Annotated in this window: 58 protein-coding genes (1 of these 58 running past the window's edge); 52 read left to right on the forward strand and 6 right to left on the reverse strand. The window is 52.3% G+C overall.

What is annotated here, in order from left to right; all coding sequences use genetic code 11:
* The 16 genes from I2G61_RS16505 to I2G61_RS11075 all read left to right on the forward strand — a co-directional run.
* On the forward strand, nt 1–198 hold a 198-nt coding region (locus I2G61_RS16505), incomplete at its 5' end, for a hypothetical protein (protein ID WP_229100746.1).
* 81 nt (nt 199–279) lie between these two features.
* Entirely contained in the window at nt 280–1,266 is a 987-nt protein-coding gene (locus I2G61_RS11005; RefSeq protein ID WP_072682789.1) for a Gfo/Idh/MocA family protein, read from the forward strand.
* A 289-nt stretch (nt 1,267–1,555) separates the two neighbouring features.
* On the forward strand, nt 1,556–2,212 hold the full coding sequence (locus tag I2G61_RS11010; protein WP_195397352.1) for a 5-bromo-4-chloroindolyl phosphate hydrolysis family protein: 657 nt from the start codon (nt 1,556–1,558) through the stop codon (nt 2,210–2,212).
* Entirely contained in the window at nt 2,209–2,760 is a 552-nt protein-coding gene (locus I2G61_RS11015) for a hypothetical protein (RefSeq protein ID WP_195397353.1), read from the forward strand. The genes I2G61_RS11010 and I2G61_RS11015 overlap by 4 nt, the downstream gene beginning before the upstream one ends.
* A 3-nt stretch (nt 2,761–2,763) precedes the next feature.
* Entirely contained in the window at nt 2,764–3,684 is a 921-nt protein-coding gene (locus I2G61_RS11020) for a YgcG family protein (RefSeq protein WP_195397354.1), read from the forward strand.
* Between the two features lie 375 nt (nt 3,685–4,059).
* Nucleotides 4,060–5,010, forward strand: a complete 951-nt coding sequence (locus I2G61_RS11025; protein WP_072684576.1) for an L-lactate dehydrogenase — start codon at nt 4,060–4,062, stop codon at nt 5,008–5,010.
* A gap of 175 nt (nt 5,011–5,185) precedes the next feature.
* The gene (gene hflX, locus I2G61_RS11030) at nt 5,186–6,334 is read left to right on the forward strand and encodes a GTPase HflX (RefSeq protein WP_072684577.1); all 1,149 of its coding nucleotides are present in this window, start codon (nt 5,186–5,188) and stop codon (nt 6,332–6,334) included.
* Between the two features lie 3 nt (nt 6,335–6,337).
* The gene (locus I2G61_RS11035; RefSeq protein WP_072684578.1) at nt 6,338–7,399 is read left to right on the forward strand and encodes a serine hydrolase; all 1,062 of its coding nucleotides are present in this window, start codon (nt 6,338–6,340) and stop codon (nt 7,397–7,399) included.
* 75 nt (nt 7,400–7,474) lie between these two features.
* A complete protein-coding gene (locus tag I2G61_RS11040; RefSeq protein WP_072684579.1) occupies nt 7,475–7,960 on the forward strand; it encodes a hypothetical protein in 486 nt (161 codons plus the stop codon).
* Nucleotides 7,957–8,328, forward strand: coding sequence for a VOC family protein (locus I2G61_RS11045; protein ID WP_072684580.1), 372 nt, complete (start codon nt 7,957–7,959; stop codon nt 8,326–8,328). The genes I2G61_RS11040 and I2G61_RS11045 overlap by 4 nt, the downstream gene beginning before the upstream one ends.
* A 356-nt stretch (nt 8,329–8,684) precedes the next feature.
* Nucleotides 8,685–9,035 (forward strand): helix-turn-helix transcriptional regulator, encoded by a 351-nt coding sequence (locus tag I2G61_RS11050; protein WP_039865401.1) that lies wholly within the window; start codon nt 8,685–8,687, stop codon nt 9,033–9,035.
* The gene (locus I2G61_RS11055) at nt 9,035–9,598 is read left to right on the forward strand and encodes a 3'-5' exonuclease (RefSeq protein ID WP_072684582.1); all 564 of its coding nucleotides are present in this window, start codon (nt 9,035–9,037) and stop codon (nt 9,596–9,598) included. Before I2G61_RS11050 ends, I2G61_RS11055 begins: the two co-directional genes overlap by 1 nt.
* An 82-nt stretch (nt 9,599–9,680) precedes the next feature.
* Nucleotides 9,681–10,880, forward strand: a complete 1,200-nt coding sequence (locus tag I2G61_RS11060; protein ID WP_195548268.1) for a helix-turn-helix domain-containing protein — start codon at nt 9,681–9,683, stop codon at nt 10,878–10,880.
* Between the two features lie 77 nt (nt 10,881–10,957).
* Nucleotides 10,958–11,773, forward strand: a complete 816-nt coding sequence (locus tag I2G61_RS11065) for an HAD hydrolase family protein (RefSeq protein WP_195548269.1) — start codon at nt 10,958–10,960, stop codon at nt 11,771–11,773.
* A 185-nt stretch (nt 11,774–11,958) separates the two neighbouring features.
* Nucleotides 11,959–12,981: an alpha-hydroxy-acid oxidizing protein gene (locus I2G61_RS11070; RefSeq protein ID WP_195548270.1), complete on the forward strand. Its 1,023-nt coding sequence runs from the start codon at nt 11,959–11,961 to the stop codon at nt 12,979–12,981.
* A 126-nt stretch (nt 12,982–13,107) separates the two neighbouring features.
* Nucleotides 13,108–13,500 (forward strand): Inorganic pyrophosphatase, encoded by a 393-nt coding sequence (locus I2G61_RS11075; RefSeq protein WP_072684586.1) that lies wholly within the window; start codon nt 13,108–13,110, stop codon nt 13,498–13,500.
* A 124-nt stretch (nt 13,501–13,624) separates the two neighbouring features.
* On the opposite strand, the gene I2G61_RS11080 is transcribed toward I2G61_RS11075, so the two are convergent.
* Nucleotides 13,625–14,194 carry a hypothetical protein gene (locus I2G61_RS11080; protein WP_195548271.1) on the reverse strand — a complete coding sequence of 190 codons (570 nt, stop codon included), beginning with the start codon at nt 14,192–14,194 and terminating at the stop codon, nt 13,625–13,627.
* A gap of 310 nt (nt 14,195–14,504) precedes the next feature.
* Here I2G61_RS11080 and I2G61_RS11085 point away from each other — a divergent pair, with 310 nt between their 5' ends.
* The 24 genes from I2G61_RS11085 to I2G61_RS11200 all read left to right on the forward strand — a co-directional run bounded on the left by I2G61_RS11085 (nt 14,505) and on the right by I2G61_RS11200 (nt 39,039).
* Complete coding sequence (locus I2G61_RS11085) at nt 14,505–15,050, forward strand: DUF4358 domain-containing protein (RefSeq protein ID WP_072684588.1); 546 nt, start codon at nt 14,505–14,507, stop codon at nt 15,048–15,050.
* A gap of 1 nt (nt 15,051) precedes the next feature.
* Entirely contained in the window at nt 15,052–16,449 is a 1,398-nt protein-coding gene (locus I2G61_RS11090) for an MBOAT family protein (RefSeq protein ID WP_195548272.1), read from the forward strand.
* 16 nt (nt 16,450–16,465) lie between these two features.
* The gene (locus I2G61_RS11095; RefSeq protein ID WP_195548273.1) at nt 16,466–17,605 is read left to right on the forward strand and encodes a DHHW family protein; all 1,140 of its coding nucleotides are present in this window, start codon (nt 16,466–16,468) and stop codon (nt 17,603–17,605) included.
* 150 nt (nt 17,606–17,755) lie between these two features.
* The gene (locus tag I2G61_RS11100) at nt 17,756–18,559 is read left to right on the forward strand and encodes a YihY/virulence factor BrkB family protein (protein WP_195548274.1); all 804 of its coding nucleotides are present in this window, start codon (nt 17,756–17,758) and stop codon (nt 18,557–18,559) included.
* Nucleotides 18,560–18,574: 15 nt separating this feature from the next.
* Complete coding sequence (gene rlmD / locus I2G61_RS11105) at nt 18,575–19,930, forward strand: 23S rRNA (uracil(1939)-C(5))-methyltransferase RlmD (RefSeq protein ID WP_195548275.1); 1,356 nt, start codon at nt 18,575–18,577, stop codon at nt 19,928–19,930.
* 801 nt (nt 19,931–20,731) lie between these two features.
* Entirely contained in the window at nt 20,732–21,214 is a 483-nt protein-coding gene (locus I2G61_RS11110; protein ID WP_039865392.1) for a small multi-drug export protein, read from the forward strand.
* A gap of 265 nt (nt 21,215–21,479) precedes the next feature.
* Nucleotides 21,480–22,634 carry a winged helix-turn-helix domain-containing protein gene (locus tag I2G61_RS11115; protein WP_072684592.1) on the forward strand — a complete coding sequence of 385 codons (1,155 nt, stop codon included), beginning with the start codon at nt 21,480–21,482 and terminating at the stop codon, nt 22,632–22,634.
* Between the two features lie 96 nt (nt 22,635–22,730).
* On the forward strand, nt 22,731–23,216 hold the full coding sequence (locus I2G61_RS11120) for a hypothetical protein (RefSeq protein WP_072684593.1): 486 nt from the start codon (nt 22,731–22,733) through the stop codon (nt 23,214–23,216).
* Between the two features lie 136 nt (nt 23,217–23,352).
* Nucleotides 23,353–24,255, forward strand: coding sequence for a transglutaminase family protein (locus tag I2G61_RS11125; protein WP_159432792.1), 903 nt, complete (start codon nt 23,353–23,355; stop codon nt 24,253–24,255).
* A 13-nt stretch (nt 24,256–24,268) separates the two neighbouring features.
* Nucleotides 24,269–25,303, forward strand: a complete 1,035-nt coding sequence (locus I2G61_RS11130; protein WP_072684595.1) for a type II secretion system F family protein — start codon at nt 24,269–24,271, stop codon at nt 25,301–25,303.
* Nucleotides 25,304–25,307: 4 nt separating this feature from the next.
* Entirely contained in the window at nt 25,308–25,616 is a 309-nt protein-coding gene (locus tag I2G61_RS11135; protein WP_072684596.1) for a hypothetical protein, read from the forward strand.
* A complete protein-coding gene (locus I2G61_RS11140; protein WP_072684597.1) occupies nt 25,613–26,077 on the forward strand; it encodes a DUF4860 domain-containing protein in 465 nt (154 codons plus the stop codon). The genes I2G61_RS11135 and I2G61_RS11140 overlap by 4 nt, the downstream gene beginning before the upstream one ends.
* Nucleotides 26,074–26,490 (forward strand): hypothetical protein, encoded by a 417-nt coding sequence (locus I2G61_RS11145; protein ID WP_072684598.1) that lies wholly within the window; start codon nt 26,074–26,076, stop codon nt 26,488–26,490. Before I2G61_RS11140 ends, I2G61_RS11145 begins: the two co-directional genes overlap by 4 nt.
* Nucleotides 26,487–26,693 carry a hypothetical protein gene (locus tag I2G61_RS11150; protein WP_072684599.1) on the forward strand — a complete coding sequence of 69 codons (207 nt, stop codon included), beginning with the start codon at nt 26,487–26,489 and terminating at the stop codon, nt 26,691–26,693. The genes I2G61_RS11145 and I2G61_RS11150 overlap by 4 nt, the downstream gene beginning before the upstream one ends.
* Nucleotides 26,693–27,766: a type IV pilus twitching motility protein PilT gene (locus I2G61_RS11155; RefSeq protein ID WP_072684600.1), complete on the forward strand. Its 1,074-nt coding sequence runs from the start codon at nt 26,693–26,695 to the stop codon at nt 27,764–27,766. Before I2G61_RS11150 ends, I2G61_RS11155 begins: the two co-directional genes overlap by 1 nt.
* A gap of 313 nt (nt 27,767–28,079) precedes the next feature.
* A complete protein-coding gene (locus I2G61_RS11160; RefSeq protein WP_072684601.1) occupies nt 28,080–29,270 on the forward strand; it encodes an acetyl-CoA carboxylase biotin carboxylase subunit family protein in 1,191 nt (396 codons plus the stop codon).
* A 5-nt stretch (nt 29,271–29,275) separates the two neighbouring features.
* A complete protein-coding gene (locus tag I2G61_RS11165) occupies nt 29,276–30,031 on the forward strand; it encodes an esterase family protein (RefSeq protein WP_072684602.1) in 756 nt (251 codons plus the stop codon).
* 142 nt (nt 30,032–30,173) lie between these two features.
* Nucleotides 30,174–30,950 carry an alpha/beta hydrolase gene (locus I2G61_RS11170; protein ID WP_072684603.1) on the forward strand — a complete coding sequence of 259 codons (777 nt, stop codon included), beginning with the start codon at nt 30,174–30,176 and terminating at the stop codon, nt 30,948–30,950.
* Entirely contained in the window at nt 30,947–32,128 is a 1,182-nt protein-coding gene (locus I2G61_RS11175; protein ID WP_229100747.1) for an acetyl-CoA carboxylase biotin carboxylase subunit family protein, read from the forward strand. The genes I2G61_RS11170 and I2G61_RS11175 overlap by 4 nt, the downstream gene beginning before the upstream one ends.
* An 85-nt stretch (nt 32,129–32,213) precedes the next feature.
* Entirely contained in the window at nt 32,214–33,530 is a 1,317-nt protein-coding gene (locus tag I2G61_RS11180) for a M20 family metallopeptidase (protein WP_195548276.1), read from the forward strand.
* Nucleotides 33,527–34,417 (forward strand): RluA family pseudouridine synthase, encoded by an 891-nt coding sequence (locus I2G61_RS11185; RefSeq protein WP_072684605.1) that lies wholly within the window; start codon nt 33,527–33,529, stop codon nt 34,415–34,417. Before I2G61_RS11180 ends, I2G61_RS11185 begins: the two co-directional genes overlap by 4 nt.
* A 136-nt stretch (nt 34,418–34,553) precedes the next feature.
* Nucleotides 34,554–35,345: a MerR family transcriptional regulator gene (locus I2G61_RS11190; protein WP_072684606.1), complete on the forward strand. Its 792-nt coding sequence runs from the start codon at nt 34,554–34,556 to the stop codon at nt 35,343–35,345.
* A 239-nt stretch (nt 35,346–35,584) separates the two neighbouring features.
* Nucleotides 35,585–37,666 carry an FAD-dependent oxidoreductase gene (locus I2G61_RS11195; RefSeq protein WP_072684607.1) on the forward strand — a complete coding sequence of 694 codons (2,082 nt, stop codon included), beginning with the start codon at nt 35,585–35,587 and terminating at the stop codon, nt 37,664–37,666.
* Nucleotides 37,667–37,860: 194 nt separating this feature from the next.
* Complete coding sequence (locus I2G61_RS11200; protein WP_072684608.1) at nt 37,861–39,039, forward strand: amidohydrolase family protein; 1,179 nt, start codon at nt 37,861–37,863, stop codon at nt 39,037–39,039.
* 99 nt (nt 39,040–39,138) lie between these two features.
* Here the strand turns inward: I2G61_RS11200 and I2G61_RS11205 are convergent, their stop codons facing one another.
* Nucleotides 39,139–40,014: a LysR family transcriptional regulator gene (locus I2G61_RS11205; protein WP_195548277.1), complete on the reverse strand. Its 876-nt coding sequence runs from the start codon at nt 40,012–40,014 to the stop codon at nt 39,139–39,141.
* Between the two features lie 142 nt (nt 40,015–40,156).
* Between I2G61_RS11205 and I2G61_RS11210 the strand changes: the two genes are divergently transcribed.
* On the forward strand, nt 40,157–42,145 hold the full coding sequence (locus I2G61_RS11210; RefSeq protein WP_195548278.1) for an FAD-binding protein: 1,989 nt from the start codon (nt 40,157–40,159) through the stop codon (nt 42,143–42,145).
* Between the two features lie 265 nt (nt 42,146–42,410).
* Complete coding sequence (locus tag I2G61_RS11215) at nt 42,411–43,751, forward strand: ATP-binding protein (RefSeq protein ID WP_195548279.1); 1,341 nt, start codon at nt 42,411–42,413, stop codon at nt 43,749–43,751.
* 74 nt (nt 43,752–43,825) lie between these two features.
* On the opposite strand, the gene I2G61_RS11220 is transcribed toward I2G61_RS11215, so the two are convergent.
* The 4 genes from I2G61_RS11220 to I2G61_RS11235 all read right to left on the reverse strand — a co-directional run bounded on the left by I2G61_RS11220 (nt 43,826) and on the right by I2G61_RS11235 (nt 46,570).
* A complete protein-coding gene (locus I2G61_RS11220; protein ID WP_072684612.1) occupies nt 43,826–44,026 on the reverse strand; it encodes a PTS ascorbate transporter subunit IIC in 201 nt (66 codons plus the stop codon).
* Complete coding sequence (locus I2G61_RS11225) at nt 44,026–45,036, reverse strand: SPFH domain-containing protein (protein WP_195548280.1); 1,011 nt, start codon at nt 45,034–45,036, stop codon at nt 44,026–44,028. Before I2G61_RS11225 ends, I2G61_RS11220 begins: the two co-directional genes overlap by 1 nt.
* A gap of 535 nt (nt 45,037–45,571) precedes the next feature.
* On the reverse strand, nt 45,572–45,757 hold the full coding sequence (locus I2G61_RS11230; protein WP_072684614.1) for a hypothetical protein: 186 nt from the start codon (nt 45,755–45,757) through the stop codon (nt 45,572–45,574).
* A gap of 9 nt (nt 45,758–45,766) precedes the next feature.
* Nucleotides 45,767–46,570: a Cof-type HAD-IIB family hydrolase gene (locus I2G61_RS11235; protein ID WP_072684615.1), complete on the reverse strand. Its 804-nt coding sequence runs from the start codon at nt 46,568–46,570 to the stop codon at nt 45,767–45,769.
* A 363-nt stretch (nt 46,571–46,933) separates the two neighbouring features.
* Here I2G61_RS11235 and I2G61_RS11240 point away from each other — a divergent pair, with 363 nt between their 5' ends.
* The 10 genes from I2G61_RS11240 to I2G61_RS11285 form a co-directional block, all read left to right on the forward strand.
* On the forward strand, nt 46,934–47,611 hold the full coding sequence (locus tag I2G61_RS11240) for a FadR/GntR family transcriptional regulator (protein WP_195548281.1): 678 nt from the start codon (nt 46,934–46,936) through the stop codon (nt 47,609–47,611).
* Nucleotides 47,608–48,411, forward strand: a complete 804-nt coding sequence (locus tag I2G61_RS11245; RefSeq protein ID WP_006061140.1) for an electron transfer flavoprotein subunit beta/FixA family protein — start codon at nt 47,608–47,610, stop codon at nt 48,409–48,411. Before I2G61_RS11240 ends, I2G61_RS11245 begins: the two co-directional genes overlap by 4 nt.
* Complete coding sequence (locus I2G61_RS11250) at nt 48,408–49,607, forward strand: FAD-binding protein (protein ID WP_072684617.1); 1,200 nt, start codon at nt 48,408–48,410, stop codon at nt 49,605–49,607. The genes I2G61_RS11245 and I2G61_RS11250 overlap by 4 nt, the downstream gene beginning before the upstream one ends.
* Nucleotides 49,592–50,989, forward strand: coding sequence for an FAD-binding oxidoreductase (locus I2G61_RS11255; protein WP_072684618.1), 1,398 nt, complete (start codon nt 49,592–49,594; stop codon nt 50,987–50,989). Before I2G61_RS11250 ends, I2G61_RS11255 begins: the two co-directional genes overlap by 16 nt.
* 235 nt (nt 50,990–51,224) lie before the next feature.
* Nucleotides 51,225–51,833 (forward strand): MerR family transcriptional regulator, encoded by a 609-nt coding sequence (locus I2G61_RS11260; RefSeq protein ID WP_072684619.1) that lies wholly within the window; start codon nt 51,225–51,227, stop codon nt 51,831–51,833.
* Nucleotides 51,834–52,239: 406 nt separating this feature from the next.
* On the forward strand, nt 52,240–52,938 hold the full coding sequence (locus tag I2G61_RS11265; protein WP_072684620.1) for an ABC transporter ATP-binding protein: 699 nt from the start codon (nt 52,240–52,242) through the stop codon (nt 52,936–52,938).
* A 2-nt stretch (nt 52,939–52,940) separates the two neighbouring features.
* Entirely contained in the window at nt 52,941–54,650 is a 1,710-nt protein-coding gene (locus I2G61_RS11270; RefSeq protein ID WP_072684621.1) for an efflux RND transporter periplasmic adaptor subunit, read from the forward strand.
* A 12-nt stretch (nt 54,651–54,662) separates the two neighbouring features.
* Complete coding sequence (locus I2G61_RS11275) at nt 54,663–55,880, forward strand: ABC transporter permease (protein WP_072684622.1); 1,218 nt, start codon at nt 54,663–54,665, stop codon at nt 55,878–55,880.
* A gap of 198 nt (nt 55,881–56,078) precedes the next feature.
* Complete coding sequence (locus tag I2G61_RS11280; protein ID WP_159432793.1) at nt 56,079–56,963, forward strand: DUF3137 domain-containing protein; 885 nt, start codon at nt 56,079–56,081, stop codon at nt 56,961–56,963.
* A gap of 76 nt (nt 56,964–57,039) precedes the next feature.
* Nucleotides 57,040–57,470, forward strand: partial view of a LemA family protein gene (locus I2G61_RS11285; RefSeq protein WP_072684624.1) — the 5' portion only. It continues 103 nt past the right edge of the window; only the first 431 of its 534 coding nucleotides appear in the window; the start codon lies at nt 57,040–57,042; the stop codon falls past the right edge of the window.

The following is a 57,470-nucleotide window of genomic DNA, read 5'->3' on the forward strand; positions in this document are numbered from 1 at the left end:
CGCGGCGAGAATAGCTATGCCTGCCATAGTGAACGTAGCTCGTTGCCAGGTTCTCTGGTTCCCTTTCTCAGGGAGCCTTTTTTTGTTTCTCGCTGGATTGATCCGGAAGGGGGGAAGGAAGCAGTTTGTTTCGTTGAGGAAATCCGGAAGCGCTGGAATGGATTTCTATGCATATTGAATCAAGGATTCATAAAATAAAAAAATTCTGTGTTCTTTTATTCTGCTTGAACAAGACAAAGCCAGCCTGTTCTGTTACAATAGGAACAGAGGTGATAACGTATGAAAATGGGAACGATTGGCACAGGAATGATAACGGAGTGGTTAAATACCGCATTTCAGGACAATGGTTTGGAATGCACTGCGGTTTACTCCCGCAAAGAAGAAACAGGAAGACGTTTAGCTGACAAATACAACATGCCGAAGGTCTATACGGATCTGGATGCGATGCTTCATGATGAAGAACTTGACTGTATCTATATTGCTTCACCCAACAGTCTGCATTATCCGCAGGCAATGCGTGCTCTGGAAGCAGGGAAAAACGTAATTTTGGAGAAACCGTTTGTTTCTACGATTGAAGAATGCCGGACCTTGATCGACACGGCGAAGAAACATCATCGCTTCTTATTTGAGGCCATTACGGTTCCCTATAATCCGAATTATCAGAAGATTAAGGAACGCATCGGTGATTTAGGATCGCTGAAGATGGTTCAGTGCAATTTTTCGCAGTATTCAAGCAAATATGACAAATTCAAGAATAATGAAAATCCGAATGTTTTCAATCCGCAGTTCTCCGGCGGGGCGCTGATGGATATCAATATTTACAACGCCCACTTCATTATCGGCTTGTTCGGCGCTCCGAAAGCGCTGCGCTATGTTCCGAATATTGCGGCCAACGGTATTGATACCTCAGGCATTCTCGTCTTTGACTATGACGGCTTCCTTGCCTGCGGCATTGGCTGCAAGGATTCTGCCAGCGAAAATATCTGCCAGCTGCAGGGCGACAATGGATATATCGTCGTTCACAGCGCCTCTTCCATTTGCGCCAAAGCGGAAGTCTGGCTGAAAGGGGCGAAGGAACCGGAAATTATTGACTTGAACGAAGGTCACGGCGGCCATTACTTTGAAGTGAAGAATTTCAAACAGATGATGGAAAACGAGGATTATGACGGCTGTTATCGAATGCTGGAATATTCCTGTCAGGTTATGGAACTGGTTCACAAAGCTCGCTTAGAAGCCGGCGTCCGTTTCGCTGCCGATCAGAAATAAAGTTGCATTCATCCCTGGCAACAGGGATTTTTTGTTTGGCGGACGTACAAAAAAGCTTTGTTTTCAGATGTCCTTCTGCTTTCTGTGGAAAAACAGGTCGGAATACGATACAATAGAAGCCAGATGTGAGCCAGAAGGGATTCCTTCTCTTTTTAAGCCGGACTTGAAATGGATGGAGGCTTCGGTTCAGGAATAGAATAAACAAACGGGCTGTATTTTCAGTCTGCCGCATGCCCGTTTCATTCAGAAAGCATAAAGCAAATGAGGGAAATCCTATGGGAGGTATAAGATGACTGGAAGAACAAAAATAATCCGGAAACCATCGCCCTGGCCGATCTTGATCGGAGCTTTGGGGTGGGTGATCGTCTGTCTGATTCTGCCGATGATCCAGCTATGGCATTATCTGATCGCGCTGGTAGCTGGCGGCGGCGCCTATTTTATCGCCCGAAAACGAATTCCGGATCAGGAAATTGAGGTGGCAATTCCGTTGACGCCGTTAGAACAGCAGCAGCTTCAGCAGCTGGAAGCCGCGCGGGCAGCGCTAACCGGTCTGCAGCAGGCATCCGCGAAGATCGACGATCCGGCAATGACGCAGGATCTGCATAAAATTGATTCTGTCTGCCGTCAGATTGTAGACGAAATGGAACAGCAGCAGCGATTTAATGATCAGGCCCGGCGGCTTGTAGATTATTATCTGCCCATGCTGACGAAACTGCTTCTGAACTATGACGAACTGGAAGCAGATCCGCTGCAGACGCAGAACATCCAGCATTCCCGCGAGAATATTAAAAAAACGGTAAAGCTCTGTGCAGAAGCCTTTGTTAAACAATGGGATGATCTACATGAGCATCAGTCGATGGAAATTCAGGCTGACAGCGACGTTCTGGAAACGCTGTTGGTTAAACAGGGACTTGTATCTCCGGGCGCGAAGGAGGGCAGACGATGAAAATGAATCAGAAAACCGCGCTGCTTCTGGCAATTCTGCTGGTGATCGGCAGCGCCTGGGGGAAAGCACGGCTGACGTTTTGCTCCATGCAGAAGCAGCTGGACGTCATCTATACGGAAGGGATTGATCGTGACGGACAATCTATTGCCCAGGACGTTAAGGAAAAACAGAAGACCGCGCAAAATTGCGTCACGGTAGCCCGCCGATATGATTCCGCAATCAAGGCTTCCCTGATCAGCGCCGTGGAAAGCGCTGCCGACGGGTTGGATCAGACCGGGTCGATGAGCGAGTGTCAGCGGTGGGAGAAAAAACTCGACACGGCGTTTACGGCGCTGACCCGCGCGCTTTTACAAGCGCCGCTTACGGAGAAGGATGAGCAGTACGTCATTGGATTTATGGCGGATTATCTGGCCAGTCAGGATCGGATTGAACGAGATCCTTATCATGAAAAAGCGGCGGCCATGCAACAGAATACATCCGGCTGGTTTCCGTCGCTCTTACAGAAATTGACGGCCAGCTCTCTGGATATTTATCAAATTGGAGGATAGTGTATGAAAAAGCTCGCACAGGGACTGATCGCCTTTCTGGCAATGATCGCGGTGAGCGTCTGGACCGTCAGCGCCTTTACTGTACCGCAGCCGTTGGAAAACTTCTATGTTGCTGACTATGCCAATGTGATCAACAGTCAGGATGCGGAGGCAATCCGCACCATGAATAAAAACCTCGAAGCCCGAAATGGATCGCAGATCGTTGTCGCAACGTTTGATTTTCTGGATGGCGAGGCGATCGACGATGTAGCGTATGACCTGTTTAATGGCTGGAAAATCGGCAGTGCTGACGATAACAACGGTGTGCTGCTGGTTTTGGCGATTGGGGAAGAAGATTATTACTGCCTGCAAGGCAAGGGGCTTGAGAAAACATTGCCGACTTCAGACATTCAGACAATTCTGGATTCCACGCTGGAGCCGGAATTTGCGGCCGGCAATTACAGCAGCGGTGCTTTGAAAACCGTGCAGGCGCTGGCGCAGCGGTTGGAAAAAACAGCGGGAACACCGGTATTGGATCCTTCACAATCCCAGGGCGGAGGCGGGAGCGCGCCGCATTCTGCGCAATCCGCGTTCAGCTTGTTTGCCATGATTCCGTCGATCTTTTTTATGATTTTCGTTTTTGTTATCGTCATTGTGGTTTTGTCCGTATTTACGCCGCGCCGCCGTCATTACTATGGCGGTCCGGTGTTCCGTCCGCGTCCGCGGCGTTACTATGGTCCGCGCCCGCGCCCGATGGATCCTTGGGGACCGGAACGCCGTCCGCGCGAACCGCGTCCGACGTATCGTTCCCATTCCTCAACCCGCAGTTCCTTCGGCGGGGGATCTGCTTCCCGGTCTTCCGGCGCTGGCCGCTCTTTCGGCGGGGGCATGAATCGCGGAGGCGGCGGAGCCAGCCGCGGAGGCGGAGCGGGACGCCGAAAGTAAAAGCAATCGCAGGGGTTTCACAATCGGTTTAACAGGTTTAAGGCAAAGGCAAGAATCAAACTGCTTCTGCCTTTTTCATTTTACGCCAAACCAAGACCGCTTCTGATCATCGCCGCGGTCTTTCTTTTCTCGATCCTGCTTTGACGTCATGGCCTTGATCAGGGGTGTTCGCGAACTGAGATGTCCCATGCCAAAGATCTGGATTTTCCGACAGCCGGCGCTTCTGATTGCCGTGAGCTGTTGGAAATCGTGAAGAAAATCGGGTTTCTAACCATTCTTTTGTATTTTCAGCGCATAGTCCTCCCTATTTTCGGCAATCCTGTTACAATAAAGATAGAGAAGGGCAGAAGACCCTGGAAAAGGAGCGGAATTCTTATGAAGGACAGAAAAATCGTCTTGGTCGGCACAGGCTTCGTCGGAATGAGCATGGCTTATTCATTTCTAACAACAGGCGGAATTGATGAACTTGTCCTGGTGGACGTCGATGAGGAAAAAGCGATTGGAGAAACCATGGATTTGCAGCACGGCTTACCTTATGCCCGCAATAAGCTGGTCATCAAAGCCGGCGGCTATGAAGAGTGCGCGGATGCGGAAATGGTCGTCATCACGGCCGGAACAGCCCAGAGGCCTGGCCAGACCCGTCTGGATATGACGGCGGTCAACACGAAAATCATGAAAAGCATTACAGAAAACATCATGGCTTCCGGCTTCAACGGAATTCTGTTAATCGCGTCCAACCCGGTCGATCTGATGACCTATGTCGCTCAGCAGGTTTCCGGCCTGCCGAAAAACCGCGTCATCGGCTCTGGAACCATTCTGGACACGGCCCGGCTGCGCTATTTAATGAGCGAATATCTGGGCATATCGACAAGCAACATCCACGCCTATATCATGGGCGAGCATGGGGATTCCAGTTTTGTGCCATGGACGCACGCCTACATCGGATGCAAAAATCTGCTGGAAATGCTCGATGAAAATCATCGCGACCTGCAGGATCTCAACGAGATCTATCATCAGGTTCAGCAGGCTGCCTACGAGATCATCAATCGTAAGAAATCCACCTATTACGGCATCGGCCTGTCTTTGAACCGGTTAGTCCGGGCAATTCTGGATGACGAGCACGTCATTCTGACCGTTTCCTGTTATCAGAATCAGGAATATGGCCAGGAAGGACTGTATATCGGCGTGCCGGCGATCATCACGCGTGCCGGCGTGGAAACGATCATCAAGCTGAAACTGAACGAAGTTGATCAGGGCAAATTCGACGCCAGCTGCGAAACGTTAAAAGAAATTATCAATTCGACGATTACGCCGATCCTGGGCTGATCAACGAAGCCGCAGCGCGGTGAATTCAGACAAGAAAAAGTCAGCTGCAAAAAGAAAATATGGGAGCTACTGGCCCATATTTCTTATTTTAACGGCATCGGCTTTGATATTTTAACAGGAAGGGCAGGGCTGTCAAAAGCACGACTTATCAATTCAAAACGAAGGGCGGGAGTACATGAAATCAGCGGTATTGGCAGGATTGAGAACTCGGGAAACGGATCAAAGCTGGGCGCAGAAACTGGATGAAGCGGCGCTGCTTTGTGAGGCTTGCGGGATTGAGGTCAAAGCGCGGCTGACGCAGAAAGCGCTGAAAGGACATCCGCGGACCTTGATCGGTTCGGGAAAAGCGGCGGAACTGAAGCAAAGCTGCGAAGCGCAGAGCGCGGAGGGCGCAGTGTTTGTCAACGAACTGACAGGGATTCAGACGCGGAATCTGGAACAGGAAATCGGCTTGCCGGTCATGGATCGCAGCGCGCTGATCCTGGAAATCTTTGCACGGCGTGCCCGCACGCGCCAGGCTCATCTGCAGGTGGAGGCAGCGCGGCTGGCCTATCAGCTGCCGCGCCTGATCGAAGGTCAGATCCATGCCGATCAGCAGCAGGGCGGGGGCGTCCGCAACCGCGGGGCTGGCGAAACCCGGCTGGAACGCTCACGCCGGACGATTGAAAAACAAATTCGGGATATCCGCGTGGAACTGGAGCAGCTGAAGCTTCAGCAAGCTGTCCAGAGCCGTCGGCGCCGTTTGAGCGGCTTGCCGCGGGTGTGTTTGATCGGTTATTCCAACGCCGGGAAATCTTCGCTGATGAATGCGCTGTTGTCCGTGCGGTCTGTGGCGCCGGCAAAGCAGGTCGCAGCCGTCGATCAGCTGTTTGCGACGCTGGATTCCGCGACCCGAAGGATTAAGCTGGCAGGCCGGGCAGAGATTTTGCTCAGTGATACCGTCGGTTTTGTCCGCGATCTGCCGGATTTTCTGCTTGATGCTTTTGAATCCACGCTGCAGGAAATTCAGGAAGCGGATCTCTTAATCGAAGTGATCGACGCTTCCGATCCGCAATGGGAGATTCAGCATGAAATTGTCACGCAGACGCTGCGCCGTCTGCATGCCCTGTCTATCGAACGGCTTACAGTTTACAACAAGGCGGATCAAATCCCGCAATGGGAACGGCAAGACGGCATTCTGTTGAGCTGTCTTACCGGTCAGGGTATGGATGCCTTGATCGGCGAACTGCTTGTCCGGCTGAATCTGAGCGCGTCGCTCAGCCCGGAAATAGGGGATGAATTTTCAGCGCAAGTAGGCTATAATGAGGACGAAAGAGGAGAGTAAACCATGGTGAATGAAAAAAAACTGGAAGCGTTAAAACAATATTTACAACAGTGCGTGGAAGAGGGCATCTTCCCGGGCTGCAACTGCGCCGTGATCACGAAGGATGACAAGTGGACATGCAGCGTCGGTTATAAACAATTAGTCCCGGAAAAAGAAGCGAATGGTCTGGACACGATCTACGATCTGGCGTCGATATCCAAGGTGCTCGTCACGACGACCTGCATTCTCAAGCTGATTGAGGAAGGCACGATCACTTTGAAAACCAAGATTGCAGACATCCTGCCGCAGTTCGGCCAGAAAGAGCTGACGATCAAGGACTGCATTACCCATAGTTCAGGCTTGCCGGCAGATATCAACGGCTATAAGCAGATGAAGGACGATGCGGAAATGATCGAAGCGGTGTGGAAGATGGAACTGGAATATCCAACCGGAACGCAGGTGAAATATTCCGACGTCAACTTCATTCTGCTGGGCTTAGTCATCGCCAAGCTGAAGGGCAGTCTGGACGGCTATGCGAAGCAGGTCATGTTTGATCCGCTGGAAATGAGCGAAACGGGTTACCGGCCGGACGCTTCCCTGCGTTCGCGCTGCTGTGCGGAAGAAGTGATGGAAAGCCGCGGCGGCGTAGTGCGGGGCGTCGTGCATGACGGCAAGGCGTTCAAGCTGGGCGGCGTCAGCGGCCATGCGGGCGTGTTCTCGACGCTGGAAGATATTTCGCATTATATCACTATGCTGCTCAACGACGGCGTTTACAAGGGAAAGCGGTTTTTCAGCAAACGCACGATAGAATTGCTTCAGAAATGCCAGACCGTGGGATTGAACGAAAAACGCTCAATCGGCTGGGTGCTCTCCGATCCGAATTATGCGTTGGGCGATTACGCCAGCGATGCCTGTCTGTATCACACCGGATTCTCCGGGCCCTCGATCATCGTCGATTTCAAATTGGGCATCGGCGTCGTGACGCTGACCAACCGTGTTCATCCGTCCCGTTCCAACACTAAAATCCTGACTGCCCGGAACAATATTCATAATCTGGCGCTGCAGGCGACCGACGACATTTTGTGATGTGATGTGAAAATCGCGCAGAGTTAAAAATTCACGGTATAATAAGGATGTTGGAAAAAGAAAGGAAGCTCTTCTGTGAAATCAAAGGTGCTGAAAATTCGCAATCTGCCGCAAGAGATGCAGGTGCTCAACGAAGTCAAGGTCAAACCGATCGGATCCCTGTTGGCGTTGATGCTGGTTTCCGGAGTTTTCATCATTTCCGGATCTTCCATCGCGATTGTGGGTGTCGTCCTGCTTGCGATTTCTTCGTATGCCCTGATCGTGATGCCGGACCGGATTTTAATGCAGTTTACCGATGAGTTTCTGGTTCTTTACAATCGGAAAAATCGTGATGAATGTATGTTGATTTATTGGGAAGAAATTCTGCTTTGGCAATATCAGAAACATAACAACGAAGATCAGCTGTGGCTGCAGCTGACCGACGGCCAGACGGAAACGATCGAATGCTTTAACCGCAATAAGATCGTACCGTATTTTAAAATCTATGCGAAAGGAAAAGAACGGCAGCTGAAGCCGGCGCGGCGCCGGCGCTCTGCTGTCAGTTCCCGGCAGAAAATATGAAATTTACGTTTAATCATTTTAACTTCAACGTGCTGAACATGCAGCGCTCGCTGGAATTTTACGAAAAGGCGCTCGGCCTGCACATCGCGCGCCGGCATACGGCGGCGGACGGCAGCTTCCAGCTGATCTATCTGGAGGATGACCTGGGGCATTTTCAGTTGGAATTGACGGAATTGAAAGACAGAAAAGAAAAATATGATTTGGGAGAAGGGGAGTTCCACCTCGCCTTCACAACGGATCACTTTGAAGAAGCCCATCGTGAACATCAGGAAATGGGCGTGATTTGCTTTGAAAATCCAGGCATGGGAATTTATTTTATTGAAGATCCGGATGGCTACTGGATCGAAATTGTACCGGCTAAAAGATAAACGTCTCTCTTTTAGCAACGTGGGGAAAACTCTGTTTCACGGGACGATTGAACCTCTGGAATAAAGATTGGACTTCGCCGTAAACCACAGAGAGAAAGACCGTTTTTTCGAAAGTCATCAGCGCCGTTAAGCGGATGATCGAAGAAAGCGGTCTTTTTTGTCCAGACAATTTAGAACGTTTAAAACGGCTTGAAATGCTAAAAGATTTTTGAAATTGCAAAGGATTAAAGAGGGGGAAACAGAAGAGCGGGAGGGCGCTGAACTTTTCTTTTCAGGCTGATCCGGAAGCGGAAACCGCCTGAGTTACCCGTAAGTAAGCGGAATGTGATATAATAATTCCAATGGTGGTGAAGCGCATGGAGAAGGAAGAACTGCAGGAAAAAATCGTCCATCCCGAAATCGTCGCGGAAGTGGAGAAAAAAATGCTCAGCGAAAGTGAATTTGAGGATCTGGCTTTATTGTTCAAAATGTTTGCCGATCCGACCCGTTTAAAAGTACTGAAAGCCTTGTTTGAACGGGAAATGTGCGTGGGCGATCTGGCGGTGCTGCTCAAGATGACGCATTCCGCAGTGTCGCATCAGCTGGCTTCGCTGAAGAAAACGCGGTTGGTCCGCAGCCGCAAGGATGGCAAAGTGGTGTACTACTCGCTGGATGACGATCACATAGAAGAAATATTCCAGAAAGCTCTGGATCACGTTCGCGAATAATGAAGTGGGCAGCGATTGACTTCGAAACCGCGAATCCCTCGTCGATGAGCGCCTGCGCTGTGGGACTGACGGTGTTCGATGAGGGGGAGATGGTGTTCAGCGGGAGCTGGCTGATCCGGCCGCATCCTTACTACGACGAGTTCTATCCTTCATTTATTGAGATTCATGGCATCACACCTGATCAGGTGGCGGACGCTCCCTTTTTTCCTAAGGTTTATGAGCAGCTGAAACCGTGGCTGGACGGCGGCGTGTTGTGCGCGCATAATGCCGGTTTTGATATGAAGGTGCTGGCCAGCTGCTGTTCGCTGTACCGGCTGGAGCTGCCGGATGCACCGTATTTCTGTACGGTGAAGTTAAGCCGTAAGGTTTATCCCTATCTGAAACATCACCGGCTCAACGACGTCTGCGATTATATGGGAATTCAGCTTGATCACCACGACGCCGGCAGCGACGCCCGCGGCTGTGCGCTGATCGTTGCGAATACGATGAATCTGATGCAGATCTATGAGCCGCTAAAGCTGGCCGAGGCATGTCAGATTCCAGTTGCTAAAATTCTCGATTAGTCTGTCTGAGCCTGGGGACAGACTTTTTTCATTGACCGCCGGATCTGTTGCCGCAGGAATTTTAGAGAAAGGTGAAAAATAAATGGATTATCCAAAACAAGCGCTGGGCTTTATGCTCAGACAAAACCGGCTTGACCAGAATCTGTCGCTGCGTTCCCTCGCTGAGCGGACAGGAATTTCGGCCATGTATTTAAGCGATGTGGAAAACGGCGTGCAGCGGCCGGCAGAGTACACGCTGCGCAAGTTGTTCAGTGAATTGGCACTGCCCTATGATCCGGCATTGGTCTGGCTTCCGGATTTCAGTCTGGCGCCGCTTTATCAGGCGATTCTGGATTACCGAATGGACCGGCGCGACGTGGTCTTTGAAGATTTATGCAGGAAGCGCGATACTTTATCAGCCAGCTGTCATTATGCCCAGCTGCTGTTGGCGGAATGGATCGTCCGGATCAGCCGGGGTGAAAACCGGACTGAGGAAGTCTTTGCCTTGCGGGAGGTGCTGGAAAAGGCCGGTTCAGCTCTGACGCTTCAGGATCAACAATGGTATCGGCTTTACCGCGGCATTCATCATAAAGCCCTGGATGAGGTGGAAGCCGCGCAGTCGTGGTTGATCCGCGCTGAAGCTCTGGGGCAGGATGAAGGCGCGCAGGCGTTGATCCGCTACCATGAAGCCGACTGTCTGATGCGTCTGCAGCGGCCGCAAAGCGCGCTGTTGATGAATCAGCGGGCGCTGGATCAGTTTTCGCGCAATGGCTATTTTGTCCGGGCAATCCATACCCGAATTCATCAGGCCGATCTGTTTTTAAATGATGAACCGGAGACTGCGCAGACGTTGGCGCTGCGGGTTCGTCAGGAAGCCGAGCGATTTCAATGCCCGGAAGTTCAGCTGATGGCTGAGGAACGCCTCGCCCTGGCAGCTTTGCTTCTGGATCAGCCGGAAGCAGCGCTGGCGCATGCCCAGGCTTGTGCGGCGGTGATTCATCGGCCGCCGTTATTGATTGCCGGCGCGGTGGCCGCCTGGCTTTGTCATCAACAGGAAGCGTGTCTGTTCTTTTTAAGACGGATGAAGGAAGAAGTTGAGCGCAAGCATCAATCAGACGCTACGCTGCGCTGGCTCATGGCGTTGATCAATGAGGACGCAAAGCAGCTTGTGGAGCTCAGCTTACAGCCTGATCCGCTGGCCGGAGTGCTGCAGAAAAAACTGGTGCAGCTGCGGTTTCAGGCATTGGTCAGATTGCAAAAGCACGATCTGGCCTGTCAGCTGATTCAGCAAGCGCGTCTGTAAGCTGACGCTGCCGGCTGGCTTTCCTTCCGGAACTTTGAAATAATGAACGCAGACGAATGGTCAGGGAGGGATACAGAATGATTCGATGCGTCATGCTTGATCTGGACGGGACGCTGCTGCGGAAGCAGGGCCAGAAAACCGCAGGGATCAGTGAGGAAAATGAGCTTGCTTTACAGCGCTGGCAGGATGCCGGCGGCTTGGCGGGGATTGCGACCTCGCGTTCGGCCGGGTATATTCAAAATTACAGTTTACGAAGATGGGCCGCTGTCGTTGGCTGGAATGGAGCGGTAATCGAGGTGGGAAACAGCCGCCGGCTGCATCTTTTACCAAAGCAGGATGAAAGTCAGCTGTGGAAAATTTCAGGGGGTGACCAACGGGAAAATCGGGTGGCCATGGTCACGCCGGACAACGACTGGCTCGTTTACGATGAACAGTTGCCGCTGGTTCGCGAATATTGCGCAAATCCACGGGGCTGGATTCAGGATCATCGTCGAGTTCGTTTATGGGATCCGCAGCGCCCTGATGCAAAGCTTGCCATGATTCTGGCGGTGTATCCTGATGCATTGGCGGCCCAGGCTGTGCGACTGCGGGTGTTGGCGGTGAACCGGGGGCTTAACGTCATTGAAACCAGTGCCCGCACCTTGATGATGGTCAGCGCGGGCGTGGATAAAGCCCGGGGAATTCTGGAGGCTTGCGGGGAATTGGGCTTACGGCGGGAAGAAGTGGCGGTGATCGGTGATGACCGCAACGATCTGCCGTGTTTCCAGACCTTTCCTTACAGCTTCTGTATGGCTGGGGCGGAACGTGAAATCCGCAAACAGGCCCGCTGGACCGTGGAATCGGCAGCGGAAGCGCTGGCGGTGATCCGGATGGAGAACCAGCGCCGCCTCTGAGTCTGGCTTGCAGGCGGCGGAAGGAATCGTTCCGCGTTATTGCCATTATGCTCCCTTTGTTTTTGACTCTGTATTCTGTAAGCGGTACAGGACATTGCCGCTGCAGGCGCGAATTCTGTCAAATATCGCTTGTCTTCATCCCGCTGGACTCTTATAATGAAGAACAGGGAAAGGGGTTGGCAGAAATGACCTTAGAAGAAATCATTCAGGAAGCAAAGAAAAAATCGCCGAAGTGCCGGGTTTGTCCGGTGTGCAACGGCCTGGCCTGCAAGGGGGAAATCCCGGGCCTGGGTGGGAAAGGCAGCGGAAGCACGTTTATCCGCAATGTGGAAAAGTTAAAATCCGTACGGATTCAGATGGACGTGTTAGTGGAAAACAAAGAAATTGACACGACGTCAACGTTGTTCGGTCATACCGTGGCGCTGCCGGTGTATTGCGCTCCGGTGGCCGGAATTAAGAATAACTATGGCGCTGAGATGACGGAGGAAGAATACAACAAAGCGACGGTCGAAGGGTGTCTGGAAGCGGGAACGCTGGCCTTTACGGGCGATGGCATCGACATCGACAATCTGTTCGCCAAGCCGCTGCAGGCGGTGCTGGATCACGACGGCATGGGCATCCCGACGATCAAGCCGTGGTGCGAGGAAGGCGTGCAGGCGCGGATCGAGCGGTTCAAGGGACATCAGGTCTTCGCGTTAGCGACCGATGTCGACGCGGCCGGTTTGGTACTGCTGCGCAAAGGAACGACGCCGGTGGTCAACAAGAGCGTGGCGGACTTGAAGAAAATGAAGGAAATGGCGGGCGGCATTCCGCTGATCGTCAAGGGCGTGCTGACTGTGGAAGGGGCGCGCAAGTGTGTCGAAGCCGGAGCGGATGCGATCGTTGTCAGCAATCACGGCGGACGGGTGCTGGACGACGCGTTAGCGACGATTGAAGTCCTGCCGGAAATTGCGGCTGCGGTTAAGGGTCAGATCACGATTCTGGTCGACGGCGGTTTCCGGACGGGATTGGATGTGTTTAAAGCGCTGGCCCTGGGGGCAGACGGCGTGCTGATCGGCCGGCCGCTGGCCTTGGCCGCCGTTGGCGGTGATAAAGAGGGCGTACGCTTAACGTTGGAGAAGATCCGCAGCGAGCTGCGCGAAACGATGATCATGTCGGGATGCAGCACGATTGCCGAGATTACCCGCAGTCATGTCCATGTTGATTAAGAAAACCCATTAAATAATTTTCATAAAAGGCTGTAAAAAAGCCTCAAACTGACTTGTAAAGAATGATTAATGATTTACAAGTCTTTTCATTTTCGATATAATACTAAAGAGATAGGAGATTTATCAATGGACAATTATGAAAACAATGCGTTCTTTTGGCAGAAGATAGATACTCTCGTATTTTCCAGTAAATTCGTTTTAAGTCGGAAAAAAGGAGAACAGCATCCGGAATATAAGAATTTGATCTATCCGGTGGACTACGGTCATTACGTCGATCTGGCGGCCGAATCGAACGAAGGGGGAATTGCAGTGTACCGCGGCAGCGAAAAATCCTCCATGGTTAAAACCGCGGTCGTGGCTGCGGATATCCTGCAGAAGGAAATTGAGGTAAAGCTGTTGGTCGGCTGCACAAAAGCGGAAGAAGATCTGATCCTGCGGTTTCTGAATCAGACGGATTTCCAGAAAACGATTCTGATTCGCCGCGGCAACGAAATCCCGGAATGGGGCTTAACTGATTAATGAATGAAAAGAGGACAGCGGTCGCTGTTTTTCTTTTTGCCCTAAAAAGGAAATCAAAAAACGCCCGGAAGCAGACGCGAAAGAAACAAAGTGAAGCAGAATGCCGGCGGATTGGCTAAAGGAACTAACCGCCGACAGGAAACCGGGTTGCGGGTGAATAAGGATAATCCGCCGATGAACCGCGGATATCAGCCAGCTTGTCCATGAAAACGCTGACGTCCTGACTGCTGGCATAATAAACTGATTCTTTGAAGTTTAACGTCTGATCTTTGATCGAGAATTTATAGATGATCAAAAGCGGCTGATGCTTGTATGTTTTCCCGGCTTCGCACAGTCGGTAGAGCTGTTGACCATTGAAGAGAATGACGCCTTCCGGATCCAGACTCGTTGGGACATAAAGGCCCGCGCTCTGATTGAAATCATCCGTCTGCACCGGTCGGAGCTGGCGCAGGAAAGTCAGAATCTCAGCGGTTTCCTCATCCGTGGGCTGCCAGACAAGATGTAAAAAATCGTCGGGATATTCCTGCTGCAGGGCGTTGTTTTTGATTCCTGCGGTATAGCCGGTGAAATCATGCCTGGCAACATTTTCGCGAGTATAAGGCACAAAGGTCCAGGATAACAGAAAGACCAGAAACAGGGATAACGCAAGGAACGGCAGCGTTTTCCCGACAGCTTTTTGTATTCGTTTTTTCATCTTCATCCCACCCTGTATTCAGTTTATCATTTTTCAGCACGCTAAAATAGCCTGCGGCGTCAGATTTCATCGCTGTGGAAAAGGGAAGGCCAGGATGGGGATGCTTTTCGGTCTGATCGCAAGAGGGCTGGTGAAAAAAGGGAAGGGGAAGAAATGAAAAGCAATGAAACGAAAGGGGTTAGGAAAAAGTCAAGAAATCGAAAGAAACAGGGGATAGTTTTTTAAACGGGCTTTTGATATAATTCTCATACGATCCGGGGTATACCTGCGATCAACAAGGGGCATGCTAATGCCACGGAGGGATTTGAAAATGAAAAAATTAATCATAGCTTGTGTAGCCGTCGGCTGTTTGATGCTGACGGGATGTTCGAAAAAGAATCCGCAGCCGTCGCCAACGCCGAGCGCGACGCCGTCGGCTGAACCGACGATGACGCCAAGTGCTTCGCCGGAAACCGCGGAAGGGTTAAAAGGCATTATGGAAGCGATTCGCCGCAACGACGAATATCAGCTGCCGATGTCGATGGACGTCGATGATACGGTCTTAGTCGATATGTATGGCTTGTCGAGCGATCTGGTCAAGGATTACGCGATTTTCATGCCGGCGATGAACGTGCATGCGACGGAAATCATTCTGGTCGAGGCGCAGGACGGCAAGCTGGACGAAGTCAGGAAAGCGCTGGACAAACGAATGGAAACTGTGGAACAAACCTGGTCGACCTATCTTCCGGAACAGTATGAGCTGGTTAAAAACCGCAAGACGCTGGAGGAAGGCAACGTGATCGCGATCGTCATCGCCGATCAGGCCGACGCGATTCTGCAGGAGATTTCCGACAGCCTGAACGCGGCCGCGCAGTAACATGGTTTTCAGCAGTCTGCCATTTCTATTTGGTTATCTTCCTGTCGTGCTGGCGGTGCTTAAATTGGCGCCGCTGCATGCCAGGAATTTTTGTCTTTTCCTCGTCTCGTTGATTTTCTATGGTTGGTCGGAACCGGTTTATATTGTGATCATGCTGATCTCCACCTTTGTCGACTATTACAACGGCAGGATGGTGGATAAGTATTGTGACGACCGGAGAAAAGCGAAGCGGTTTGTCTGGTTCTCGGTCATCTTTAATTTAAGTCTGTTAGGCTTTTTCAAATATGCTGATTTTTTCATTCTCAATCTGCAGGCGCTGGGCTTGCCGCTCAGTCCGCTGCACTTATCCCTGCCGGTGGGCATTTCCTTCTATACCTTCCAGACGATGTCCTATCCGATCGACGTGTACCGCAGGCAGGCGCCGGTCCAAAAGAGCGTCGTTTCCTTCGGCGCTTACGTGACGCTGTTTCCGCAGTTAATCGCCGGGCCGATCGTGCGCTACAAGGATATCGCTGAACAGCTGGATCACCGTCAGGAAACGGCGGATCAATTTGCTTTGGGCGTACAGCGGTTTGTCGCTGGTCTGGCCAAAAAAGTGCTGCTCGCCAATTCCATCGGCGCGCTGTGGGATACGATCTCCGCACTGCCGGCCAGTGAGATGAGTGTGGCCGGGGCCTGGTTGGGCATCATCGCGTTCGCCTTTCAAATCTATTTTGATTTCAGCGGTTACAGCGACATGGCGATCGGCCTGGGCAAAATGCTGGGCTTTGAATTTCTGGAAAACTTCAACTATCCATATATCTCCCGTTCGATCACAGAATTCTGGCGGCGCTGGCATATATCGTTAAGCACGTGGTTCCGCGATTATGTTTATATCCCTTTAGGCGGCAGCCGGCACGGCCGGGGAAAGCAGATCCGCAACCTGATGATCGTCTGGCTGCTGACGGGTTTCTGGCATGGCGCAAGCTGGAATTTCATGCTTTGGGGAATCTACTTCGGCGTGATCCTGATTCTGGAGAAATTTCTTCTCAAGCCGGTTCTGGAACGGCTGCCGGGAGTGCTTCAGCATGGCTACGCGCTGGTGCTGATTCTGCTTGGCTGGGTGCTGTTTGCCTTTACCGATCTGGATGCCGGGTTAGCCTATCTGAAGATGATGTTCGGCTGGGGGGCGGTGAGTCTGATCAACGCCCGGACGTTGTTCTATCTGCGGGACTACGGCTTGCTTTTGGTCATCATGATTCTGGCCAGCACGCCGCTGGGTCATCAGCTTTACGAAACGAAGATCCGCGGGCGTTGCTGGGAAGGCGTGATGCCGTTATTGATCGGGGCGGGATTAATTCTCTGCACGGCGTATCTGGTCGACGCTTCGTACAATCCGTTCTTATATTTCCGGTTTTAGAAAGGAGAAAGCAGTAATGAAAAAAGGAACACGGACAGCGATGATCGTTATTTTCTGCGGTTTTCTGGGCTGTTTCACAATTTTAAATCTGTTTTCTCCCCAGCGGACCTTCTCGGACGCGGAAAACCGGGTGCTGGCGCAGTTTCCCGAGTTCAGCTGGAAACGGTTTTTCTTTGATGATTACACGACGGATCTGGAGGAGTGGTTTACAGATCAGTTTATCGCCCGGGATCTGTGGATCGGCGTGAAAGCGGCAGGGGAGCGCGCACTGGGCAAAATTGAAAATCAGAATGTTTATTTCGGACGCGAGGACTGGCTGATCGGTCAGGTGGATGTTGTGGACAGGACGCAAAGTGCGAAGAACATCGCCAAGATCAACGCCTTTGCCGCGCAGTCGGAGATTCCAATCAGCGTCATGCTGGTGCCGACCGCGGCCCTGATGGAAAAGGAGAATCTGCCGCCGGGAGCGTACAATACCGATCAGGACGTGTTGATCGACGTTCTGGAAAGTCAGCTGACGGGCGTTCAAATTGTCGACGTCCGCGCCGCGCTGCAAGCCAGGAAAACACAGCTGAATGCGGATGAAACCTTGTATTTTAAAACCGACCATCACTGGACGGCGCAGGGGGCCTGGGCGGGCTATGAAGCATTGATGACGGCCTGGAATGAAGAACCGCTGAAGCCCGGCGAAGACTTCATCTATCAGCGAGCGGCCGAGGGGTTCAAGGGGACGCAGTATTCCCGCTCCGGTGCATTCTGGCATCCAGGCGATCCAATCTGGACGTGGACCTATACTTTTCCCTTCGACGTGCAGGTCGTTTATGATCAAAGCGGCGAAGCGCAGACTTCGCTGTTCAGCGATCAACGGTTGGATGAAAAAGACAAGTACATGACCTATCTTGACGGCAACCACGCTTTAGTTGAAATCACAACCTCGAGCGCATCCGCAGAGAAATTGCTCGTGATCAAGGATTCCTACGCGCATGTGCTGACGCCATATCTGGCGCCGCATTTCAGTCAGATCACGATGGCCGATCTGCGTTACTACCGGATGCCGATGTCGCAGCTGGCCCAGCAGATGGGGGCTGACCGGATCCTGATTCTTTACAGTGTGGATAACTTCTGTACGGATACCAATTTAAGTCTGTTGAAATAGGCAAACTTGCCCTGTGAGACATGGGGAATCAAGAAGCATACGAAAGGGAGTCAGGCCCATTTGGAGTCTGGCTTTCTTTTCAGGGAAATGGCTGTTCGTTTGACGGCGGCGATGGTAAAATAGAGGGAAGATCGGATAAAGGAGAACGCGATGAAAAAGATCCTGCAGGTTTATGAAATGTTTACTTCGTATGACGGTACGACATTCGTTTACGCGCTGGCGTATTCGCTGTTATTGGCGCTTGCGCCGCTGACAGCGCTGCTGGTCGTGTTTTTCCGTCGTTCGCCCGAGGGTCTGGCAAGTATTCTTGATTTTGCGGAGCAGTATATCCCGCAGGATCTGCTGAGTCCGTTCATTGATTTTTTCTTAGGCAATTCGCCGGTGGAACTGATTCCGCTGATCTTCTTTATCGTCGTTTCTTTGTGGGTGGCGTCGCGGGCGATTTATTCCTTCCTGATGATTTCCGCTCATCTGGATGAAGTGGCGCTGCCGCAGTGGTTCATGCGCGGCGTATCGCTGATCGACTTCGTCGTGCTGCTGGCCAGTCTGGGGCTGATGGTCTTCGTTCTCCAGCAATTTCCATTTACCGGATTGCTGACGCAGATTGCCGTGTTGTTCGTGGGGTTCTGTATCTTTTACCGGCTGTTGTCGTTTCGTAATTACCAATGGCGCGCGGTGGCCCCGGGAGCTTTGTTTACGACGGTCTGCATGTCGCTGCTCGGTACGTTTTTCTTTTTTGTCATCAATCATTTCACCCATTACGAATCAATTTACGGCCCGTTGTCGTCGATGGTGATTTTGTTTCTGAGCGTCTATATCATCGCCTCGATCATCTATCTGGGGTTCTGCGTTAATCAGGTGTTTGTGGAAAAAGATATGGTTCAGCCGCTGAAGCATTATGTGACAGCGGTTAAAATTCTGGAAAAGATATTTCCGTTTTCATTATTAAAATAGAGGGAGGCTATCATTATGGAGAAGCATCGAGACCGCACCGTGACGGTGACGGCGAAAAAGATCGGGATCAACGGCGAGGGAATCGCTTATCTGGAAGGAAAGCCGGTGTTCGTCGATCAGCTGCTGCCGGGGGAGGCGGCCGAGATTGTTCTCCTCGACTCGCAGCCGCGGTATGCGAAAGGACAGGTTGTCAAAAGACTGAATGATAGTCCGCAGCGGGTAAAACCGCAGTGTCCGGTGCAGGGGCGCTGTTCGGGATGTCCATTCATGATTCTGAAACCGGAAGCCCAGCTGCAGGTAAAGCGGGAGCTGGTGCAGGAAGCGCTGATCAAGTATGCGGGCCTTCCCCGCGGTAAGGTGCAGCCGGTCATCGCCAGTCCGTCAGGATTGGGCTACCGCAATCAGTGCAAGCTGCCGATCCGGGAAGAACGGGGCAGACTGGTGAACGGTCTGTTTGAAGAAGGAAGCAACCGCGTGATGCCGATCGCTCATTGTCTCATTCATGACCCGGATCTGGAAGCGTTGCGCAAGCAGGTTCTGGCGCTGGCCAATCAGTTCCGGCTCAAGGCCTATGATCCAAAAAGGGGAACAGGATTGCGCACGTTGGTATTGCGGGGATTTGACGGGCAGTACCAGTGCGTGCTGGTGAGTGGGGAGGATTCCCTGCCTAAGGAGTTCATAGAAAAGCTCAAGGCGATTCCGGGGATGACCTGCATCATGCAGAATATCAATCCGGATAAACGGACACGCCAGTTATTTTCCAATCGGTGGTCGCTGCTGGCTGGGGAAGACCGGCTGCCGGTGCAGTTCGGCGATGTGCGGCTGTCGCTTTCCTGCGCTTCTTTCTTTCAGCTGAACCGGCCGCAGGCATTGCAGATGATGCGGATGGCCGCGTCGCTGATCGAACCGTGCGATACGTTAGTCGAGGCTTACAGCGGCGTCGGCGGCATTTCACTGATGTTGAAAGAGAAGGCGAAAACGATTATCGGAATCGAGTTCGTTCCCGAAGCGGTGGAAAACGCGAAGGAAAACGCCCGGCTGAATCAGGCGGAGAACGTGCGGTTTGTATGCGGCGATGCGGCGAAGGAAATGAAGAAGCTGATCCGCCGGACGAAAATTGACGCAGTTGTCGTCGATCCGCCGCGGACGGGACTGGACGGCGCGATGATCGAAAGTTTGCGGCAGTGTCAGCCGAAGCAGATTGTGTATATTTCCTGCAACCCGGCGACGCTGGGGAAAAACTTGAAGGAATTGATGGATTTGTATGAAGTGAAAACCGTGATTCCGTTTGACATGTTTCCCAACACGCCGCATGTAGAGACGGTGATTAAGATGACATATTGTGGCAGTAAGAAGAAATTGAGAGGTTAGGCCATAAGATGCTGTGGCAAGACTGGTTAGTGGAAAGTAATTGAGTAAGAATTTATAGCGAAGATTAAAATGAAATAAGTCTTTTGAAATCCCGATCACACTCTCAAGCCACGTTATGTGCATTGTCTTGATGTTAAAAATACAGAAGTGGAAATATGGAAAAAGGCTTAATAAGGACTTTTTGAGAGTGGAAGCATGAATTTTTTTGCTGAAGAGATGCGGTATAAGTCTGTTAGAAAACATAACAACGGTTAAAAACATACAATGATGAATCGATGTTCTAAGATAAAACGAAGGATCGTGTACTCACATCGAAAAAGCCAATAAAAGAAACAAGACACGGCAAAAGAATGGATATAGACATTTATGTAATAAATTTTAAAGACGAATTTATTTTTACGGACAAAAATTGCAGAAGATTGAGATTTTTGCAAGCTTGGGAAGATGGGCATAATCTGAATTCGAACGGAGTAATTCGAGATTGGAGAAATAAGCAGGATTAATCGTTTTGGGATGGCGTTAACAAAGCAGGCTGCATCAATGAAGAGTGAATCCAAACTCCAAACTGGAATGGATCAGGATTATAATGTTTTACAAATACCGGAAGTTTGGAAGTGAGAAACAATAACGATCCTAATCGGGATGATCGTTATTTCTTATTTTTATGCCATTCCTTTTGTTAGAAACCAGCCTGGAAATTTCTAAGAATCCCTTAAGAAAAGCCATTTTGCCTTGTAACTTAGTTTGAATTCGTGTACAATGGCAATGCTGTAAATAACGAAAAGAATTGGAGTGCTGAATGTGTTAAAAAAATATTTTCTTGTCTTTCTGATATCCATGGTACCCCTGATTGAGCTGCGCGGCGCCATCCCATATTCTCAGGCGTTTGGCATGCCGCTGTGGTCCTCTTATATTGTTGCGATTGTCGGCAATATGATTCCTGTACCGTTTATCTATCTATTTGCCCGGAAGGTTCTGATCTGGGGCGCGGATAAGCCGGTTATCGGCAAGTTCTTTACTTACTGTCTGGACAAAGGTGAAAAAGGCGGCAAAAAGCTTCAGGAAAAAGCTGGCCGCGGTCTGTTTGTTGCACTGCTGCTGTTCGTCGGCATCCCGCTGCCGGGCACCGGCGCCTGGACGGGAACGTTGGCGGCAAGCTTTCTGGACATGGATTTTAAGTCCAGTGTCTTAGCCGTGATGGGCGGCGTCTTACTGGCCGGCGTCATTATGGGCTTAGCCAGCGCAGGACTGTTTGGCGCACTGAACCACTTTATCCTGGGATAATAAAACAGCGTCGCTTTGGAGCGGGATAGGCATGTCCCCTCTCAGGTAGAGAAGGCAAATAACCAACTCTGCCGGGGAGGTCTCATACCATAATGCTCGCATTCCAAAGTTCCGCTGTTTTAATTTGTTTTTTTCGCCGGATCAAGAAAGCGCTGAGACCAAAGAACACCTGAAAAATTTCATAAAAGTAAGACAATGTTATTAGTAAAAATACTGGAATTATAATATAATTAATGAGAGATTAAAAATTCTGGGAGGCAGACGAATGAATAGAATTAAAATTCAGATGCTTGGCGGTTTTATCTTAAAAACAAACGACCAGACGATCGATCTTGTTGCGTTGCTGGGCAAGCAGACAGCGGCGTTTCTCGCCTGCCTTTGCCTCAATCACGGAACTCTGGTAACCAAAGAACGACTGATCGAATTGTTTTGGGAAGACTCCAAAAATCCCCTCAATGCCATGAAATTTACAGTCCACAGGCTGCGGAAATGTCTGGAGGAGCTAACGGTGACGGGAGCGGCCGATTGGATTGTGACGCAGCGGGGCGGTTACAGCTTTGCCTGTTCCGAGCTGACGCTGGATATTGATGAGCTGAATAAACCGCTGGATCCTTTGACGATTGACTCCGATTATGCGCAAGCGCTGGCAGAATTATATCCGGGCGAGTTTCTGCCCGGCTTGGACCAGAGCTGGATCTATACCTATCGTGAGCAATACTGGCAGCTGTATCTGCAGCGGGTCCAGGCCGCAGCCCAGTCGCTGGCCGACCTTCACCATGAAGCTCAGGCGGAAACCCTGCTGCTGAAAGCCCTCCAGCAGGATTTATATCAGGATCAACTCAATTACCTCTATCTGAAAATTCTTCTTGATCAAAAGAAATATGCCCGCGCCATTCAACATTATGAAAAGATTTCCGATTCTTTCTACAAGGAATTCGGAATGGAGTTTCAGGGGAAGAGTCAGTCGCTGGTTTACTTCATTAAAGCGGATAACGAGGATAAGGAACTGACGCCGCTGGATTATCTGTCGGAACTGGAAGGAACCAGCGAGCCTGCGGCGTTCTATTGCGAGCGGCCGGTTTTTGCCAAGCTGGTCCAAAACAAACGTCTGGAAGCCCGGCGCAGCACGGCGCCGATCGTGCTGGTAATTACGCATCTGAAAGTCACGGACGCTGAATTGTCCGCGCAGGACTGCGGCGATCTGCTCAACCGCATCATCCGCTCCGGTTTGCGGGCTAATGACGTTTATACCCGCTTCAGCAAGACGCAGTTCGGAATTCTGATGACTGTAAAAGAAAAGAGCGATATTGCATTGGTGATGGATCGGCTGACCCGGCGGTTTTATAAAAAAATCGCGTCTTCCCGCTGCCGTCTCCATTATGACTTTGAGCTATTGAACGAGAAAACACCCGCAAATTGACACAAAGTAAAATAATTCTCTGAAAACCGCGTTATCTAACGGATTTCTAACCCACTTCCCGCATAATAAAGAAAAAAGAAAGGGTGGCCTGCCGTGATGATGCACAGATTGTTGACTATGATGAGTTTTGCCGGATTCGAAAGCAGTTGCCTGGCGCTGCCATCAAACGGTTCAGGCATGCGCGGAATCCTTTTTACGTCTGTTTCTCATTCCAATCCGACATGGAACATCGGCTGGGGATGGCTGTTAGGCTGGGGCATTCTAGCCGTCGGACTGGCCGCGGTCCTGCGGGTGATGGTGAAGAAAGATAAGGTTGTGCTGAAATTGGGAAGCGTGGAAGAAAACCAGGACGGCACGATGACGGTTGTCTGCACCGGCTATCAAAACAAGAAGCCGCTGCCGCTGGACTTATCCCATGTCCGTATTCACAAAGGCTCCGCCTTGATATTCCGGCAGTCGCTGACCAGCGATCTTGACGATGTTCAGCTGACGATCGTCCTGGATCCTCTGGCGGAATTAACCGTCGAAGTGGGCGAAGCCCGGCTTACCGTCAGTCAGAACCGACTGCGTGCAAATCGTTAGAATATCCGAACTTTTCAACCGCATACGCCGTCGATATGCGGATTTTGTTTTTCTTCCATTCCACGCGCAAACTCCGCCGTTTGGGAAGGGGTTGGATTGTGCTATAATGAAACAGGAAAAAGGAGGAGTGCCGATTTTGAAAATACGCAGATGGCTCGTTTTGGCGTTACTGCTGTCGGCCTGCAGCTCCTCCGGCAAGCCTTCTTCAACGCAGGAATACCCGACGCCGATCGAGGAAACCCCCGCTCCCACCCTCGCGGGAATTCATCTTCCGGAAGCTTCCGGAAACGTGATTTTGGGCGACGATTTGATCCAGATTGACGCCAGTCACACCGATCAGGGCTACATTATGGTGAAAACCCTGCGTTTTGATCATCGCCGCTTAAAGTTAAAAATCATCAAAGACGGTGAGGAATATCCCTATGATATTGATCAGGATGGAAATTACATCACCTACCCTCTGACCCTGGGCAGCGGACAATACGAAATCCGGGGGTATGAGAATATCGAAGGCTCAAGATATGCCGTCTTGTTCAAGCAGACGTTCGACGTCAGACTGAGTGAGGAGACCCTGCCGTTTCTTTATCCCAACCAGATTGTAAACTACTCGCCGCAGTCGGCGAGCGTTCTGAAATCGTTCGATTTGACGCAGGATTGCCGGACTGAGCTGGAACGGGTGCTGACAATTTACAACTTTGTGGTCAAGCATGTCAGCTACGATTGGGACAAGGCCGAGGAAGTCAAAGATCAGTATGTCCTGCCGGTTGTCGACGACACGCTGTCCCAGGGCAAAGGCATCTGTTTCGACTACGCCGCCCTGATGAGCACGATGCTGCGTGTCCAGCAGATTCCGACCCGCCTGATCACCGGCTATGTCGACGAGGGTTACCATGCCTGGGTCGAGGTGTATGTCCGCGGGGCCGGCTGGATCAATCCGGAAATCTATTTTGAAAAAGAAACCTGGACGCGAATGGATCCGACCTACGCGTCAACGCAGATGAAATACACTGGACAGTATCAGGATAAATATCGCTATTAAAGGGGGAAAAAACATGAAAAAAATCTCCGGGAATGAATGCGCGCTGTTGTGCCAGCAGCTGGCGATGATGATCAGCTCGGGCTTATCGGCAGAAGACGGATTAGGTGTGGTGGCGAACGATCAGCCAGACGTCGGTCTGCATGACGCGCTGTTAAAAATCAAAAATGAAATAGAGCTGGGCGAAACGTTGGCGGACAGTCTAAAACGGACGGAAGCGTTTGACTCCTACATGGTCCGGATGGTGCGGATCGGGGAACAGACCGGCTATCTGGATCAGGTGCTGGAAGCGCTGGCGCAGTATTATCAGCGCATGGAAAAGATCCGGATTAATTTGAAGAACGCGCTGACTTACCCGCTGATCCTTCTGATCATGGTGATGGTCGTCGTTGGCGTGATCTTATTTAAGGTGCTGCCGGTCTTTGATGAAGTGCTGCGCAATCTCGGTATTTCGCTGCCGGTATCGGCACAGGTGCTGATGCGGGCAGGGTCAGGCTTAATCATCGCGGCAGCGGTGATTTCCGGGCTGGCCTTGATCGGTGCGGCGGTGATTGCCATACGCCATTTTCGCAATCCGCAGCTGTCGTTGACGGCGCTGTTTGCCCGTGTTCCGCTGATCAGCGGTGTGTGCCGCGAGCTGTCGCTGGCGCAGGCGGCGTTCGCGTTGTCCTTGTTTACCCGCAGCGGTGTAGAGATCAGCGAAGCGCTGCAGGGATTGGAAACGCTGATCGAGCATCCGGGAGTGCAAAAACAGATTCGCGCCTGTATGCAGAAAATGGACGAGGGCGAAAACTTCGACCGGGCCTTGCTGGATTGTGGATTGTTTAAAGAAGCTTATGCCCGGATGATCGGCATCGGCCTGCGGGCTGGGCGGGGCGATGAGATGATCGCGCAGGTAGCCGAGCGCTATGACGACGATACCGAAACCGCCGTAAACCAGTTCTTAAATACGATCGAACCGCTGATGATCGTGCTGCTTTCGGTGATCGTCGGGGCGATTCTGCTTTCCGTGATGCTGCCGCTGATGAACATCATGTCCAGCATTGGGTAACCCGATGAAGAAGCTGGGAAAAATCACAGCCATTATTCTGATCTTCGCGGCGCTTTTCTGGGGGATCGTTCGTTCTCTGAACCAGACCTCGGGACAGATCCGGAATGAAGAAGCGCAGCTGATCGAGCAGCGGATCGAACAGGCGGCGGTGCTGTGCTATGCGTTGGAGGGAAGTTATCCTGAGGACGTGAGTTATCTGGAACAAAACTATGGAGTCGTCATCGACCATGGGAAATACAATGTGTTTTATCAATCGCTCGGCTCCAATATGAAGCCGGACGTCGCGGTTTACCGGAAGGGGGCGGCGCGATGAAGCGGTCTGTGACGGAAATGGTCTTTATGCTTCTGTTATTGACGTTGTTTGTCGGCTGTTCGTTTGTGACGATCGAGCGGTGCGCTTCCTTTTATCAGCGGATGCTGCGGGAACAGCGGCAGGATGACCAGGTGCAGCTGCCCTATCTGGTGTTGTTCAATCGGCTGCAGGGCGTCCGCGGCGATCAGGTGCGCGTGCAGCGGATCGGAGATCAGGAGTGTCTCATGATCCGGGAAGAAATTGACGGACGGACGTATGAAACGGTGTTCTATGTTCAGGAGGGTCAGCTGATGGAACTGCTGATGGGCGCCAACAGGCCGCTGGATTTGAGCGCCGGGGAGAAATTGGCGGCTTCGGCGCCGATTCGCTTTGAGCTGCAGGGATCGTCGCTGCAGGTGCAATGGCAGGGCGAATCGGGAATCGCCACGCTGAGCCTTGAGCTGAAGGAGGATGCGGAATGAAAATACGACAGCGTTCCAGCTCGTTTTATTTCCTCAGCGAGCTGTTGTTTGTGATTCTCTGCTTTGCCCTGGGTTCTGTGCTGTGCGTACGCTTGTTCGCGCTGGCCAGCGCCAGGCATCATTTAGCGCTGGATCAGAATCAGGCGCTGCGGTTGGCCCAGCCGCTGGCCGAACAGCTGCGGACTCATTCCGATGTATCACTGACCACGCTGTGGCCGCAGCAATGTGAACCCGAGGCCTGTCTGTGGCAGAGCGACGAGAGTGGAAAACTGCAGGAAAACGGCGTTTATCAGATTGAAATTGAACGATCGGTCCACAATGAAGAAAAAGCCGCCGTCCTGCGTGTCGTGCGGGTGAAGGATGGCCGGATTCTGGTGGAAATCGGTCCGATCACAGGAGGCGGGAAGTCATGAGTCATCGTCAGGAAACCCAAACCGCGGTGCATATCGGCACGGGGATCGCACCGTTATTGATGTTATTCTGCCTGTTGTGCATGACAACCTTCGCGGTATTGTCCTATGTTCAGGCTAACGCGCAGCTGCAGCTGAGCGATAAAGCGATCAGCCGGGTGCAGGCGCATTACAGTGAAACGAAAATGGAAAAGGAGGAACGCTGATGGACTGTCCAACGATATTGCGGCAGGCGGTCGACCGCCGGGCTTCGGATATTTTTATTGTCGCCGGGACACCGCTGACGATAAAAATTAACGGTGAAATGATTCAGCTGGATGATCAGCGGCTGACGCCGGCGATGACCGAAGCGTTGATTCAGGAAATTTTTAAATTGAGCCAGAATCGGACGATGGACCGGCTGCATCAGACGGGCGAGGATGATTTTTCCTTTTCGCTTTCCCAGATGGGGCGCTTCCGCGTCAATGTTTATCGTCAGCGCGGATCGTTAGCGGCGGTGCTGCGGGTCGTGCGGTTCGTTTTGCCGGATGCGAATGAGCTGCATATCGGACCGGAAATCCTGGCGTTTTCCGAATTGAAAAAGGGGCTGGTGCTGATTACCGGGGCGGCCGGCAGCGGCAAATCCACGACGCTGGCCTGTCTGATCGACGCAATCAACCATAGCCGAAGCGGGCATATCATCACGATTGAGGATCCGATTGAAGTGCTCCACCGGCATCAGAAAAGCATTGTCAGCCAGCGTGAAATTGGTCAGGATACGCCCGATTATATCCACGCTCTGACCGCGGCGCTGCGGGAAGCGCCGGATGTGATTCTGGTCGGGGAAATGCGCGAACTGGAAACGATGCAGACGGTGTTGTCAGCGGCGGAAACAGGGCATCTGGTCTTTTCCTCGCTGCACACAACCGGCGCGGCGAATACGATCAACCGGATTATTGACGTGTTCCCGGCCGAGAAGCAGCAACAGATCCGCGTGCAGCTGTCGATGGTGCTGCAGGCGATCGTGTCCCAGCAGCTGATTCCGGCGGTTGGGGGCGGCTTGATACCGGCCTTTGAGATCATGAAGGTCAACAATGCCGTCCAGACGCAGATTCGCGAGAATAAGATCCATCAGATCGACAACACGATTCAGGCTAACGCCCGGGAGGGCATGATCACGATGGACGCCAGTCTGTTGAATTTGTTGAAGGCCGGCCGGATCACAAAGGAGACCGCGTTATTGGCCTGTACGGATCCGGATTTAATGCGCAAACGCCTGACGGCGGCCAATATGGGGTAAGCTGGTTGAAGGGAAAATAAAAGGAAGAAACTTGCTGAAATCAACAAAAATCAGAGACATGAGAATCAGACGATTCCCTGGAGAACGGGCGATCCGCTAAAAAAACGCGGATCGTTTCTTGTTTTATCCCGTGACGCTAGCTTCATTTCCAGCTTTAAACAGCACGATGGGTTTTCAGTATCCTTGATGATTTCATCTTCTTTCATTTCTTTCAGCAAGTTATTTCAGAATTCTGGTATTTTTGCCGCTTAATCAATTTAAAAAAACGTTCGATTCTGCTACAATGAAACTTGAACAAAGGTGGGGAATATCCATGAATTTTATTTTTATATCGCCGAACTTTCCCAAGACGTATTGGAACTTTTGCCGTTGTCTGAAACAGAACGGCGTCCGTGTGCTGGGAATCGGGGATGCTCCATACGAGCAGCTTGAAGACAACCTCAAGCAGAACTTACAGGAATACTACAAAGTTTCAAGTCTGGAAAACTATGAAGAGGTGTACAAAGCCTGCGCTTTTTTTGCGTTCCGCTATGGCAAGATCGACTGGATCGAATCCAACAACGAATACTGGTTGATGCAGGACGCCCGGCTGCGCACGGATTTCAACGTAACCAGCGGCGTGCGCAACGAGGCGATTTCCTTCATTAAATACAAGAGCCAGATGAAGGCGCTGTATGAAAAGGCCGGAGTCCGCACGGCACGCTGGCATCTGGTGTCCGAGCGGGAAGCCGGACTGGCATTTGTCGCGCAGACGGGTTATCCGGTTGTCGTCAAACCGGATAACGGCGTGGGCGCCAACGCGACCTACAAGCTGGAAAACCAAGCGCAGCTGCATGAATTCTACGATCATCTGCCGGAAACGCAGTACATCATGGAAGAATACGTGCCGGGCTCGATTGAATCCTACGACGGCATCGCCAACCGCGAGCGCGAGCCGATCTTTGAGACGTCGCATGTGTTTCCGCGGCCGATCATGGAAATCGTCAATCATGAGGAGGACATCTATTATTATTCCGTGCGCCAAATCCCGGAAGATCTCAAGGATGCCGGACGGCGCGTGATCGCCGCCTTCCCGACCCAGAGCCGGTTTTTTCATTGCGAGTTTTTCCGCCTGACTGAAGATAAGGAAGGACTGGGCAAGCGGGGCGATCTGATCGGCCTGGAAGTCAACATGCGTCCGCCGGGAGGCTATACCCCGGATATGATGAACTATGCCAACGATATCGACGTCTATAAAATCTGGGCGAACATGGTCGCGTATGATCATGGGTATTTCGATCCTTCGCACCGGCCGTATTATTGCGTTTATACGGGCCGCCGTCACCGTCTGGCTTACCGTCATACTCTCGCTGAGGTGCATGAGCGCTACGGCAGCGCGATCGTGATGGCGGAAACGATGCCGGAGGTCTTAGCCCCGGCGATGGGCAACGACATGATCACCGCTCGTTTCGCGGATGTTGACGACATGATGGAATTCGTCAGCTTTACCATGACCAAGGAGTAGAAAACATGCATACAGCGTATTATAACGAATACAGTTATCATCTTGACCGGATGATGGAATTCAAGGTTTACGGTCATGCCGGACGGCCCTGTCTGGTATTTCCGGCGCAGAGCGGCCGGTTCTATGATTTTGAAAATTTCGGGATGGTCGGGGCCGTGCAGGATCTGCTTGAACAGGGCCGGCTGCAGCTGTTTACCTGCGACAGCATCGACTGGGAGACCTGGGCGGCCTTCGACCGCGAATGCCGCGGCCGGATCGAGCGCCACGAGGCTTATGCCCGCTATATTGTGGAAGAGCTGGCGCCGCGGATCCTCGAGATTAACCAGTGGTCCAACGACGGCCGGCGGGCCGGCGGGATTCTGACGACCGGCTGCAGTCTGGGGGCGCTTCACGCTGTGAATTTCATGTTCCGCTGGCCGGATCTGTTCAACGGCACGATCGGCTTAAGCGGCATTTATTCCAGTAAGTGGTACTTCGGCGGCTACATGGACGATCTGGTTTACAACAACTCCACGATCGACTATCTCGATCAGATGCCGGCTGATCATCCGTATGTGGAAAAATACCGGCATTGCGACATCGTGCTGTGCTGCGGTCAGGGCGATTGGGAACAGGAAGCTCAGCAGGACACCCGCCGGATGCAGGAACTGTTAGGCTATAAAAATATCCCGGCCTGGATCGATTACTGGGGCGGCGACGCGGTTCACGACTGGCCGTGGTGGCGCAAACAGTTCCCGTATTTTATCAGCCGTCTTTGTTAAATACTTCAGAATCTGACCGCCGGGCTGTGTCCGGCGGTTTCTGATTCTTTCCCTCGGTTTTCAGACTTGCGCTCGGACTGAAAATTCACTACAATGAAAATGTCAGGCTGGGAATTCCCGGCTAGAAAAGAGGATCACAGAGATGCTTATTCAACAGGAAACATGGATTACGCCGCTGGACGAAGCGCGGACGCTCCATCTGTATATTCCCGACGGACTGACGCCGGGCCAAAAGGTACCGGTGCTGTATATGTTTGACGGTCACAATCTGTTTGTCGACGAGGAAGCGACCTATGGCAAAAGCTGGGGATTGAAGGATTACCTCGAGCTAACCCGGCTGCCATTAGTCGTCGTCGGTCTTGAATGCAACCATGAAGGCAATCGCCGGCTGTGGGAGTTTTCACCTTACGATTTCGCCGATCCCGTCTGGGGCGAGGTACAGGGACAGGGCGAGCTGCTGCTGGACTGGATGAGCGGCGAGTTAAAAGAATGGGTAGACGAGAACCTGCCGGTGCTGACCGATCGGGAGCATACGTTTATCGGCGGCAGCTCGATGGGTGGTCTGATGGCCTTGTACGCCGGCGGCCGCTACAGCTCGGTTTACAGCCGGGCTGCCTGCCTGTCGCCGTATCTGGGATTGGTCATGGAGCCATTGTGCGAGGATCTTGACGAAGCCTGGATTGAGGAAGACACGCAGTTTTATATCAGCTGGGGCGGCCTGGAAACCGGCACCCAGGAAGAACTGGCGCAGGTCACGACCGACAACCTGACGATCCAGCGGATTTTAGAGGATAAAGCGTCGGTATATCTGCATTGCTACCCGGAAGGGACGCATTGCGAGGCGTGCTGGGAAGAAGAAACACCGGTCTGGATGGAAGAATTAGGCATCCTGCAGCGGTGTTGGGAGGAAACAGAATGATAAATTTCGTATTGATCTCACCGCATTTCCCATCCAATTACTGGCTGTTTGCACGGGCTTTGAAAAATCGCGGCGTGCGCGTGCTGGGGATTGTCGACACCCCGGTGGAATCCTTGCCGGAAACACTGCGGGCAGTGCTGGACGATGTGGTCTGCGTCTATTCGATGACCGATCGGGACGCGATGATCCGGACCTGCGGTTATTTCACATGGAAGTACGGCAAGATCGACTGGATCGAATCGAATAACGAATACTGGCTGAATCTGGACGCCGAGCTGCGCGAGCTGTTTCACGTCACGACCGGCATGTTTCCCAAGCAGCTTCACGTCTGTCAGCACAAGTCGCTGATGAAGGCAAAATATGCCGAAGCGGGTGTGCCGGCTGCGCGCTGGCTGATCAGTGAGGATAAAGCCGAGATCCGCGAGTTTGCCAAAAAGGTGAACTATTCCTTAGTCGCCAAGCCGGACCGCGGCGTCGGGGCGAGCGACACGATGCGGATCCACAACGCGGAGGAGCTCGAGCAGATGTTAAAAACGATGCACTCCGGAATGATCGTCGAGGAATTTGTCCACGGCACGGTCTGCACGTTCGATGGGATTATCAACAACCAGGGCAAGGTCGTCTTTGCGACCAGTCATGTCTACCTCGGTTCAGTCATGGATTCGGTCAACGAGAAGCAGCCGATCGGCTGTTATTCGCTGAAAACGGTGCCGGACGATCTGCGCAGCGCAGGCGAGCGGACATTGCAGGCCTTCGGCGTGCGCGACCGGTTTTTCCACCTGGAATTCTTCCGTCTGGACTGCGATCAGGAGGGGCTGGGACGGCAGGGCGACATCATCGGCCTGGAAGTCAATATGCGCCCGCCGGGAGGATTTCTGCCGGACATGATCGACTATGCCAACGATATCGACATCTATCAGATCTGGGCCGATACCCTGATCGATCACGAGCCTTGCTACAACCCGGAACGCCCGTATTCCAGCGTGTTTGTCGGACGGCGTAAGGAACAAGCGTATCAGCATTCGATGGAATGGATCATCGAACGGTATCAAGGCGCGATCATCCAGCGGATCGCGATGGATCCGGCGCTGGCGGAAGCGATGGGCGACGAAGTTCTGATCGCCCGGTTCCCGACTGAGCAGCAGGTGTTTGATTTCTATGCTGACTGCGTCCGCTAAGTTAAAGCGAACGCTTGCGATCAAAGAAAAAGCAAAGATTTCCTGATCATTGCATAAGGCTTCGGCCTGTCAGGAAGTCGGTTGAGTGAAAGCAATAGTAAAAAGCGAGGAGAAGATCATGACGATTCAATGGAATGAAGAAGCGCAGCGCTTAAGCGAGCTTTGCATCAATCTGCGCCGTCAGCTGCACCGCCATCCGGAATTAAGCTCACACGAGGAACAGACGGTCGCACTGATCGATCAGTTCTTACAAGCGCAGGGCATCCGCACGCAGATCGTTGAGCACGGTGGGGTGCTGGGGTGGATCGAGGGCGGCAAGCCGGGCCGGACCGTCATGTTAAGGGCGGATATCGACGCGCTGCCGATCCAGGAAGAAAAGACCAACGGCGGCGGGCGGCAGAAAGTGTGCGTCAGCGAGATCCCCGGCGTCCAGCATGCCTGCGGCCACGACGGTCATACCGCGATGTTATTGACGGCGGCCAAGCTGCTTCAGGCACACCGGGAGGCTCTGGAAGGCACGGTACTGTTGTGTTTTGAACGCGGCGAAGAAGCGACGATGAATATTTATCATCTCATGAAGGCGTTGGAAAAAGCGGGCATCGAACCGGACAGCGTGTTTGGTCTGCATGTTTCCCCGCATACTCCGGCCGGGACGCTGCAAATTCAGGCCGGGCCGCTGATGGCGGGGATGTTTTCCTTCCATGTGCGGCTGCAGGGACGCGGCGGGCATGGCTCCCGCCCGGATTTGTGCGTCAATCCGATTGATTGTTATGCGGCGATCGGTCAGGCGCTGAACGCGCTGCGGATGCGCACGGTCAGTCCGTTTGAGCCGCTGACGATTTCCACGGGTCTGGTTCAATCCGGAACGAAATCCAACATTCTGCCGGATACCTGCGTATTTAAGGGCACGGTGCGGTTTTATAACCGGGAAGTGGGACTGGCGTTTCAGGCCAAGCTGCGCCATGTTGTCGAACACATCGCCGAAGCCTACGACTGCACGGCAAGTTTTGATAAGCTGAACGCGCCGGGCTTCCCGCTGAACAATGACGCGGACTACGCGAAAACCGCGGCCGAGGTCTGCGGCGAAATGTTGGGAAAAGAAGCGGTAATCCAGGCCGAGCCGTGGATGGGCACGGACAGCTTCCCGCTGTATTTGCAGCGGATGCCGGGAGTTTACGCCTTCTTAGGCATGCGCAATGAGGAAAAAGGCATCATTGCCGACGTGCATACCAGCCGGCATGATCTGGACGAAAGCGTACTGTGGAAAGGGGCAGCCGCGCACGCGGCCTGCGCCGAGGCGTTCTTAAAGCAAGCGCGGCCGCAGGCATGGAAGCCGAACCCGCTCGATCTGGACACGCTGTTTGAGCAGGCGGGCTATCTGTTTCCGGAAGGCCGGGAATGATGCCCTTGCGGATTGATGTCCCCTGGCTGCGGTTTTCCATCCCGGCACAAGCCGAAGGCCAGACGATCGCGGAATTGCTTGCGCCGTGGGGATGTTCCAAGGCTGCGCGCTACAAGCTGGAAATTGAACGAAAAATTACGTTGAATGGTCAGCCGGTTCGACAGCGTGCGAAGGTAAAGGTCGGCGACGAGCTGGCGCTGAAGGTGTTTCAGCAGGAGGAGCCGGATTTTGTTCCGTGGACAATCCCGATCAGGATTTTGTATGAAGACGAGCTGATCTTGGCGGTGTCCAAGCCGGCCGGCATGATCGTCCATCCGGATGATAAAGGGAAGACCGGCACACTGGCCAACGCGGTGGCAGCGTATTATCTGCAAACCGGCCAGCATTGCACTGTCCGGCCGATTCACCGGCTGGACGAAGGCACCAGCGGGATCGTGCTTTTCAGCAAGTGTCCGTTCTTTCAGCCGAAGCTGGATCAGGCTTTGGCCCAGAAGCAGATCGCCCGCACGTATCTGGCGGTGGTCAGCGGCGTCATGAAGCCGAAGGACAGATTGACGCTTGATAAACCGATCGGCCGTGACCGGCATAACGCGAAGGCCTATCGGATTTCCCCGACCGGCAAGCCGGCGGTGACCCATGTCGAAGTGCTGCGCTGCCGGCAGAAGGAGAAACAGACGCTGGTCCGCTGTCAGCTGGAAACCGGACGCACACATCAAATCCGCGTCCATCTGGCGTCAATTCAGCGGCCGGTCGTCAACGACCCGCTGTATAATCCCCGGCCGGTTCAGGGCCGGATGAAACTGCACGCGTGGAAATGCGCCTGGACAGATCTTGTCAGCGGCCGGCGGGTGGAAATCACGGATGAGCCGGAAAATGAATTTTGGTAATTCTGTCCTGCTTATTTTACAATCTTAAAAAATTAAGAAATGCTGGAATCAATGCGATTTTCAGCATTTTTATTACGTTTATGCTTTATAATGAAATCAACAAAATTAAAAAGAGGAAAGAGTGCAGGTGGCATACATGAAGGTCAATGAGTTTGCCCGTCAGCTGGGGATTGTCAGCAGTAAGGTTCGTTATTATGACCGGATGGGCTTGATTCAGGGAGAACGGCAGGATAACAATTACCGGAATTTTACACCGCAGGACGCCCTGAATATTTATCATGCGCAGATGCTGCGCAGCTTTGACATGAGCATTCAGGAATCGCTGAACGCGAAAAATGAGGAGTTGGAAGCGATTGATCAATGGGTCGGCGCACACGCTGAGTCACTGGAAGAACAAATCCGCTGGCAGGAAATTAAACTGCTGCGGTTAAAGGAAATGCAGGCCTATTTTCAGATGATCAAAGAGGGACGGGAACGCGTGGCTCCACTGTTTCGTGACAACAGCTATAATGTCTGGAATTTTGGAACTGGGGCCGTCAGGACTCCGGGGGTGCAGAAGGCCGTTGAGATTCTGTCTGAGAATATGCCCTTCTCCTACATTGCGATCAAAATCGGCGTGCAGAGCGTGATCAAGGAGCGTCGGCCGCTGGACGTCAGTATCGGCCTGGGTATTCTGGAACGCAATAAAAAGAAGCTGAATCTGAAACTTCCTGCCGAAGTGGAACGAAAAGAAGGCGGCGAGATTCTGCAGTACATGTTGGAGGTTTCCGATCCGTTTCAGCTCACCTGCCAGGATCTAAAACCGCTGCTGGACGAATGTCGGCGGCGCGGGAAACCGATCTGTACGGATATAATCGGCCGGATTTATTTAAGTTACATGAGAAACGGCGTTTTTGTTCATGGAATCGGTTTGGCGGGTGAAATATAAGCGGAGAAAGATGAGGTCATCTTTCCCAACGTCAAACGTCTTCGAGAACCTTGACGAAGAAGACTGCATATACGCCGAAAAGTCGCCGGGATAAACCTGAAAACCAGACTATTTTGCCGGTAAACGGATCTTACGAGGGATCCGTTTTCATGTGTTCTGTTTGTTCGTTCACAAACTTGTTGACCTGTAAGCGGCTAACAGGTTTATAATGTTTACGATTCATAACAGGAGGGAAAGTCATGAAGAAATTTTGTCTTTCTGTGATTCTGGCTCTGGCGATGACGATGAGTCTGACCGGCTGTTCACAGACACCAAAACAGGAACCGGCGAAAACCGGGGACACGATGTCCGGGGTGTTCACAGGCACATCAACGGGCATGCAGGGACCGGTCAGCGTCCAGCTGACAGTGGAAGAAGGAAAGATCACCAAGGCCGAAGTGACAGAATGTCATGAAACCGCAGGTCTGTCCGATGTGGCGCTGGAACGCATTCCATCACAGATCGTTGAACATCAGACCTTTGATTTAGACACCGTTACCGGTGCGACGCTTTGCAGCAACGCATTGATGCGGGCGGCTGAAGAGGCGGCGACCAACGCCGGCATGGATCTCAGCGCGTTGAAGGCAAACGCTTATCACGCGGCAGCGGGCGAGGCGGAAACATTATCTGCGGACGTCGTCGTTGTCGGCGGCGGCGGAGCGGGCCTGAGCGCTTCGATCGCGGCAGCGCAGGAAGGCTCAAAGGTCATCCTGATTGAAAAAAGTTCTTTCCTGGGCGGCGATACAATGATGGCCGGCGGCGCGTTCAACGCGGTTGACCCGGAAGCGCAGGCGGAACGCGTTTTATCGGAAGCACAGAAAAATACGCTGGATTCCTATCTGGCGCTGTCGACAACCGACGCGGATCTGCATCTGGATCAATTCCCGGAATGGGCGGAAGTCCTGACCACGCTGCAGAGCGATATTCAGGCTTTCTATAAGGCGAATGCCGGCAAGACGGCAGGCAAGGATATGCCGGGCTTCGATTCAATTTCTTTGCACATGTGGCATATTTATACGGGCGGACTGCGGCAGATGAACGACGGCCGCTGGATCGCTTCGAACATTGATCTGGCCCGCACCTTAGCGGAAAGCGCGCTGAATTCTTATGACTGGGCGGGTTCAATCGGCGTTGGCACAGCTTCTCACGCAGGCGCCGGGGATTCGCTGTACACCGTATTAGGCGCAATGTGGCCGAGAACCCATGCTTACACCGCAGGTCTGCCGTTAATTCAGGTACTGCAGAGCGCGGCTGAAAAAGAAGGCGTAACCATTTATACGGAAACTGCGGCGAAGTCGTTGATCGTCGATGACAACGGCCGCGTTACCGGCGTTAAGGCTGAAAAAGCCGACGGTACGGAAGTCACATTAGAAGCGGGACACGGCGTTGTGCTGGCCAGCGGCGGTTATTGCGCAAATCCGGCGATGGTCAAGCAGTATGATGAATACTGGGGCGATGATCTGACCGACCGCACCTTGACGACCAATGTCGGCACCAACACTGGCGACGGCATCGTCATGGCGATGGAAATCGGCGCGGATACGACGGGTCTGGGTGTTTCCCAGCTGATGCCTTCCTCTTCCCCGATCAAGGGCACAATGACCGACGGCATCTGGGCTGACGCTTCAGAACAGATCTGGATCAACGGTCAGGGTGAACGCTTTGTCGACGAATACGCGGAACGTGACGTTCTGGCGAAGGCTTCGCTGACGCTGGATAACGGCATCTTCTATATCATTTATGCCGGCAGCGGCCTGAAGGAAGCCGACGGTCTGTGCAAGGGTGCTTCACTGGAAGAAGGGCTGTTCGGCACGACTGTTCAGTCGATGGTCGACAACGGTCATGTCTGGTATGGTTCGACCTTAGCGGAACTGGCGGAAGCGTCCAAGACCGCAGCGGGCGGCGCGACTCCGGCATTTACGGAAGAACAGCTGCGCACGGTCATTGAAAAATACAACAGCTATGTTGAAAATCAGAGCGATCCGGATTTCGGCAAGGAAGTCCTGGCCGGCGCGATCGATCTGGAAGCGATCGAGAACGATCCGAACGTCGGTATCGTCATCTCACCGCGGAAGGCTTCGCTGCACCACACGATGGGCGGCGTGGTCATCAACACCTCGGCGGAAGTCTTGAACGCGGAAGGCCAGCCGATCGAAGGCTTATGGGCAGCCGGCGAAGTCACCGGCGGTATCCATGCGGGCAACCGTCTGGGCGGCAACGCGATCGCCGATATCTTCACCTTCGGTATGATTGCCGGTCAGAACGCGGGCAAGGCTCAGTAACTTTTTTCTCCCATGAAGCTCTCTGGAATTCTTCCGGGGAGCTTTTTATTCAAGGTTCAGGCTGAAGCCTTTAGCGAGGGGCAGGAAATGGGATTACTTAAAGAAGTTTGATCTGATGAAACTATTTTCAAGTTGTCTGAAAATAAAAATGCGCTATAATGAAAGATAAGAAAACAAATGAGGGGGAGTAATCAATGAAAAAATTCTGGATTCATGCCGGAACGCTGATCGACGGCACTGGCGCTGAACCAAAAAAGAACCAGGCCATCTGCGTTGAAAACGGACGGATTGCCGCGATCGAAGATTTCCACGGGAAGAACGAGGAAGAATGGGTGGATTTAAGCGAAATGACCGTCATGCCGGGCATGATCAACTGTCATGTTCACTCTTTGTCTCCAGTGGGCATCAGCGATGAGGAAGAAAACGCGCTGACGACCATGGAAAAAGCCTGGTGGGGGATGAAGAACGCACACGATTATATCGACAGCGGCGTGACGTTTGTCCGTTCGCTGGGGTCTGAACAATATTACGATCTGGAAATGAAAAAATGCATCGAAGAAGGAAAAGTCGTTGGACCGCACATGGCCTGTGCCGGCCGGGTGATTACGATGACCGGCGGCCATGGCTGGAAAAGCGGACTGGAATCCGACGGCGCAGACGAATGCCGCAAGCATGCCCGCGAGCTGTTGAAGCACGGCGTGGATCTGATCAAGATCATGGCGACCGGCGGCGTAATGACCCCGGGTGTGGAACCGGGCAGTGCGCAGCTGACGATGGAAGAAATGAAGGCGGCGATCGACGAGGCGCACAAGGCTGACCGCAAAACCGCGACGCATGCCCAGGGCACCCAGGGAATCAAGAATGCCCTGCACGCCGGCATCGACTCCATCGAGCATGGCATTTTCCTGGATGATGAATGCATCGACTGGATGGTCGAACATGGAACATACCTGGTTCCAACGTTAGCCGCGCCGCGCTGCATTCTGGACGCCGGTGTGGAAAAAGGCATGAAGGATTATGTTTTGCGCAAAGCGAATCTGGTTGTCGACGCGCATATTGAAAGCTTTAAGAAAGCCTATCAGCGTGGTGTGAAGATCGCGATGGGCACGGATGCCGGCACGCCTTATAACTTCCATAACAATTCGGCGTTTGAGCTGGAACTGATGGTGGCCAACGGGATGAAGCCGATGGATGCGATCGTGGCTTCTACGCGCAACGGGGCCGACTGCATCGGCGTGCTGAAGGACTACGGCACGATTGAAGCAGGAAAAGTCGCGGATATCATCGCGATAGAAGGCGATCCGCTGCAGGATATTTCCTGTGTCCGCAAGGTCCGCACTGTTTATAAAACGGGTGAAAAGCTGAAAGGCTGAAAACGGTGCTGTCTTGGATAATAAAAACAGCCGCGCTGATCGGATTGAAAAGTCTGATCAACGCGGTTTTCTTTTGGATAGGAAGTTTTATAAAAACGTTTAAAGGTGAAGCACTTCTGTTTCGGCAACCTGCCGGACAAAGCGTAAAAATTCCTGGACGGCCGGACTGGGATTCTTGGCATAATGGAAACCATAAGCTAATGAATAATCCCAGTCGCAGGGAATCGTCACCAGATCAGGATGGATATCCTTCCAGCACAACGGCGTCTGCAAGCAATCCTGCCGGACAATGCAGCGGCTGAAAACAGAGAGATCATAGCGCGGCACCTCGACGACGTGAACGCCGAGCGCTTTGGCTTCCTGCTGCAGACGATCCAGTTCATCAGACATGTTGGAACGGATCGTGACCAGTGTATAAGGCCGCATGTCCGCAAGTGTTAAACACGTTTTGGACGCTAACGGATGATCCCGCGCGACCGCAACGGCGATCGGGACCCGGAACAAACTCAGGAAGCTGCGGCTGTGCTGCCAGGGCTCGCCGTCATCAATTCCTTCTATAAGATCGGCTTTGTATGCTTCCGTATTCAACGCAAGGTCAAGAAGTTCAACGGGGATCTGATCGGATACTTCCTTTTGAAACCGCGTCCACAGCGGATAAAAAACACGGCATTTCATCAACAGACTTGTGCCGATCGTAATTTTCTGCTGATCCTGGCGATGAATCAGGATCAGATTTTCCTCAATTTCCCGGCAGGTCTGAATCAGCGGCCCGGCTTGTTGAAAAAGATAGTCGCCGGCCGGGGTGAGCTGAGTTCCGTGGCGTGTCCGCTTGAACAAAGTCACCTGAAGCTCCTGTTCCAGATTGTTGATCTGCTGAATCACGGCGCTGGGCGTGATGTAGAGCTTCTCGGCTGCTTTGGAAAAACTGCCGTTTTCGGCAACCTGAATAAACGTTGCCAGCTGATGATTAAGCATCCTTGATTCCTCCCGTTTCAGTATCGAAATCTTTTGATCTTGTTATAAGGTTTTCCTACAAACCATCATAAGGAATTCAGACTTCTTTTGCAACCTGTTATGTGAAATAATGAACACAACGAGAGAAAAGGGAGGAAAAAATATGAGTTCTAAGAACATAACCCGCCGGGATTTCCTGAAAGGCGCCGCGGCCGGCGCGCTGGGACTGGCGGCTGTCAGCCTGAGCGGATGTGCCGTTAACGACGCCCCGGCCGCAAGCAAGGGAATCTATACGCCGGGGACGTATTTCGCAGTCGTCAAAGGGTATTCCAGCTATATTCAGGTCGAGATGACATTCACAGCGGATAAGATTACTGATTGTACTATCGCCGCCGATGGAGAAACGGAATCGATCGGAAAAGCAGCCGCGGATGAGCTGGCAAAACTGATCGTCGAGAAACAATCTGTGGATGTGGAAACAGCCGCGACGGCGGATATCACCATTCCGGCGATTAAGAAAGCAGTTGGCAACTGTATCGCTCAGGCTCAGGGGCTGGCATCTGCTCTGAATGAAAACACAGACAGCGATTTTGAAGACTGGCTGGGCGAAGCTCCGGAGATCGCGGATTCGCAGATTACTTCCACACTGGATACCAGTCTGTTGATCATCGGCGCGGGCAACGGCGGGATGATGGCCGCGGCGACCGCGGCGGACGCCAAGATGGATTTCATCCTGTGCGAACAGAATGAAACGCTCGGCGATACGCGGCACTGGATCGGCGCGCTGGACACCGAAGCAATGAAAAAGGCCGGGGTCACGGTGCAGAAGGATCGGCTGTTGAATGAAATTGCCCGCTACGCTTCCTATAAGTGCGATATGGATGTCATCAAAATGTGGATGAACAACAGCGCAGAGATGATCCGTTATCTGGAAAGCCTGGGGTTAAGTGCGTCGGTCAACATCGCGCATGAGAATCATGTCGGCGGCAACCATATGGAATACTATGTACCGTCGATCTGGCATACAATCAGCGCGCCGGAGGGCAGCGAATTTGCCGGAGCGATGGGCTGTGAGCGCAATCGCTTCCTGGAGAAGCATATTCAGGATTTAGGCTATCAGGTAAATTATTCGATGACACTGGTACGGCTGAATCAGAATGAAAGCGGCAAAGTCACCGGAGCGATCTTCACCGACGCAAAGGGGGCTTATGTAAAAATCAATGCTGAAAACGTCATTCTGGCGACCGGCGGATATCCGGGCAATCCCAAAATGGTGAAAGCGCTGGCGCCGATTGTCAACGAATGCGTCACCGCCAACAGCTACTATGGTCCGGATACCGGCATGGGCATCCGCGCCGGGATCTGGGCTGGCGCGAAGATGGACACGACCGATGCGCCGATGATCTTTGACCGTGGTTTGGTCGCGCCGGGCGTCAAGGCCGGTTATGTCGATGATGGGCAGGGCAACCTCGCTTTCCCAGGCACGGTCTATCAGTTTAACCCGGGCACGCAGCCGCATTTAAAGGTCAATAAAGAAGGCTTCCGATTCGCAAATGAATCCTGCCCGTATGATTTTCTGAATTACGCGGCGTCTTTACAAACCGACGGTGTGTATGCGGCGATTATGGACGCCAATATCACCGACGCAATCCTGGCCTATGATCAATACGGCTGTGCTCAGATTTCCGTCAATATTGCGAAGAACGACGGAATTGTGCCAATGATCGAAAGCTATGTCGAACAAGGCCTGATCTTCAAAGCGGATACGATTGAGGAACTGGCGGAGAAGCTGGGAATTCCGGCGGATAATCTGAAAGCGACAGTCGAGCGGTACAATGAATTGTGTGCGAAGGGCGTCGACGAGGATTTTGGCAAAGAGGCGTACCGGATGCGCCCGGTCGCGGCCGCGCCGTATTATGGCTGCTTCCTGGGCGGCAGTCTGCTGACCACCTGCGATGGCCTGCGGATCAACCGCAAGTGTCAGGTTTATGATACGAACCATCAAATTATTGAAGGCTTGTATTCGATCGGCGATTGTTCAGGCAGCTTCTTTGCGGGCAATTATCCGGAATATTTCGTCGGCGTTGCGGTCGGCCGCACGATGACGCAGGGCCGGGTTGCCGTGAAGACGATCCTCGGCGAAGAATTGTAAGCTGAATCGGAAAAAGGAAAAGAATCAGGATTTCTGCTTTGAAAGCTGAACCTGATTCTTTTTTGCTGAGAAAAAAAGTGGGGAACAACCACTTGTCTGGGAAAGAAAAAGAAAAAAACATCAATTCCCTCATTTTTGTGTTAATTTATATGTAAAATTCGCTAATTTTTATGTGATTATGAATGAGAAAATCGCTATGTTTTGTGTTGCAAACCATGGATAAATCCCTCAAAATTATGTATAATCTTAATAAGGGAGGTGCGCTATGCTTTATTTAAAGAGGAAAATCGACGACTATCTGATAGCGTGGAAAGAAGAGGCTGATCATAAACCACTGATTGTAAAAGGACCGCGGCAAGTGGGAAAGACGGAGTCCATTCTGCGGTTTGCCAAGGCAGCGTATGAAAGTGTTGTAGTCATTAATTTTGTTGAGGAACCTAAATATCGCTTAATCACAGAGGATGGATATAAACCATCAGAGATTATTAAGAATATTTCGAGAATGGATCCATCAAAACGTTTTATTCCTGGGAAAACTTTGATTTTTTTTGATGAGCTGCAAGCGCATCCTGATATTGCTACTGCATTAAAATTTTTTAAGATTGACGGGCGTTTTGACGTTATCTGCAGCGGTTCTTTATTGGGAATTAACTATAAGCAAATTGAAAGCAACAGTGTAGGATATAAAACGGATTACACCTTATTTTCATTGGATTTTGAAGAATTTTTGTGGGCTAAAGGATATTCTGAATCCATCGCAGAGGAATTGCTGAACCACCTTATCCATCAAAAACCATTTAATTTAATTGAAATGGAAACGTATAGCAGCTTGTTCCTTGACTTTTGCATTTTAGGCGGAATGCCTGCGGTAGTGCGGACTTATGTTGAAAGAGGAACGTTTGAAGGAACACTGGATCTTCAGCGGCAGCTCATTGAAGACTATAAGGAAGACATTCGGAAATATGCCGTCGGTCTGGACCAGACGCGAATATTAAATGTTTTCAACCATATTCCTTCCCAATTAGCAAAAGAAAATAAAAAATTTCAATTATCTAAAGTTGAACGAGGCGCCCGGTTTAAAGACTACCGTGGATGCATTGAATGGCTTTGTGATTCAGGAATCGTTAATTGTTGTACCTGTCTGCAATTTCCTGAACTTCCATTAAAGGGGAATAGCGACGATAGTAAATTTAAGCTTTATTTTGCGGATACTGGACTGTTAATCGGCATGCTGGACGATGAATCCCAGGAAGATTTGCGGGTGAATAAGAATTTAGGTGTATATAAAGGCGCACTTTATGAGAATATTGTTGCGGAAGCACTGACCAAATGTTCGATTCCCCTTTATTATTATCGTCGGGAAGACTCTACATTAGAACAGGATTTCTTTGTCCGCACGCAGCATAGTTTGCTTCCATTAGAAGTCAAGGCAAAGCACGGAACAGCGAAATCATTACGGACGCTGATCAGCTCTGACCGGTATCCTGATATCCGCTATGGTTTAAAGCTTAGTGCTGGAAACATCGGGGTCAGCGATCAAATTTACAGCTTTCCTTATTTCTGTGCGTTTTTGTTGAAACGATTTTTAAGACAAGCTGAATTTTGAAGCTAGGGCAAAGACCTTGTTTCTTTTAGCATAATATAAGGATTAAGAAAAGACCGCGAAGCTGCGGTCTTTTATCAGAGATCCAGTTTAATCCCTTCATCCAGGTTTTCCGGCCGGGGGGAGCCGTTTTTCTTTCTCTGTTTGACGCATTCCGTCAACAGATATTCAATCTGTCCGTTTAAAGATCGGAAATCATCTTCGGCCCAGGCTGCGATCTGTGCATAGAGCTTACTGGAAATCCGCAGCGGAACCTGCTTCTTTTCCTGATCTGCCACTAATATAAGCTTCCTGAATTCACGATCGGCTGCGCGTCTTTATTGCCGCACAGGACGACGAGCAGATTGGATACCATGGCAGCTTTTCGTTCTTCATCCAGCTCGACCATGCCCCCTTCGTTCAGTTTGTTCAGCGCCATTTCCACCATGCCGACGGCGCCGTCGACGATCATCTTGCGGGCGTCGATAATCGCGGAAGCCTGCTGCCGCTGAAGCATAACGGCGGCGATTTCCGGAGCGTAGGCCAGATAGGTGATCCGGGCTTCCAGAATTTCCAAGCCCGCGTCCTGAACCCGGTTTTGAATTTCCTTGCGGATTCGGCTGGCTACGATTTCACTGGAACCGCGCAGCGAGCCTTCATCCGGTTCACCATCGCCCGTTGTATCGACATTCTGAGCGACGTCGTAAGGATACAGCCGCACGATATCGCGCAGCGCGGCGTCGCACTGCAGCGACAGGAATTCCTTATAGTTATCTACCGCGAAGACCGCTTTGGCCGTATCGTTGACGCGCCAGATGACGGCGATTCCGATTTCCACCGGATTGCCCAGGCAGTCGTTGATTTTCTGCTTGTTGTTATTCAACGTCATCACTTTCAGCGAGATTTTCTTTGTCGGCACAACCTGATTCTGCGTGCCGTTATTCGTCGTGATCGCCCGTTCTGAGGAATTGACGTCGCCGCTTTGCCGCAGTGTTGTCCGGCTGGCCGGGTTCACCGCGGATACAAACGGATTCACATAGTAAATTCCTTCTTCTTTTAACGTTCCGACATACTTGCCAAACAGCGTCAGCACCAACGCTTCCTGCGGCTTCAGCACTTTAACGCCCATGCACGGAATCCAGCCTAAAGTCAGCCAGACCATGGAAATGGCGATCAGTACGCCGCCCAGCGTATTGTTTTCAACCAGACTGATGCCGGCGATCAAGGCGATGACCGATAAGGCAAACGCAGCGACCAGCAGCATCAGCGGCATTAACCCTTTCCTGGCGTTTAAAATTTTTTCTTCCATCTTTCACGACCTCCTCTTGATGATATCATTTTGATATCATTTCAATTTCTTGTCAAGTGTTTTCGTCAAGCAGCGAAAAAATCTTCCGAAATTCAAAATCCAATTATCCTTTTGTGGTAAGGAGAGGCCGCGGAATAACTCAGCACCGTCGATCCGACTTCTATGATTTGTTTTCCTTACGTGCAGGATTGATCGACAATCGTGGATTGTTGCCGCTTATCTTCTGACTTCAATCTAAAACCACGGAATAAAATGGGAACTTGAAAGAATAAAAGATCGTTATCAAAGAATAAAGAATTGTTCTTTCTTCGCCGATATTGTTCTTTTATTCTGTATATTGTTCCTCTTCCAGTTTTTCTGTTTATTTGAAAAAGATGAAGACGCAGTCTGACGAATATGAAAAAAAGATAAACCTTGCTTTCGCAATGCGTTTATCCTTTTCTTCGTTAGAGCGTTCGGCAGCTCCGCAGGACAATCCGTCCGGGAGCTTCCCTGCTTTTAAAATCTTTGCATACAGAATTCTTTGTCTTTCAGATTAACGCGGCAGCGGGTACCGATCCGGATCCAGCGGCCGCTGCAGCGTGACAAGGTAGCCACGCTGAAACAGATCGCTGCTGTAACCGGCGGCAGCCACCTGCCAGCCTTTTCGTCCCCATTGGTTCAATTCTTCTTCCGCTTTGTCTAAATCATCGAAGACCAGAATCTTAAATTCCCACTGCATAGCTGTGCGCTAGGCGATGACGCCGAAATGCCGCAAGGCTTTGGCCACACCGTCTTCATCAACGGAAGGCGCGATGTAATCCGCCGCCGCTTTGACGTTATCCTTCGCGTTGGCTACCGCGACGCCGACGCCGGCCTTGACCAACATCGGGATATCGTTCTCCCCATCGCCGAAGGCCATGGTTTCCGCCCAGGAAATGCCCAGACGCTTCAGAACGGATTCGATTGTGGTCGTCTTATCGTTGCCGGTGCTGTAAATATCATAGCCCTGCGGATAACTCCAGGTAAAGGTCAGCTCCGGGAACTGATCGGTAATCGATTCGACCTTCGCTTCATCACCAATGATAAACAGCCCCATCGGCAGGCCGTGCGTCTTCTGATAATTCTGTTCGGCCGTATCGTCGATCAACAAATTCCCGACGTCCTTTCCTTTCAGATAACCCCAGTGGAATTGATGGAAGTGCGACTGGCAGACGACCGATTCGTCAAACTTATAGCCGACGCCCAATTCCAGCTCGTCGCACAGCTTGTTCAGGCGGATCATTGTGTCTTCCTGAATTTCATGCTTTTCAATAATTCCCTTGCCGGTTTCAATCAGACACTGCCCGTTGATCGTGACGTAATAATCCGGTTTCAGCGTGTCGTGGACGTCCTGCTGAATGAAGTAATAAGCCCGGCCGGTGGCGATCAACAGCTTGATCCCCTGACGCTGCGCCTGATGCAGCGCTTCGACGCCCGCAGGCCGGATCGTTTCCGAGCCGCGGGCGATCAGGGTACCGTCGATATCCAGAATCAACATTTTTACATTTTCCATAATTGTTTTTGTACTCTCCTCTGTCAGTTATCATACCGTGATTTTCATCGGGTGAAAAGAGCTTTTGAAGATTTTATTCGTAAAAATTAGACATTGGATGAAATAATGTTTCAATGTTTCAACGCGTGATCCCGACCGGCGGATGACAGCCCGGAGAAATCCTTGGATTTTCTTTTATGAGGGGGCAGGACTGCAATTACGGATGTTCTTATAGCGTTTGAGAGGCTACGGGAAACGGACAGCGTATCGGGGATGCGGCAGGGAAATCAGTCGTGAAAGAATTAATTAACTGTAAGGGCTTTCATTTTTGTTCCGCTTCTTCTATAATGGAATTAACTTGGTCTGACCAGTTAGGGGTGAACTATGGAAAATCAGGAAAAGAATTCGCAGATGATCGTCGACGATGTGATCGGTCAGATCGGCAGCGGACGGCTGAAAATCGGCGAAGCTCTGCCCTCGGAGCGGGAGATGACGCAGCTCTATCACGTCAGCCGCAGCTGTGTGCGGGAAGCGATGCAGGTGCTGGCGCTGTTAGGCATCGTGCGGATCCGCCCGAAGGAAAAGACGCGCGTCCAGGCCTTTCAAATCGAACCGTTCATCCAGCGGATTTCCCCGCTGTTGTTCGCACAGATGGGCTGCGAACAGGACATCGCCCAGTTTCGCTTGGCCGTTGAGATCAAAGCGGCGCAGCTGGCGGCTGAAAAAGGGGCGGATGAAGGACTGATGGAGCTGGTGGCGGCGATGCGAAGGTGCGAGGATGAAGCGCAGGCGGCGCAGCTGGATCTGCAATTCCACAAGGCGTTGGTGCACAACAGCGGCAACAGCCTGCTGAAAATTGCGCTGGACAGCGTCGGCAGTCTGATGGAATATTCCGTCGCGCATAACCGCCGGCAGATATCCACGCACAGCTCGCTGGCGATTCTGATCGACCAGCACGAACAGCTGACCCGGACGATCGCGGCCAGACAGACGGAAAAAGCGGCGGAGCTGATGAAACGGCATCTGCGGCTGGAAGAAAACAGGGAGGAAATAGAGAAGTGAACATTGTCGTATGCGTAAAACAGGTTCCGGCGACGCAGAAGGTCGAAGTCGATCCGGTTACCGGCGTCTTAAAGCGGGACGGTATTGAAACGAAGATGAATCCATATGATCTGTACGCGATGGAAACTGCGCTGCAGATCAGAAAGAAAACCGGTGCGAAGATCCATGTGATCACGATGGGGCCGCCGGCTGCCAAAGCGGTACTGCAGGAAGCATTCGCGCTGGGCGCCGACGAGGGCTGGCTGTTGACGGACCGGAAGTTTGCCGGGGCCGACGTGTTGGCGACCTCGTATACGATCGCCTCTGGAATCCGCCAGATCGATCATGTCGATCTGATTCTGTGCGGCAAGCAGACGACCGACGGCGACACGGCTCAGGTTGGACCGGAAATGGCCGAGGTGCTGGGAATTCCGCATATCAGCTGGGTTACGGAGCTGATCGACGCCGACGATCAGGCCTTGATTGTTAAGCAGGATCTGACCGAGGTTGAAGCGGTGGCCCGGATTCCTTATCCATGCCTGATCACGGTGGAAAAAGGAATTTTCCAGCCGAATCTGCCGTCCTATAAACGCGCGAAGGAAGCCGCGGACAACCCGATTCACACGCTGAGCGCGGCGCAGTGCCGGACCTTGGATCCATCCCGAATCGGTCTGTCAGGCTCGCCGACCCAGGTCGAGCGGATTTTCACGCCGACCCATGATGTGAAGACGATGCGGCTGGACGGGCCGGAAGCGGAAAGCGCGGCCAAGCTGGTCGCAATCCTGAAAGAAGATAAAATGTGGGAGGAGGAAAACGCATGAGCGGCTTAGTGATTGATCCTAAAAAATGTACGCGCTGCGGTTTATGCATCACTCAATGTCCGTTTAACGCCATGGCGATGGTCGACGGTCAGGTTCAGATCAACGCCGCCTGCAAGATGTGCCGGATGTGTCTGCGCAACTGTCCAAGTCAGGCGATCAGCGAACAGGTGGACGCGCCGCAGCCGCAGATCGACAAATCCCAATGGCATGATATTCTCGTCTACGTTGAACACAGCGACGGCCGGATTCATCCGGTGACGCTGGAATTGATCGGGAAGGCGCACGAGCTGGCCCGGGTTATCGGGCAACAGGTCAACTGTCTGATGATCGGCGATCACATTGAACAGGCGGCGGATTCCCTGCTGGATTATGGCGTCGCCAACGTCTATCTCTATGAAGATGCGCGGCTCCAGTATTTCCGTGCGGATAATTATACCGAAGTGTTTGAGGACTGCATTCAGCGCAGTCATCCGGCGGTTGTTCTGGTCGGTGCAACGGTCAGCGGACGTTCGCTCGCTCCGCGCACCGCGGCCCGCTTCCGCACCGGCTTAACGGCCGACTGTACGGTTCTGGAAATGCGGGAGAATACCGATCTGGTGCAGATCCGGCCTGCTTTCGGCGGCAACATCATGGCTCAGATTCTGAACACCAATCATCGTCCGCAGTTTGCGACGGTGCGCTATAAAGTGATGGATCCGGCGGTGAAGCAGGCCCGGATCGGAAAGGTGGTGTCCTGTCCGATCGATCCGGCCAAGCTGGATTCCAAGATTGAATGGCTGAAAATTGAAAACAAGGAACAGGAGGTCAGCATTTCCGACGCTGAAGTGCTCGTCGCTGTCGGACGGGGCGTTAAGGATGAAAAGACGCTGGCGCTGATCGAAGCATTAGCGCAGAAGCTGCATGCCCAGATGGCCTGCAGCCGGCCGGTTGTGGAAAGCGGGCGCTACGACGTCCGCCGTCAGATCGGTTTGTCCGGACGAACGGTGAAGCCGAAGCTGATCCTGACCTTCGGCATCAGCGGAGCGATCCAGTTTACCGCCGGGATGAAGGGGGCGGAGAAAATCATCGCCGTCAACACCGATCCGCAGGCTCCGATCTTTGATCTGGCGCATGTCGCGGTCGTCGGCGACGCCGGGCAAATCGCTGAAAATATGCTTAAAGAAATGGAGGGAGAGACCGTATGTTCCGCAAACTAGAAACCCGGGATATCGAAGCGCTGAGCGCGATCACCGGACGGGATTATGTCAGTGTCCGTGATGAAATTCATCCCGATTATACGCATGACGAAATGACCCACTACGGCTGTTTTGACCCGGAGCTGGTCATCCAGCCGGGCTGCACGGAGGAAGTTTCACAGATTCTGGCCTATGCCGATCAAGAACATCTGCCGGTTACGACCCGCGGCGCGGGCACCGGTTTATGCGGGGGCTGCGTGCCGATTTACGGCGGCATCGTGCTGTCGATGATGCGCATGAACAAGATTCTGGAAATTGACGAACAGACGATGAACGCCGTGCTGCAGCCGGGCGTGCTGCTGATGGAAATCATTGAGGAAGCAGCGAATCATAATCTGTTGTACGCGCCGGATCCAGGCGAAAAGAGCGCGTCGGTCGGCGGCAACGTCATGACCAACGCCGGCGGCATGCGGGCGGTGAAATACGGCGTGACCCGTGATTATGTGCGCGGCCTGGAAGTCGTGCTGGCGGACGGCAGTGTGCTGACGCTGGGCGGCAAGACCTCCAAGAACAGCTCCGGCTATTCCTTAAAGGACCTGATCGTCGGTTCCGAAGGCACGCTGGCCGTCGTCACGAAGATCACGATGAAGCTGCTGCCGAAGCCGCGCGCGATGACCTCGCTGTTGATTCCGTTTACGACGCTGAAGGACGCGCTGACGCTGGTGCCGAAAATCATGCGGCTGCCAGCGGTGGCGACGACGATTGAATTCATGGAAAAGGAAGTCATTCAGGACGCTCAGGATTACCTCGGCAAGGATTTCCCGAACAAGGAATTCAACGCTTACCTGATCGTTTCTTACAGCGCCAACACGCCGGAAGAAATGCAGGCGATGATCCACGACTGCGCCGAGCTGGCCTTGCAGGAAGGGGCGGAGGACGTCTTCATCTCCGATACCGAAGAACGCCAGAGCAGCATCTGGGATGCCCGCGGCGCGTTTCTGGAAGCGATTAAGAACTCAACGACGCAGATGGACGAATGCGACGTCGTCGTGGATATCGACAAGGTCGCCGACTTCTGTCAGTTTGCCCGCGATCTCTCAATTCAGGAAAACATCCGTATCCGCAGCTTCGGTCATGCCGGCGACGGCAACCTGCATATCTATGTGCTGAAAGATGCGCTGTCGGAAGAAGAATGGCAGAAGAAGGTCGTGCGCTGCATGGACGCGCTGTACGCGAAAGCCGCGGCGATGAAGGGCCAGGTTTCCGGCGAACACGGCATCGGTCATGCCAAGCGCGACTATCTGAAACAGTCGCTGGATCCGGAACAGATCGAGCTGATGAAACGAATCAAGGCCGCCTTTGACCCGAACGGAATTCTCAATCCGGGCAAAGTCATCGGCTGAGAAACAGCGAAAAGCGCTGCTCAGCAGCCCCGGCGGTACTCTCTTTCAACCTGAATCCGCAATGAAGGAAAATCAGACCCGGCTTTAAATCAAGACCCTGGAATACCCCGGGGTCTTTTTATGTTCGGAGTTTTGTTTTTCACTCAGGAAAAACAAGCAAAAACAAGCGGATTGTCTGAAAAAGCGTTGACCTGTCCCCTGGGGACTGTGTTATGCTCACAGCGAGGTGAGCGGAATGCTGCTGAAAGAAGTCATGCAAAAGAGCGGGCTGACCCGCAAACAAATTGAAATACTTCAACAGAAGGGATTGATTCATCCGACCCGGGAAGAAAACGGATACCGCAATTATACCGAGCAGGATCTGAAAATGCTGAAGCAGGTCAACTTTCTTAAGAAATTTGAGTTTACGCTGAACGAGTGCCATGCCCTGTTGATCGAAGGCGACGCAGCCGTACTGGATCAGAAACGGGAACAGCTGCTGTCCCAACGCTACCGGCTGGATACCGCGCTGCAGTATCTGGATCATCTCAAGGATCCCGATACCCAGCAGATCGAGCTGGAATCGGTGGAACAAACGTTTGATCTCTACGATCAGATCAGCGCTGGTCAGCGCGGGCAGAAAATCATCCAGATGGAAAATGAAATCGTCAAAGCGCAGATATCGTTTAATAGTTTAATCGAATACACGATCGGCATCGGTTTTTCGATGACGGCGATACTGCCCCGGCTGAATCAACGCCTGACGGTTTTGATCGTGACTATGCTGCTGGTGCAGGGAATGAAGTCGTCGACGCGGTTCCGCTGGCTGATCCTGCGGGTCGGTCAGTTTTTAAGAATTATTTAGCGCAGAGTGAACGCGGAGAGGGCCGCTGAAACTCCGCGTTTTTTTTAGAATGGGAATGTGACAAAATCGTTAGTTCCCTGCAAGCCAGATCCATGGTGAAGAGAAGCCGCAGCGCGTACAATGAACAAGGAAAGTCAGTGAATCAGTGGAAAAAAACGCTTGCTTTCTGTGAAAATCAGAATATAATATGACTCAAGAAAGAAAAATAAGAAAAAAAAGAAATGGGAGGCAAGATAAAAAAGATCAGAATTTTTAAGGGAAAGGATTGACAAATTCAACGATGTGTATTATTGTATTACTGTTCTAATACAAAAATCTTATGAAGTTCTTTAGGAATCCTTTCGATGGGTTTAAGCCTTGGACTTTATAATGAAAAACGATTTACGCATGACAGGGAGGGAAGTTCATGTCCGAAGCTTTAATCGAGATCAGAGATCTCTGTAAAATATACAATCCGGGCGAGGTGGAGGTCCGCGCGCTGGATCATGTCAGTCTGACGATCAACCGCGGCGAACTGGTTGCGATCATCGGACAGTCGGGTTCCGGCAAATCCACGCTGATGAATCAGCTGGGCTGTCTGGATGTTCCGACTTCCGGTGATTATTTCCTGAGCGGTCAGAACGTCGCCAAGCTCAGCGATAACGAATTATCGGATATCCGTAACCGGGAGATCGGCTTTATTTTTCAGGGATTCAACTTAATTCCCAATCTGACAGCTGTGGAGAATGTCGAGGTTCCGCTGATTTACCGCGGGATCGGCAAGCGTGAACGGCGTCAGCTGGCGATATCGTCGCTGGAAAAGGTCGGACTGGGTCACCGGCTTGATCACAAGCCGTCGCAGATGTCCGGCGGTCAGCAGCAGCGCGTTGCGATTGCGCGGGCCATCGCCGCCGCTCCGCCGTTGATTCTGGCGGACGAACCGACCGGCAACCTGGATTCCGCGTCAAGCAAGGAAATCCTGCAAATTTTAAAACAGATGCACGCCAGCGGGCGCACGGTCATCCTGATTACGCATGACAACGAGATCGCCGCGCAGGCCAGGCGGATCATTCATATCCGCGACGGAAAGATTGATTCCGATACACTCAACGAGGGAGGAAAATAACGATGGACGAAAAGCAAGTGGAACTGATTGAAGTTGAAACGCTGAAACCGGAAAAGAAACCGGAGAAAAAGAAACAAAAACGGAAATTGACGATGCCGAAGAAGAAAACATTCATTCTCGGCGCGGTTGGACTGTTAGTCCTGTATATCGTCGTTTCCAATCTGACGCGCAAGCCCCCGCTGCCTGCCGTCGCGGTGACGCCGGTGACGCGGGGCAATATTGAACAGACGCTGGATACCAGCGGTCTGGTTTCCTCCTTATCGGAGAAGACGTATTTTTCGCCGGTCAGCGCCAACATCGCAAAGCTTCCGGTCGCGGTCGGCGATAATGTCAGCGCAGGCGATCTGATCGTCGGCTACGATCTGGATTCGATTCAGGAACAGGTGCAGAAAGCCAATCTGGAGCTGACGGCCGCCCGCAGCGGATATCACGACAGTCTGAACAAAAGCAACGAAAAGGCCGACGAATACAGCCAGGCCAAGCACGACGCTGAAAAGCTTTATGCCGAGGCTAACGATCTGCGCAGCAAGGTGGCCGGACTGAAGGATCAGCTGGCCCAGGCGCAGAAGGAACAAGCCGGGCAGGAAGCCAACAATGCGGTCAACCAGCAGAAAATTGCCGAGCTGCAGAAGGAAGCGGCTGATCTGGAAACGGAGCAAGCCCAGCTGGAGCCGCAGATCGCCGAGAAGCAGCGGCAGATTGCCGAGAAACAGGAAAAGCTGGATGCGCTTGTCAATCAGCCGGAAACGGATTCTTCAGCCAGTCCTGCGCCGACTGAGGATCACAGCGCTGAAATTGAGCGGCTGAAACAGGAAATCAGTACACTGCAGAGTGAACTGGACGCGTTGAACAAGACGCAGGCCGATAACGATCAGCGTCAGAAACAGATTGCCGACGAGATCCAGCAGCTTCAAAGCGCCGGCGGCGCGGCGGCGGCCAAGGTCGTCCAGCTGCAGGCCGATCTGGAAAAAGCGTCGACGGAATTAAGTCAGAAGGAAGCGGAACTGGCCAAGCGGGAGAGCGTCCGCGATTCCGCGCAGGCTTCGATTCTGTCTGATGAAATGAAAACGCAGCTGCAGGCGAACACAAACCTGAGCGAGCTGGCCGCGATGAGCACCAACGAATTGCTGCAGCTGGCCCGCGCCGGCATCAAGGCGGAATTCTCCGGCATCGTCACCAAGGTCAACACCAAGGAAGGCGCCGCGACCGCCGAAGGCACAGAGCTGATTACTGTCGCTTCCAACCGCGAGGTTATGGTTGAAATTTCAATCACGAAATACGACCTGGAAAAAATCGCAGTCGGACAAAAAGCAGAAATTACTTTAGCCGGTCATCAATACACCGGCACAGTTGAAAAAATCAGCAGGGTGGCCGAGACTAACGCTCAGGGCACGCCGGTGATTCATGCCCAGGTTCGTTTCGACAATCCGGACGACAACATCTTCTTGGGCGTGGAAGCCAAGGTTTCCGTCAACACCGCGAAAGCGGAGAACACGCTGCTGGTACCGGTGGAAGCGATCAATACCGACCGTCAGGGCAGCTTCGTCTACGCTGTGGAAAACGGGCTGTTGATCCACAAAGCAGTTGAGACAGGCGTGACTTCCGACGCCGCCGCGGAAATCAAATCCGGCCTCAGCGAAGGTGATCTGATCGTGCTGAGCGCCGCCGCAGGACTGCAGGAGGGAATGCAGGTTACGCCTGTCCAGCAGTAAAGGAGGCCGCAGATGACGCAGCTATTTGAATATATAAAGATGGCGGTCAAGAATATCCGGGCCAACAAGGGCCGGTCGATTCTGACGATGCTGGGCATTATTATCGGCATCTCCTCCGTTATCATGATTATGGCGATCGGCAACGGCGCCAAGGGAACGATCAGCGACGAACTCAACAGTATCGCCGGGGGTCAGATCTATATTTACGCAAGTCAGAACTACACCGCCGGGGAACCGGTGGCGATTACGGAGAAAGACATCGACACGATCAAAACGAAGATCGACCATATCAAGGGTGTGACCCCGACGCTGGGCGCCTGGGGCAGCGCGCTGACGCAGAAAGGAACCTTTGATTTGTCGATCAGCGGCGGCAATCCGGATCTGGGCGCGATGTCAGTGCAGCCGATGCTGCACGGCCGTTATTTTGATCAGTCAGATTTTGAAGGCGGCCGCCTGGTCGGCGTGATCGGCGAGTCGGATGCCAAAAAGCTGTTTGGGACGGCGGATATCGTCGGCATGGCGATCGAAGCCTCGATCATGAACGTCACCAAGGATATCCGGATCATCGGCGTACGCAAGGACGTCGAGGGCACCTTTGTATCCTCAACCTATGAAGGTGCGCCCATCTCGATGGAAATGCCCCATACCGCGCTGCAGGCGTTTGATATCGGTACGGAGGATTTCGGAAGCATTTACATTATTTCCGAGGGCAACGAATATTCCGCAGCCGTCGCCCAATCGGCGCTGAGCCTGCTTGACAGCCGTCATCAGACTCAGGGCAAGGGCGCGTTTCTGATGCAGGAATTCAATGAACAGATGGGGCAGATCAACGAAGTGCTGAACATGATCACGACGTTCATCTCCTTTGTCGCGGCGATCAGTCTTTTAGTCGGCGGGATCGGCGTTATGAACATCATGTTGGTATCCGTCACGGAAAGAACCCGGGAGATCGGCATCCGCAAAGGTCTGGGCGCGCGGACAAGCTCGATCCTGTGGCAGTTTCTGGCTGAATCGGCGATCATCACGGCGATCGGCGGCATCATCGGGATTGTTTTGGGAATCGGCGGGGCAGAGCTGTTGTGCCTGGTGATGCCGCTGACTCCGCGCATCAGCCTGTCCACAATCCTGATCGCGACGCTGTTCTCCTCGGCCATTGGGATTTTCTTCGGAATCATGCCGGCCCGCAAAGCGGCGAATCTTTCGCCGATTGAAGCGCTCCGCCGCGATTAACGAAAATCGCTGCGCTTGGTTTCTCAAGGAAAATCAACCGCGAATAATTCTCAAACCGGAACGGAAGGCTTTATGCCGGCAGCTCCGGTTTTTCTTCGGGCGCTTCAAGGAGAGCGGGCAGAGTCTGTCAATTTCCTTAAAAAGGGCAGCTGTGAAGTTTCGGCATGGTATAATAAAAAAAGAAATGGGGGAATCGGATTGAATGACACTTTAGCGCAGCTGAATCACCGGCGGGAAAGGATCATGGCGGTAACCTTGCTGGGCTACACCCTGATGGTGCTGGGAGTTCTTCTGTTATTTTCCAGCGTTTCTTTCGGAATATTGACCGGGATTGTCGGGGGCGGTTTGATTCTGGCGATCAACCTGACAGAAAAGCCGAAGTATGTCCGGGCGTATAAAAATCAGATCGTGCTGGCGGTATTACGGGAAATGTTTGAGGATGTTCATTTAAATCTCGACGCCGGGTTTAATCAGGAATGGGTTGAGGACGCTCATTTCATCCCGACGGGCAATCGTTTCTTCAGCGATGATCAGATATCGGGCAGCTGCCGCGGCTGTCTGTTCCGCCGCAGCGATGTTCTCACTCAGCAGGTGACGCATACCGGAAAAACAACAACCGTTACGACCTTGTTTGAAGGACCGTGGATGGTGTTTGAATTCCCGAAAAGCTTTGGGCATTATCTGCTGGTGCGGGAAAAAGAATTTCTGTCTAATGGCAAGCCGGGCGGCTGGTTCAGTGGTTTGAAAACCGAACGTATCGCCATGGAAAGCGAAGAATTCAATGAGAAGTTTGAGGTCTATGCTGAGGATGAACATGAAGCGTTTTACCTGCTGACACCGCAGTTTATGGAAAAACTGGAACAGGCGGAACGTGAAATCGCCGGCCGGATGTATTATGGTTTTTTCGATCATGAATTCCACGTGGCGGTGGATAACCGGCAGAACAGCTTTGAGCCGCCGGTATTTACGCCGATCACCCCGGCGCAGCTGGAAGAGATCCGGACGGAAGCACGGTTAGTGTGCGAGCTGATCGATCTGCTTCACCTCGCGGACAGAGAAGGTGGGCAACGGCCAAAGCCTTAAGCTCAAATTGTTACAAAACAAGCGGATTTCATTTCATAAATTACAGAAATAAACCAGATAAGAAAGGCGGGGAGGAATGATGACGATTTTGTTGATCGGGGCGATCGCATTGATCGTATATGGCATACTTCTTTACAATCAATTAGTCAGGTGTCGGATTAAATGTGAAGAAGCGCTGTCGGGAATTGACGTCGCATTGGTCAAACGCTATGATACGCTGACCAATATTCAGGAAACGGTGAAAGGGTATGTCAAGCATGAACAGACGACGCTGGTCGAATTGACGAGACTGCGCGCGACGATGACGCTGGCGGAAAAAGCAGAGCTGGCGGATCAGTATGCTCAGGCTCAGAAACGGCTGATGATGTTGGCGGAAGGCTATCCGCAGCTGCAGGCGTCCGCGAATTTTCTGCAGCTGCAGGAAACGATCGCTGATGTTGAGGAACACCTGCAGGCAGCTCGTCGGGCGTATAACGCCAATGTGGCGCGGTACAACGAGAAGCTTCA

Source organism: Holdemania sp. 1001095H_141210_F2 (genome assembly GCF_015558105.1).
Classification (GTDB): Bacteria; Bacillota_I; Bacilli_A; order Erysipelotrichales; family Erysipelotrichaceae; genus Holdemania.

Excerpts from the sequence above, each read along its gene's own strand:
- I2G61_RS11010 (WP_195397352.1), top strand. The coding sequence starts at position 1,556 with ATGACTGGAAGAACAAAAATAATCCGGAAACCATCGCCCTGGCCGATC.
- I2G61_RS11165 (WP_072684602.1), top strand. The coding sequence starts at position 29,276 with ATGCATACAGCGTATTATAACGAATACAGTTATCATCTTGACCGGATG.
- I2G61_RS11255 (WP_072684618.1), top strand. The coding sequence starts at position 49,592 with ATGTTCCGCAAACTAGAAACCCGGGATATCGAAGCGCTGAGCGCGATC.
- I2G61_RS11190 (WP_072684606.1), top strand. The coding sequence starts at position 34,554 with ATGAAGGTCAATGAGTTTGCCCGTCAGCTGGGGATTGTCAGCAGTAAG.
- I2G61_RS11200 (WP_072684608.1), top strand. The coding sequence starts at position 37,861 with ATGAAAAAATTCTGGATTCATGCCGGAACGCTGATCGACGGCACTGGC.
- I2G61_RS11085 (WP_072684588.1), top strand. The coding sequence starts at position 14,505 with ATGAAAAAATTAATCATAGCTTGTGTAGCCGTCGGCTGTTTGATGCTG.
- I2G61_RS11020 (WP_195397354.1), top strand. The coding sequence starts at position 2,764 with ATGAAAAAGCTCGCACAGGGACTGATCGCCTTTCTGGCAATGATCGCG.
- I2G61_RS11275 (WP_072684622.1), top strand. The coding sequence starts at position 54,663 with ATGACGCAGCTATTTGAATATATAAAGATGGCGGTCAAGAATATCCGG.
- I2G61_RS11060 (WP_195548268.1), top strand. The coding sequence starts at position 9,681 with ATGGATTATCCAAAACAAGCGCTGGGCTTTATGCTCAGACAAAACCGG.
- I2G61_RS11185 (WP_072684605.1), top strand. The coding sequence starts at position 33,527 with ATGATGCCCTTGCGGATTGATGTCCCCTGGCTGCGGTTTTCCATCCCG.
- I2G61_RS11015 (WP_195397353.1), top strand. The coding sequence starts at position 2,209 with ATGAAAATGAATCAGAAAACCGCGCTGCTTCTGGCAATTCTGCTGGTG.
- I2G61_RS11115 (WP_072684592.1), top strand. The coding sequence starts at position 21,480 with ATGAATAGAATTAAAATTCAGATGCTTGGCGGTTTTATCTTAAAAACA.
- I2G61_RS11210 (WP_195548278.1), top strand. The coding sequence starts at position 40,157 with ATGAGTTCTAAGAACATAACCCGCCGGGATTTCCTGAAAGGCGCCGCG.
- I2G61_RS11235 (WP_072684615.1), bottom strand. The coding sequence starts at position 46,570 with ATGGAAAATGTAAAAATGTTGATTCTGGATATCGACGGTACCCTGATC.
- rlmD (WP_195548275.1), top strand. The coding sequence starts at position 18,575 with ATGGAGAAGCATCGAGACCGCACCGTGACGGTGACGGCGAAAAAGATC.
- I2G61_RS11045 (WP_072684580.1), top strand. The coding sequence starts at position 7,957 with ATGAAATTTACGTTTAATCATTTTAACTTCAACGTGCTGAACATGCAG.
- I2G61_RS11195 (WP_072684607.1), top strand. The coding sequence starts at position 35,585 with ATGAAGAAATTTTGTCTTTCTGTGATTCTGGCTCTGGCGATGACGATG.
- I2G61_RS11140 (WP_072684597.1), top strand. The coding sequence starts at position 25,613 with ATGAAGCGGTCTGTGACGGAAATGGTCTTTATGCTTCTGTTATTGACG.
- I2G61_RS11050 (WP_039865401.1), top strand. The coding sequence starts at position 8,685 with ATGGAGAAGGAAGAACTGCAGGAAAAAATCGTCCATCCCGAAATCGTC.
- hflX (WP_072684577.1), top strand. The coding sequence starts at position 5,186 with ATGAAATCAGCGGTATTGGCAGGATTGAGAACTCGGGAAACGGATCAA.
- I2G61_RS11205 (WP_195548277.1), bottom strand. The coding sequence starts at position 40,014 with ATGCTTAATCATCAGCTGGCAACGTTTATTCAGGTTGCCGAAAACGGC.
- I2G61_RS11130 (WP_072684595.1), top strand. The coding sequence starts at position 24,269 with ATGAAAAAAATCTCCGGGAATGAATGCGCGCTGTTGTGCCAGCAGCTG.
- I2G61_RS11025 (WP_072684576.1), top strand. The coding sequence starts at position 4,060 with ATGAAGGACAGAAAAATCGTCTTGGTCGGCACAGGCTTCGTCGGAATG.
- I2G61_RS11265 (WP_072684620.1), top strand. The coding sequence starts at position 52,240 with ATGTCCGAAGCTTTAATCGAGATCAGAGATCTCTGTAAAATATACAAT.
- I2G61_RS11155 (WP_072684600.1), top strand. The coding sequence starts at position 26,693 with ATGGACTGTCCAACGATATTGCGGCAGGCGGTCGACCGCCGGGCTTCG.
- I2G61_RS11170 (WP_072684603.1), top strand. The coding sequence starts at position 30,174 with ATGCTTATTCAACAGGAAACATGGATTACGCCGCTGGACGAAGCGCGG.
- I2G61_RS11055 (WP_072684582.1), top strand. The coding sequence starts at position 9,035 with ATGAAGTGGGCAGCGATTGACTTCGAAACCGCGAATCCCTCGTCGATG.
- I2G61_RS11135 (WP_072684596.1), top strand. The coding sequence starts at position 25,308 with ATGAAGAAGCTGGGAAAAATCACAGCCATTATTCTGATCTTCGCGGCG.
- I2G61_RS11215 (WP_195548279.1), top strand. The coding sequence starts at position 42,411 with ATGCTTTATTTAAAGAGGAAAATCGACGACTATCTGATAGCGTGGAAA.
- I2G61_RS11160 (WP_072684601.1), top strand. The coding sequence starts at position 28,080 with ATGAATTTTATTTTTATATCGCCGAACTTTCCCAAGACGTATTGGAAC.
- I2G61_RS11090 (WP_195548272.1), top strand. The coding sequence starts at position 15,052 with ATGGTTTTCAGCAGTCTGCCATTTCTATTTGGTTATCTTCCTGTCGTG.
- I2G61_RS11035 (WP_072684578.1), top strand. The coding sequence starts at position 6,338 with ATGGTGAATGAAAAAAAACTGGAAGCGTTAAAACAATATTTACAACAG.
- I2G61_RS11095 (WP_195548273.1), top strand. The coding sequence starts at position 16,466 with ATGAAAAAAGGAACACGGACAGCGATGATCGTTATTTTCTGCGGTTTT.
- I2G61_RS11260 (WP_072684619.1), top strand. The coding sequence starts at position 51,225 with ATGCTGCTGAAAGAAGTCATGCAAAAGAGCGGGCTGACCCGCAAACAA.
- I2G61_RS11175 (WP_229100747.1), top strand. The coding sequence starts at position 30,947 with ATGATAAATTTCGTATTGATCTCACCGCATTTCCCATCCAATTACTGG.
- I2G61_RS11225 (WP_195548280.1), bottom strand. The coding sequence starts at position 45,036 with ATGGAAGAAAAAATTTTAAACGCCAGGAAAGGGTTAATGCCGCTGATG.
- I2G61_RS11145 (WP_072684598.1), top strand. The coding sequence starts at position 26,074 with ATGAAAATACGACAGCGTTCCAGCTCGTTTTATTTCCTCAGCGAGCTG.
- I2G61_RS11120 (WP_072684593.1), top strand. The coding sequence starts at position 22,731 with ATGATGCACAGATTGTTGACTATGATGAGTTTTGCCGGATTCGAAAGC.
- I2G61_RS11270 (WP_072684621.1), top strand. The coding sequence starts at position 52,941 with ATGGACGAAAAGCAAGTGGAACTGATTGAAGTTGAAACGCTGAAACCG.
- I2G61_RS11230 (WP_072684614.1), bottom strand. The coding sequence starts at position 45,757 with ATGCAGTGGGAATTTAAGATTCTGGTCTTCGATGATTTAGACAAAGCG.
- I2G61_RS11150 (WP_072684599.1), top strand. The coding sequence starts at position 26,487 with ATGAGTCATCGTCAGGAAACCCAAACCGCGGTGCATATCGGCACGGGG.
- I2G61_RS11070 (WP_195548270.1), top strand. The coding sequence starts at position 11,959 with ATGACCTTAGAAGAAATCATTCAGGAAGCAAAGAAAAAATCGCCGAAG.
- I2G61_RS11250 (WP_072684617.1), top strand. The coding sequence starts at position 48,408 with ATGAGCGGCTTAGTGATTGATCCTAAAAAATGTACGCGCTGCGGTTTA.
- I2G61_RS11075 (WP_072684586.1), top strand. The coding sequence starts at position 13,108 with ATGGACAATTATGAAAACAATGCGTTCTTTTGGCAGAAGATAGATACT.
- I2G61_RS11240 (WP_195548281.1), top strand. The coding sequence starts at position 46,934 with ATGGAAAATCAGGAAAAGAATTCGCAGATGATCGTCGACGATGTGATC.
- I2G61_RS11100 (WP_195548274.1), top strand. The coding sequence starts at position 17,756 with ATGAAAAAGATCCTGCAGGTTTATGAAATGTTTACTTCGTATGACGGT.
- I2G61_RS11080 (WP_195548271.1), bottom strand. The coding sequence starts at position 14,194 with ATGAAAAAACGAATACAAAAAGCTGTCGGGAAAACGCTGCCGTTCCTT.
- I2G61_RS11065 (WP_195548269.1), top strand. The coding sequence starts at position 10,958 with ATGATTCGATGCGTCATGCTTGATCTGGACGGGACGCTGCTGCGGAAG.
- I2G61_RS11005 (WP_072682789.1), top strand. The coding sequence starts at position 280 with ATGAAAATGGGAACGATTGGCACAGGAATGATAACGGAGTGGTTAAAT.